Here is a 57671-nt window from a genome sequence, read left to right as displayed (position 1 = left end):
GGGCGGTCCGGCCGCTCGCTGTTGACCTCGCGATTGTGCGGGCCGCCGGTTGGCGGACGGGTCTGGAGCGAGCAGGCCGGTTCGCACCGTTTTGCCGCCGGGCTCTCCTACTCGACGAGGTCCCGCACGCACGGTTGGACGAGATCTTGGCGGAGGCCACCTTCTACGGCATCGGCGTGCTCGTCAATGAGCCGGACGGGATTCGGATCGCACTGGAACCCGAGGCGTACCGGCCGCAGCGGCACACCGCCGCGGCCTGGCACTTCGTCGAGGAGCTGTACGGACGACTGGTCTGAGCAGCCCGCCCGCCCGTCAGTCGATTCCCGCGCCAGCCGGTGCCGAGGGCGCCACATCGAGGAGGGACCACCTCAACAATTGCGGCTGGACCTTGAAGCCGTTCGGCTGCTGGATAGCGGCGTTGACAAGCGGATACCGGTCCACTGCGGCCCGGCAGCGCTCCTGCCACCACCGCTGTCGGTCGGGGCCAACTTCCAGGGTCTGCAACGTCTGCTGCCAGGACATCAGTACGGCCGTGTTGTGCTGCGCTGCCGACCGGACGTCGCGGTTGCTCGGGAAGCTGTCCAACGCCCGACGTCCGCAGGCAGCGCACTCGCACACGGGTGCGTGCGTGGCAGCGAAACGGCGTGCGAGGGTCTTGCCGAGGAACAGGGCCATCAACTCGGGGAACAGCACGGCAGGGGAGTCGGCGAACCCCGAGCTCTTCGCAGGCTCACCGGGCGGGACGACGTGCCGGAAGCGCCCCGACAGCCCGTAGGCGGCGAACACTGCGCCCCGTGCCAGTGCTCCGAACGCCGCGAGATCGGCCCGCAGCAGCGCGGTTCCCGGTACCTGGGCCAGTACCCGCGCCAGCCCGGCCAGTGCGTCGGGGAAACTCGCCAGCGGGTCCAACTGGCCGCCGAGCATGACGGCTTTCATACCCGGTGCCGCGCTCACTTCTTCGATGAGGCGGCCGACCAGGTCGTCGCGCAGCCAGCCGACGTCGATCGGGAGGGCGAGCACGATCCGGGGGTCATCGCGCGCCGCCACATCGCGTACAGCAGCCCGCACGGCGGCCGTGTCCCCGGCCCGGAGGTATCCAGTCGGCGTGAGCGCCGCCGTCGTGCCGACGGCGAGCTGCTCCTGGACCGCTTGGCCGAGCGGATCTGCTGTGGGCAGCTCGTCGGTTCGCGAGAGGAATGGCTCGCTCGCCGTCGCGACGGCATCCTCGTAGAACGCCGGGTCGGCGATGAGCACGCCTGCGTAGTCGTCGTCCCGCAGCTCCGACGCCTTCTTGAGGGCCTTCGGTCCACTGATCACGAGTCCGCTGCGGGTGGGGTCGAGCTGGTCCCTTACGAACCCCACCCGGGAGGCGTCCACCTGAATCAGCAGCCGGTCGGTGAGCAACTCCGGCCGACTGAAACGGTCTTGGTTGACAATATGAGACCTCGGACGTCGGGAGGACTTACGAGGTTGGGGGAGCGGGACGGAGGAGTCGGACATGGCCTCGCCTTCAACTCGGCGGAAACACTCGACGACGTACTCGTGGCTCTACTGTACGGAGCGGGCTGACACTCTGCGGTTCGTAGCGATACCAATGGCCTTAGAAGAAACAAGAGTTGGTCGATGGTCGACTGACCGCAGCCTGGACGACATCATGTTCTGCGAGGCGCAGGGGACATCGTGCGGCTGGTGCTGCGCCCTGATTACTGTCCACCGGGCGCGATACGCCAAGTAGTGGTCAGTCCAGGCGGCTCGACTCGAGATCGTTGAGGACAGCGAGGACCGGTCCCCAGCACATCATGACGGTGTCGTGGTCGGGATCGATCCCGCGTTCCCGCTGCTGACGAAGGTGGACGAAGTTGCGGTACTCGCGGACGATTTTCATGAAGTCGTGAGCATCGACCTGAATCCAGCCTCGGGACCGGGCGGTGTCCAGTAGCAGCGCCAGGCTGGCCTTAGCCACCGGCACCGGCCTTCCTCCGTTGGGATTCGGGAACCCCTGGGCCAGGCTCGGGTCGCGTTTGGTCAGCACATCGAGCAGTAGACCTTCGGTGAAGCTTCCGATGCCGATGAGGGCGAAGACGTACGCACCATTGTCCGCGCAGATACGAGTCTCGTTCACCCGCTGCATGAGCTGACGCGTGATCTCCTCGCTGCTGACCAGTCGTCGGACGCGTGCCTCCAAGTCCTCGGGCGGACTGAAGGTGGTCGACCGGCCGTCCTGGCCGAGCGCACCCACCATCGGGCGGCCACCAACGTAGGTGATCGACAGCTGCTCTGCGGCGAGGATCTGATTGAGACCCTGCTGGAGGAGGTCGGCGGACGCCATGCCGTCCTCGTACTCCAGCGGGTCGCAGATACGACACAGGAAGCGACTGACGGCGGCTTCGTCACTGGCCGACTCCATGATCGTCTCGGTCAGCCAGGACACCCGCGCCGTGCCGTCGTACTCGACGGCTACCGGCCATGCCGCTCGTTTCAGCAGCTCGGCGAGCTGGTAGCCGGGGCGTTCGAACGGGCCGTCCATGTCCACGACGAGTCGCGCGATGCGTTGGATGGTCATGGGGTCGAGCTGGGCCATCAGATGTGCTCCTTGTCCGCGAACTGCTGAGAGTGATCGAAGGCCTGGTTGAGGCGTTCGACGATGACCCGTCCTCGCTTCCGGAAGCCGAGTTCGGTCATGGCCTGACTGATCCGGGTGTCACGGTCGAGCTGGTAGCCGTCGCTGAGAACCCAGCCGGCGAGCGCGCGGAGATCCGTGTCGGAGTAGGTGCCGATGCTGCCACCAGGCGTCAACGACGGTCTGTGTCCCCGCCGCGTCGACGGCTCTTCTGCCCGGCGTGGAGCGGGGACCGAGGTCTGAGGCACTGTGCCGTTCGGCGGCTCGTCGGCTGCGCGGACGACGTCCTGCCAGACACCGACAAGTCGGTCCGTCTCGGCCTGGGGGTCGGCGAACCAGTCCGCGGCCCAGATCCGGTGGAACTGCCATCCGAGTCGTTCCAGGTGAGCCTGGCGGAGCCGGTCACGGTCTCGTGCGCTCACTGTGCGGTGGTAGCGGTCGCCATCCGTCTCCACGGCGAGCAGCATCTGGCCGGGCCGTTCAGGATGAGCCAGCGCGAAGTCGATGCGATAACCGGAGACGCCCCATTGTGGGACGGCGGGGACGCCTGAGGACCGCAGGGCCTCCAACACCTGCCGTTCGAACGGGTTCAACTCGTAGGTCTCCTGGCGTCCGCCCGACCGGGTGAGGTCACCCTGGACAGCGCAGTACTCGAGGAACAGGCGCAGCAGTTCGGGGCCGCGGTTCTTCGTTTCGGCACGCGGGCCGAAGTCGTGGTGGGAGAACGAGCTGACGACTGTCATGCGGTTGCGTGCACGCGTGATGGCGACGTTGAGTCGACGCTCTCCGCCTTCGTTGTTGAGCGGCCCGAAGCGTTGGGCAAGCCGGCCGTTGGCGGCCTTGGCATACCCGATGCTGAGGATGATGGCGTCGCGTTCGTCACCCTGCACGCGTTCGAGGTTCTTGATGAAGAAGCGGCGGCCGGGGCCCGCCTCGGGGCTGAAGTAGTCCTGTAGGTCCGGCTGTGCCTCGAGGGCTCTGCGCAGGGCGAGATCGATGCGGTCGGCGTGCCGTTGGCCCATGGTGATGATGCCGAGGCTGAGATCGGGGGTACGGGAGGCGTGATCGAGGGCCAGCTCCACCACTCGCTCGACCTCCTGGGGTGCGGAGCCGTCCTGGCCGGGCAGTGCGTGTCCGTCGACGACCTCCAGGCGGATCGGACTTTCGACGGCGGTCCCGGGGAACGTGACGAGTTGGTCGCCGTAGATCTCGCGGTTGGAGAAGGCGATCAGCCTCTCGTCACTGCTCCGGTAGTGCCAGCGGAGGGTGTGGACGCGGGGCAGCCGACTGCTGAGCAAATCCAGGAGCGACTCGAAGACGCCGGGATCGTTCCCGTCCTCGTCGTCAGCGTCCTCCTGACTGTCCGTGCCGCTCAGCACGCGGCTGAAGAACGAGGTGGGCGGCAACTGGTTCCGGTCGCCCGCGACGACGACCTGGCGACCCCGCATGATCGACGTCATGGCGTCGTGCGGCAGGATCTGACTGGCTTCGTCGAAGACCACCACATCGAACAGCCGGGTGGCCGGTAGCACGCGGCTGACCACGAGCGGCGACATGGCCCAGCAGGGTTTGGCCGCCAACAGCACGTCGGGAGCCTTGGCGACCAGTTTGCGCAGGGGCAGGTGGCGCGTCTTGCGGGCGGCCTGGTCGCGGACTACGGCGTTCTGGTCGCGATGGGTATCGCGGGCCTTGCGCAGCCGGGCCGCCACGGAGTAACGCACGCGGCCGGCGTTGGCGGCCATGTGGTCGCTGTCGGTGCGGCGGAACTGCGTGACGGCGTGATCGTGTTCCCGTCCGGTGAAGGTGCGGACGTGCTGGGAATGCATCTTGATCTCGGCGAGAACGGATGACCACCAGGCGTACTGGAACCGGTCGACCACCGCCTCGGGCGTGGGGAGGCTCTGAGTCAGCTCGTCAAGCAGCGGGCCAAGACCGGCGGCCTCCAAGCGGTCGGTCAGCTGGTTGAGTTCGGGCATCTGGTACAGCGTCGCGCGGTCGGCGTCGAGTTCTCGTACGAGCTCGACGACCTCATCGGCAGGCTTCTTCGCCCAGCCGTCGACACCCGCGCAGAGGGCCACTGCGGCGAGCCGGTCGCGAAGCTCGATGAAGTTCTTCAGGGTGGCGTCGAGCTCAGGGACTGTGGACGGCGGTGCGCCGTCCACCGACACGCTCTGCCAACGGGTCCGCTGTTCCTGGGCCTGGACCAGCCGGGTGTGGAGGAGCTGGCGGTCGCGCAGTCCGTCCCGATGGATGGCCGTGGCCTCACGGACCAAGGAGCGCCGCTGCCACCAACCGATGGGCTGCCCGTGCTGCTTGCGCCATGCCCTGTCAGCGGTGGCGGCGACGAGCCGGTCGAGCTGCGGTCCGAAGACCTCCGCAGTGAACTCCTCGAAGGTGCCGGACACTGCCTGCAGGAGATCCAGCAACTGCTGCCAGCCGTGGACGTCCTGTGCCTGGCACAGCCCTGCTGTGGTGATGAGTGTCTCGATCTCCCTGCGGGTGTCCAGGAAGGCCGTGCCCGCCAGCTGGTCGAGTCGTTCGAGGACTGGACGGAGCTCCGTGACGTCCCGTACGCGGGTGCGCGCCCAGGGAGACTGGCCGCGCCGAATCTGCAGCCCCTTCCGGCTGACGAACTTGTGCAGGTCCTGCTCCACCTGTTGCCGTGTAGCCAGGTCCAGCTGCTTCAGGACACCGCCGCGCAGGTGCCAGCGGGTCTGGTGCTCGGGCGGAACCCCTGACAGCGCCGCCAGGGCCTGGTAGGCGCTGACCCCCCACGGGGACCGCGGCTTGTGGAACTCGGCGACGTGCCGGCCGGTCTGACCGCGGAAGTGCTCGAGTGAGGCGTGCAACTGTTCAGGGCGCGGCGGCGGCTCCTGGCCAGACCGGTCGAGGGTCTCAAGAAGCTGTTGGGCCAGCTGGCGACGGTTCAGCTTGTTTCCATGGAGATCGAGAACGAGTCCGTCGAGGTCGGCCTGGGCGAGTCGGTCGGTGACCGCCTCGATCGCGGCGCGCTTCTCCGCGACGAAGAGGATGCGCCGTCCCTCAGCAGCCAGCGCGGCGATGAGGTTGGCGATGGTCTGGCTCTTACCCGTCCCGGGAGGGCCCTCAATGACCACATGCCGGCCGGCCAGCACGGCGCGGATCGCCTGCTGCTGAGAGGCATCGGCATCGTGGACGAGGAACTCCTCCCGCGGAGGGATCTCGCCCACTGGGGGAGGGCCCTCCGTGTCCTCCAGCAGCGAGCGGGCCGCCGTGCTGTCACCGGCGATAGCGGCGATGACGGGGTGCTCGGCGAGCAATGAGCCCGAGTTCTTCAGGTCGTTGACCATGGGCAGCCGGTCGAAGCTGAAGGCCCCGACCACGAGGCGTTCCTCGAACGACGCGGACAGCCCGCTCCGACGGAGGGACTTGGCGAGGAGGTCGTACACAGCGCGCACCCGGGTACCCGGATCCGTCTGCTCCTCAAGCGTGGTTGACGCCTGGTCGGCCAGTTGGTCGAGGTCGTCGTCCAGGCCGTACTGGCGGTTCAGTGCGTAGAGCAGGACCGGATTGATCTCCGGCTCGCCGTCGACCTGGAGGACGAAGTCGTTCTCGGTGGCCGTGCGCGGCTGGATCGTCAGGGGCAGCAACACGAGGGGAGCGCGCAGTGGGGGGACGATGGTTGTGCCACGTGTCTTCGGCGAGTCCACGTTCAGCAGTCCGCAGGCCAGGCGACCGGCCTCGACACCCTGTTCCTCGTCCAGTTCCAGGATCCGGCGCCGCAGGTAGCGTGCGCGAAGGCAGGCGGATTTGTGATCGGACGGATCGGGGACGAGGCTCGCGAGCCGGACCTTCCGGCCGGTCAGTAGCGCGTGCTGCTGCTCGGCGGAGATGGCGGTCAGGTCGAGACTGCCAGTCTTTGTGTCCTTGAAGTGCAGCAATGTATTGCGCGGTCCAAGATCAATGAGTTCGTCGGCCCATCGCTGAGCCTGGGAGGCCACGGCCTCCTCCCGCGCGCGATTGGCAGTGCCGTTCACTTAGCTACCCCTCTGGTCCGAACCTCTTCCTAAGCCCGCCTGGTCGGTAGGCGAACTCACCAGAGTAAGACCTCTGTTGAGAGGAAGAGGAGGAATTCGGAGCTTGATCGGAGATCACAGGGAGCGCATAGGAGTATTGCTTGCGCGCAGCCGTGCGCCCCGTGCGCGTCGTCGGGAAGATGGCGCTGCGTGGGCAAGCCCGGCGAGGGGAGAGGGCGGGCTCTACGGTGCACGCGCTGGCCGAGCCTGCGCCGACGGGGCGCTCCAGAACGAGGATTAGGATGACAGCCTGTTCGATGGGCCGAGGGCTATCATCAGCGCTTCGGGCTGGTGCACGTCGACTTCGAGACGCAGCGGCGGACGCCCAAGGCGTCGTACGGCTGGTACCGCGACCTGATTGCTACTCATCGAACCTGGCATTCACGGTAGTTAAGCTCCGGATTGGATGTGCCGCCCGTCAGGTTCGATGCAGGTTCGGTAGGGCCCTGCGGAGCGAGCTCATGGCCGCTCAGCGCACTTGACGAGGTAATGACAGGGTGTTCGACAGATCCGGTGGTCTTCACCAATGGTTCGCTGGTGGCCCGACCAGGCGAAAAGTTGGCCCCCGGCGAACCGTTCCAGATGCCAGGACGATGTCACCGTGGTCGGCCTCACCCCGCTCGACCGTGCCTTGCTGCGCGCCATGGAGATCCACCTCGACGACCCGCGTCCAATGCCTCGTCTATGGGCACATCGACGGGGAGCCTCGTAGGCAGCGGCTGTTCCTCCGCGAGTTACCGCCTGCCAAGGCCGCGTCGGCCGCCTCACCAGTAGGCGTACCCGGCCGACGACCTGGAGCCGCGGACCCCCGGCCCTCCGGTGCTGGCACTGGCCGTATCGTCGCCATGTGACACGGAGACCACCGCGCAGGATTCGCGTCGACGGACTTGAGTACCGCTGGACAGTCCAGACCGTCGACGCCGGCCATGTCGCTGTCCACGTCTGGCTCGACGGGCCGGGCCGGCGGTGCCAAATCGTCGTATCGGTGGAGATCGACGATTACTGGCTGCTCTTCCCCGAAATCGTGGCCGCAGGTGAGAGGGCCACTGAGCTGCTCAACCTTGAACCTGTCACACCCAGGCTGACAGCTGCCCTCGTTCGCGCCGGCATCGCAGCCGGGTGGCGGCCGGAAGCGACGGGGGAGCCTTTGCACTTCAGCATGGCCGGCGATCGGACGGCCTTCGTCCTTGTTGCCGAGGCGAGTCGGTGAATGGTGAAGCGCGCATCTGGATGGCCAGCCGTCAAGGATCCGCCGCCGGAGCCAGACCGCATGCCACGAGACCAGACACCGCTGAAGTCCCTTGGTCGGGGCAGTGCGTCAGGTCATGAGGAACTGCCTTCACATCACGGTCTACGGCTGGACTAGAGCTGCCGGTCGGCCACGAGGATCCGTCCGTCGACCGTGCCCAGGAGCAGGTGCCCGCGCTCGGCCACTGCCAGGGACAGGGCCACGGTCGGGATGCCGTCCACCGTGAGGTGGGTCCGCCACTGGAGCGTCCCGCTCGCCGCGTCGAGCGCCACGACCTCGCCGGAGGTGAGGGTGGCGAAGACGGTGTCGCCGTCGGTGTCCAGTGCGGTGACGGCATGGTCGGTGGTGAAGAGCCACTGCAGCGCACCGTCCGGGTAGCCGCGCCGGACGACGAAGAAGTGCCCGTGCCGCAGTGGGCGGCTGGTGTGGATCTTGCCGGCGTGGACGAGGGCCTCGCCACTCTCGCCGGTGAGGCGGAGGGCCGGGCCGCCGTAGAGGTGGTCGATGCGGTCGGTGTCCCAGCTGAGCGGGAACAGCCGGCGGGGCTTCGGTCGGCCGCCGCTGTGGTCGTGCGGGTCGACGGCCACGACCCACTTGTCCTTCCAGTACTCCTTCTTCCCGCCCTGCAGGAAGAGGAGTTCGGGACTGTGCCGGACCGGGAAGTAGTGGTTGAACACGTCGTAGCGGCCGAGGTCGACACTACCGGACTCCCGGTGCTCCGGGGTGAGCAGCATAGTGGGGTGCGGCCGCTTCTCGTGGCGGGTGTCGCGCAGGGCGATCCGGCCGTCGAGGTCGGTGGTGAGCGCGGCCGGGAAGGCGGTGCGGGTGGTGCCGAGGGTGCTGCCGTCGGCCAGCGAGAGCCGTTCGACCGTACCGGGGGGATTCGCCCAGCCGGATCCGGTCCAGCGGGGCCGTGGGGCCACGTTCACCCAGGCGGACTCCCCGCCGGGGCAGACGGACAGCTGGCGCGCGCCGTCGGGATCGGTCAGTCGCCAGGCCAACTCGCCGGAGGGCAGCCAGCTTTCGAGCTTCACGCCTTCGAGGACGGCCAGCACCCGGCCGTCGGCCAGCCCCTCCACCGCCCAGACCTGCCGCCGCCGGGACCACTGGACCCCCTGCGCGGCACTCAAAGCGGTGAGCGTCTCCCGGGCGGCCTGCGCCAGCGCGCGGTCACCGCCGGAAGCCGCCTCCACCTGTGGCCCGGTGAGTTCCTTGGGCGACATGCTCCCGTGGGTGACGGCTTGCCAGTCGTCGCGTTCTACGACGGAGGCGAAGCCGTGGGCGAACGGCTGCTCGGACGACTCCTCGTCGTACGGGCTGACGACCACCTCCAGTGCACGGCCGTCCTCCCGCCAGCGCACCCGACGGACCTCGCATTCGTACTCCAGCAGCGAGACCACGCTTGCGTCCGTGAGGTCGACGAGCAGCAGCTCGCCCTCGAAGCAGTACCCGCCGTCGTAGTCGCCGGTGCCGACGGCGAGCAGCGGCAGGCTCGGGTGGAAGGCGATCGAGTTCACCGGCCACCGGCTGTCGAGGAGGTGTCGGCAGTCCAGCTCGCCGAGCCCGTAGACGCCGACGCGGTGGCCGCGAAAGCCGTCGACGGACCAGCCGGGCCAGTGCAGATGCCCGAGCTGGCCCCCGACGGCGACCAGCCCCCTCGCCTCGCACCGGACGGCCACCGAGGGCTCGCCCATCTCGGCGAAGGGACCGGCCCCGAGCACACGACGGACGGACAGCGGCTTGGACATCGGACAACCCCTCCCAAAGAGCCTCGGAATCCTCGCACGCCGCCCCGCCGGCGGCGAACGAATTCCGGGAAAGCCCAGGAGGTGGTTCGCATGGCCAGAGCTGTCCGCGAGGATCCATAAGAGTCCCTGCAGGAGGTGGAGGCCTTCGAACTCGACCTGAGCCCGGCCGAGCAGTCGGCCTTGGCGATCCTGTGGACACTGGGCGACCCCAAGCTGGACGAACGCGAAGTACTGGCCGCGCTCCGTGCCGACGACGTCCCGTACGGCTGCTTCTCCGACTTCTCCGCGCACAGCCTGGAGCTCGACGGGCACCTATGGCCAACCTCGGAGCACTGCTTCCTGGCCCAGAAGTTCATCGGCACCCGCCATGCCGATCTCATCCGTAGGGCCCGCACGCCGTTGCCTGCCGCCGAGCTGGGCCGTGCCCGGCCAAACTGTTGCGGCGGGACCGGTACCGGCAAGAACATGCTCGGCCGGATCCTGACGCGCACCGGCAATCAACTCCGCGTCGTCGAAGTCCCAGGAAGTCACGAGCGCTCCGGATAGTACCCAGCGACCAGCCGCCGCCCAGCGGCTCTCCCATGGAGTGATCAGTCACTCATTCGTGACGAGCTCAACCGCGCTCTCGTCTGGGCGCGAAACGTACAATCGCCGGACGAGCAGGTGCGGGAGGGCGCAGTGGGACACTTCGAGGGCTTCGACGTCGCCGGGTTCTGGGACGACTCGGCGTACGCGCTGGAGGAGTACGTGGAGGAGGCGCTGCCCTCGCGGGAGTTGATCGAGTCGTTGGAGGATGAGCTCGGCGGATACCGGCTGCCCGACTCCTACATCGCGCTGATGACCGCGCACAACGGTGGCACTCCGACCCGGGCCTGCTTCCCCATGCCAGAGGCGACGTCCTGGGCCGACGACTACATCGAGATCACCGGTATCCGGGGCGTCGGGCGGACCCGGCCGCAGTCGCTGGGTGGCGAGTTCGGCAGCCTGTTCTGGATCGACATGTGGGAGTACCCCGATATCGGTGTCTACTTCGCCGACACACCCTCGGCCGGCCATGACATGCTCGCCCTCGACTACCGCGCGTGCGGGATGCGCGGCGAGCCGACCGTGGTGCACGTCGCCCAGGAGCATGACTTCGCGATCACGTTGGTCGCGGAGAACTTCGAGGCGTTCGTCACGGGCCTGGTCGACGAGTCCGTCTACGACACCTCGGAGCAGGATCGGCTCGCCGAGCTCGCCAAGGTGGGCGACGGCAGCTTCTCCCCGGTCCTGCTGCGTGCTTTCCGTGAGGTCGCGGACGTTCTGCCCGACGCGGACCGGCGGATGCGGGCGCTCGCGGAGGCCGTCGTGCGCGACAAGGGGTTCTTCGTCCTGCACGCCGACGCGCGCTCCATGCTGATGTACGACTACCTGTTCTGGCTGTTCACCAGCTTCAACCAGGTCGACTCCTTCGAGCGGTACCTCAGGACACCTCCGCAGACCGAGCGGTCCTACACGCTGCCGAACTACGAGCTCATGATCGCCGGCTTCGGCCCCGCATCCGAGCCGTACGGCTTCCGCACCGGCGGATACGCCCCCGCCTGCCTCGAAGAGTGGTGGAACTCCCGCATCGCCTCGGGCCACATCGCCGAGACCTCCGACGGCTACCGGTTCACCGACGTCGCCATCGCCGCGCTGCTCGACGAACTCACCACCGTGGCAGGGGCGCGCGGATAGCCGTACTCGCCAGGGCGACAGCGTACCCCTCCAGGGTTCCCGAGTTCCCGAGTTGCCGCCCTGGCGATGGTTTCAAGCTCGTCGAGTCCGCCCAGGTCCGATGCCGAGTGAACGCACCCCGCCTCGTCGCCCTCGTCTTGGCCGTAGCCATCTCGAACGCGGCGAAACTCGTCGAACGACCCGCGACCCTCGCAGTGTGAACAACCTCAACTGATCCGCAGGAATCGACAATTCTTTGCTGAGGTCCGCCAGCGCGACCTGAGTCGGGCAGTCGAATAGGATGACAGGGCGTTCGACGGGCCGAGGGCTACCATCAGCGCTTCGGGCTCGTCCACGTCGGCTTCGAGACGCAGCGGCGGACGCCTAAGGCGTCGTACGGCTGGTACAGTGATCTGATCACCTCTCACCATGCAAGGCAGAGACCGGTAGTTGGCGGAGCAGCCCAAGGGCGGCAACCAGTCAGTCCGGTGAATTGGTTGCCTGAGTCCGCATTCAAGGCGGTAACGGCACTGCACTGCGCTGACAGTGGGCCGCAGCAGTGAGAACTCCGGCACGGGTGTCCCGAGCTGGACCAGGGCGGAGATGGCGGCCATCTGACTCGCACTCACTTCCTCCGGCTGACTGCGATCGGCCGTGCGTGTACCACCATGGTCGTCCCCCGGGGTCGGCGGTTGCCGATCACCCCGCTCATTCTGGTGTTCGATCTACGAGTCGTGGCCGAGGAACCGCAGAGCGGTGGCGGCGGCTCGCCGGACATCTGGAGCGCGGTCATCCCGGGCGAGCTCCGCCAGACGGTCCCGAGCGGCGTGGGCATGGCACCGGCCCAGGGCGATGGCGGCACGCGCACGGACGGCCCTGTCCGGGTGGACGAGTGCGCGCTGGAGGGCCGGGTGAGCATCACCCCGCGCCGCATCCAGGACTGGCACGAGGAGAACGAAGTGCGCGACCGCGAGCTGAAGCGCGACGGCCGTCGGCCGGTCTGAACGCTCCGGCCGGGCACGCCGCCTGGCCTGAACGCTCCGGCCGGGCACGCCGCCTGGCCTGAACGCTCTGGCCGGGCACGCCGCCTGGCCGGAGCGTTGCCTCGATGGGACGGGCGCACCGCGGACCGTACACACTGACCGTGGCCCGCAAGTCCGCGATCATCTCGACGTCCGCTGCCACCGCTGAACGCAGCGCCCAGCCCGGGCCATTCGTCGTCGCGTCCTGTGCGGGCACCGCCAGGTCTGCTTGCGAGCCGATCCCCATCACCCTGCCAACCGTGGCCGGTGCATCTCGGTCCATCGGCCCTGAACAGCCACCGGGGCAGCTCAACCCGACCTGCCCGATCCCGCCGCGACCTCGGCATCCAGTGGCCGACCGGTCGCCTACCGGCGGAGTCTCACGCGCCCGCCGCCAGCACCTCCTGCAGTGCCCTCGTCTCCTTCACCAGCCGGCTTGCCCCGCCACGCCGGGCAGCCGTCGACACCTCGGCGATCGGCCCCCGCGCGCCACTGCGCCGCGCGCAGTCGGCGGCCACCGCGAGCAGCTCGCCCGCACCCCGCACGGGCTTGGCCGTGAGCAACTGAGGCAACGCCCCCGCCAGCACCGACCAGACCGTGCCGTACGCGCCCGTCCCGGCGGCAGCGCGCGCGGACTCGGTGAGGCGGTTGGTCTTCACCGCGCCGATCAGCACCAGCTCCGCCAACTCCCGCCCGAGCAGGGTGCTGTCCAGGTCGCCCCGGACCGCGAGCATCAGCAGGGCGTCCACGGCGGCGGCGCGGTCCTCGGGCAGCCGGGCCCCCAGCCCGTAGGCGACCGCCAGGTGGACGGCCGGACCGGCCGGACCGTCGGCCTCGGCGAGGTAGGGGAGCAGCTCCGCCGCGCCCCTGGCCTCCACGTTGGCGAAGGCGTCGAGCAGCCGGGCAGCCAGCTCCTCACGGTGGTTGGGCAGTGCCGCGAGCCAGTGCCGGGACGGCGAGGAGCGCCAGTACCGGACCGTTCGCCTGCCCGAGTGGACCAGCGGCCCGAGCAGTTTCGCGGCGTCGGCCGCCAGCGGTTCGTCCAGCTCCACGCCGGGCTGCTCGACCACGGTCAGCACGGCGTCCTGCACGGTGTACGCCTCCCACCGGTCCAACCCGCGGTCTTCACCCGGTACGAAACGCACCCGGGTGGACGGCTGCGCGGGCAGCCCGCCCGACCTGAGCCAGCGCGCCACGCGCTGCCCGGCGTCCGAGGTGAGGCGCTCCGCCGCCGCCAGTACCTCGGTGTCGTCGGTCGGTACGACGCGGAGCAGGGCCTGCGAGAGGTCGGCCGGCCCGGCCTCCGCGCCGACCGCCTCATAGGCGGCGAGCCGCTCGACCAGCGCCGCCGCGTCCAGGGAGCCGCCGGCCGAGGTCGGCGTGGCGAGCAGGAACGGCGTCCGGCCGGGCCGGAGCTGTCGGGCCGCCTCCTCCAGGCGGCTCGCGAGCAGGTCGCCGAAGTCCGTGGCGCGGTGGATGCTGCGCAGGAGTTCGGGGGTCGTCCGGCGGGCAGCCACCATGGCGACGTGCAGGATGTCGGGCGGCGAACAGTCCGCCCAGCGTGTGCCGCTCCACAGGTGGACCCGCAGCACCGGCTCCAACGCCTTGACGAGCGCCGGGCGGTCACGGTACGCGTGCCGCACCAGGCCGTCGAGGGCGCGTTCGAAGGCGGTCACGTCCGCGTCGCCCGCGAGGATCGCGCCGATCTCCTCGGCCACCTCCGCCGGGCTGTCCAGCGGACCGGGCAGCGGCACGGCCTGCGGCACGGGCGGCAGCAGCTCCTCGTACGCCTCGGCGAGCGCCTGGAGTTCGACGCCGAAGAGTTCCCCGGCCCGTGCGGTGTGGGCCGGGTTGAGCACATCGGAGGCTGCCCGTAGCTGCGGGAGCACCTCCTCGCCCGCCGCCTCGAGGTGACGGGCGATCACCTTCAGTGCGCGGTCCTGCACATCGGGATCGGGGTGGCCGAAGGCGTCCGCCGCCGCGAGCACCACCTCGCCGGACCGCGCCGGATCCCGTCGCGCCGCCTTGTCCAGCCAGCTGAGCTGGGTGCGGACGAGCTTCTTCTCGGTGCGGAAGAGGACCGTCGCCGAGGCCTCGCCGAGCAGGCCGGGCGCCAGCAGGCCCGCCTCGTCGAGGTGGGCCAGCACCTGCTGGGCGTGCACCGCGACGGTGGACAGCGCGTCGAGCAGCGCGAGGTAGCTCCTAACCCGCGCCGCGTTCTCCTGGGCCGTCGGCGCGAAGGCCTGGAGAAGTGTCAGGAAGCCGCGCTGATCGCTCGCCCGGCCACCGCGCAGCAGACGGGCCAGGCAGCGGTCGATCATCTCGTCCCGGTCCAGTACGCCCTGCTCGGCGAGGCGCGCCAGACACTGCGCCCAGCCGCCGCCGTCCTGCTGTTCGTGCCACGGGCGGTCGAGCTCGGCGCCGATCTCGTCGATCTCGAACAGGCGGGGTACCAGCAGCGGAACGAACGGGTCGGCTGACAGCCGCTGCCACAGGGTGGAGCCGGCTACGCCGCCGGTCAGGTGCGGGGCCCGGTCGCGCTGCCAGCCCCGGTCGGTGAGCCAGTGCGTGACGAAACCCTCCGAGGTCGGCACCGGGCAGCCGGTGGTCAGCACCAAGTGCTCCAGGAACTGGTACTCGTCGGACCACCAGGCAGCCGTCCGGCGCTCGGCCAGCCTGGCGACCACGGCCGTCCGCCACTCCGGCGGCTGGCTCTCGACGACCGCCAGCAGGGCGGGGTGGCGCCAACCGCTGCCACGGCTGAACTCCGCGCCGCCCAGCCAGCCGGCCGCCGCCGCGGCGGCGGTGTGGCAGCCGGCCCCCGCGATCAGCAAGGCCTGCGTGATGTCGGGCTTCCGCCACCAGTCCTCGCGGATCTCCTTGCGGAACGCCTTCAGCTCCGGCAGGCAGGCGCGGCGCTGAGCGGGGGTCAGCTCGGCCAGCTCGGCGGCCACGGCGTCGGCGTCCCCCGCCCGTACCAGTTCGATCAGCTTCATCGCTTCCCCTCCACCGTCGCGCCCTCGACCGTCGCGTCCTCGACCAGGCTCACCGCGAGCGCATGCTTGCACGGCCCGCGCCCGCCCCGGTACTTGGCCCACCACAGGCAGGTGCAGCTCAGCCGCCCGTCCGCCCCCGCCCGCACCCGCTGCACGTGGTCGTCCACCGTCACCAGCGCGCCGCCCGGCTCCAGCCGCACCGCGCCCGCCGCGACCAGCGCGCGGGCGGCCCGCAGGCGCGGGTTCTGCGTCTCGGCGCGGCCGGAGTCGTACGGGAGCTGCCGGTGGAAGTACGCGGCCTCGGCCGTGTCGTAGCCGATCTGCCCGGCCGTCCCGAGCCTGGTCAGCGCGGCGCGGACCCGGGCGATCGACAGGCCTGCCTGCTCGGCGAGTTCGGCCAGGTCGATCCGGGGCTCCCAGGCCAGCAGCACCGAGACCAGCTCAGCGTCGGCGGCCGCGTCTTCGGCGACGAGCGCGCCGAGCACGCCACCCTCGCCGGAGAAGCCGCGCGAGGCGTCCGGCGACAGCGTGAGCGTCAGCCGCATGCCCGGCAGCACCACCTCCCAGGCGCCAGCCGCGGGCGACGGGCCGGCGGGCGGCCCGTACACGCGCAGGGCCAGTGCGTATCGCAGCACCCGTTGCAGGGAGGCCAGCCGCTCGGGGCCGGGCAGACAGACCGCGCCGGGGACGGGCCTGCTGGTCGGGCGCAGCGTACGGCCCGCGGCGACCACCCACTGCGTGGTTCGGGCCCCGGAGCGGGCGGTGCCACGCGGCAGCGAGCGCAGGAAACGGACGGCCTCGGCGGCCGGCACCTCGGCGCGCAGGTCGAATCCTGCCGCCAGCACCTGGGTTTCGGCGAAGCCGCGCAGCCAGCGGTCCGGCAGCGGGACCTTCTTCTCGACCAACGGACCGCCGAGGGTGGTGACCTCCAGTGCGTCCGGGCCGACGGCCAGATGCAACGGGTCGGCGGCGCCGATCAGGGTGAGCGCCTCACGAAGCGGGTGGTTGACGTCCACGTTGGTGGTGCCGTGGCCGATTTCGTCGCCGTCCAGCCCGTCGGCGAGCACGTCGAGGCGGGCGTAGACGCCGCAGCAGCCGGAGAAGGACTCAAAGCGCAGCCGGTCGCCGTTGGCCGTGACCACCGGGTCGAGCGCGGCGGGCCGCAGGGGCTGGTAGTACCGGGTGGCGGCGACGTCGGCGACCGCGAGCAGGGCAGCTGCGGCGGGCGCCGGGGCAGTCAGGAAGCCGCTGAAGAAGCGTGGGTTGGCGGCTGCTCCGGTCGGGGTCGCACCACCCGAGGTCTCCAGGGCGAGGCTGGGCCCTGCGCTGCTCTCGCGCACGGCGGAGGAGCGGAGGTAGGCGTACGTCTGTACGGCTTGCGTCATACCGAGGACGCTAGAGTCTTGCACTGACAAGCCCGGATTTCCGGAACTCGTTCCACCATCCCGACGGAACCCCGGTCACACCGTCGAGCACCGCGCAGCTGCGACCATGAGCAGGCGAACGGCGAGTCATCCTCGGGCAGCGGGCGACCTTGCGGCGGTCCCCGGCGAACGCTCCCCCGGAGAACCGGAGGCCGTGGCACGTCGGGTGAGAGACCAACGAGGTTATTGGTACAGGTAGTTCAGAAATACTGTGGCATCGACGCCGGGCGCGTGGTCGGACAGGAGTACGGCGAGTCGGTCGTGATAGGCGGGCGGCCGGCATGCTCGGTCAAGTAGGTGTCGACCAGGATGAGTTCGGCGCCCAGGCCGATGCCGACCAGGAAGCGCATGGCGATCAGGGCGCCGCCGGACTGGGCGGTGGCGCAGGCGATGGCGAGGGCGGCGTAGGCGATGAGGTTGGTCTGGAACATGCGCCGGCGGCCGAACCGGTCGGAGGCCTTCGCCAAGGCGAAGGCGCCGGGCATCTCTCCCGTGAAGGGGGCGCCGATGAGCAGGGACTTGTCGGTGGTGGTGCCGGTCCACGCGGCGGGCACCAGGGGGATGAGCAGGGTGCCGAGAGCGACTTCGAAGAAGTTGAAGAAGGAGCCCAGCCCGACGAGCGCGACGATGTGCCGGTGCCAACGGCCGACGGGCAGGTCGTCCAGGCGTCGGGCGATCTGCGATAGCTGGACGGGGGACGCGTCAGTGCGTCTGGCGATATCGGCGGCCATGGCGATGCTGCTTTCTGTGCGGCTCCGGTGGGGGCGTACGGGCGCGGGTGGCGGCGCCTGGTGTGAGGTGCGCAGCGGAGGCGGCAACGGCTGGTGCGGTTGGTGGAAGCGGGTGGGCCGGTGCGCCGAACTGCTGCTGTGGCATGTGGTGGTGGCCGGGCTGACGAATATGTGGCCGCCCGCAGCCGGTTCCCGCGGTGTGTGCGGCGCGTGCGGTGCCGGCTGCGGGCTTCATCCCGTTGCGGCGGGCGTCCGGTTCACGGTCGGTGGGCCTCCAGAGCGTCGAGCCACTGGCGGAAGTCGTCGACACCACGGCCGGTGAGGGCTGCGCCGTGGGCGAAGCCGACGGCCCTGAGATCGCGGGGGATCCGGGCCAGGCTGCCGGTCCTCAGAGCGGGGTCGGCCGCGAGTGCGGCGGGGCCGAGGCCGAGTTCGCCGCGGTGGAACACCGCGTCGCCGGTGAGGAGCGTCCTGCTGGGTTCGTGCAGAAGGACGACGTGGCCGGGGGAGTGGCCGGGGGTATGGATGACGCGCAGGCCGCTCGCCTCCACGAGGTCGCCGTCGACGAGGCTCTGATCGGCCGAGAGCGGGCGCCAGTGCAGTTTGGGCAGTCGGTCGAGGAGCCGTCCGGCGGCGCCGGAACGCCCGGAGCCGGGCACGCGGCCGTTCTCCAGCCAGGAGCGTTCGGCCTCGTGGATGAGGAACGGTGCCCCGGTCAGCTCCCGTAGGTCGTAGGCACCTTGGACGTGGTCGGGGTGGGCGTGCGTGATCACGACGCGCTTGATGTCGGACGGCTTGCGGCCCAGTTCGGCGATGGTCCGGAGGATGGCGCGGGGTGCGTTGGCCCAGCCTACGTCGACGAGGGTGAGGCCGTCCTCGGCGTCGACGAGGAAGGCGTTGTCGCGGCGGGTCGTGGGGATGCGGACGATCCCGGGGGCGAGTTGATCAGACATGGGAGGCCTTGGGGAGGGGGACGTAGCCTTCGCGGGCGAGCTTGGGGAGGATGCCGCCGGCGGCGAGGATGTCCAGGACCAGCGGCGGAAGGGCGCCGCCGGTCAGGCGCACCCGGGTGACGGTGTTCTCGATCCAGCCTTCGGCGAAGTCGAGGGCGGCACCGTCGCCGTCGGCGAACGCGGCGTGCACGCCCGGAACGGTGAGAGCGGGCAGGCCGTGGTTGATGCAGTTGCGCAGGAAGAGGGAGTTGAACTCCTCGGCGACCACCGCGGCGATGCCGAGCTCGCGGAAGAGCGCGGCGACGGGCCGGGAGGAGCCGAGGCCGAAGTTGCGCCCGGCGACCACGATGTCGCCCTTGTGGACCTGGTCCGCCCAGCCGGGGCGCAGCTCGTAGAAGATGTGCCGGGCGGCCTCGGGGATCGACAGCCTCATGGCGAAGGCCGGGTACATGGCGTCGGTGGTGACCGAGTCGCCCACCACCCAGACGTGGCCCGAGATCTGCGTGTCCATCAGTTCAGTTCCCCTCGCGGGTCGGTGACGTAGCCGGTCAGGGCGGAGGCGGCGACGGTGGCCGGGGAGGCCATGTAGATCTCCGCCTCGGGGCTGCCCATGCGGCCGGTGAAGTTGCGGGTGGAAGAGGTCAGGCAGACCTCGCCGGGGGCGAGCAGGCCCATGTGGTAGCCGAAGCAGGCGCCGCAGGTGGAGTTGGTGACCACCGCGCCGGCGTCGGCCAGGTCCTGCAGGTAGCCCGCGCGCATCGCCTCCCGGTACACGGCCTGCGAGGCGGGGGTGACCAGCAGCCGCACGCCCGGGGCGACCCTGCGGCCCTTGACGATGGCGGCGGCGATCGCGATGTCCTCCAGCTGCCCGTTGGCGCAGGAGCCGATGAAGCACTGGTTGACCGGTCGCTTCTCGATCGCGGACACCGGAAGGGAGTTGTTGCTCACGGTGCCGGGCCGGGCGACGTACGGCTCCAGCGAGGACAGGTCGACGGTGCGCACGGCGGCGTAGGCGGCGTCCGGGTCGGGGTCGGCCGCCCGGTAGGAGTCGGGGGTGGCGCCGCGTTCGGCGAGGAAGTCCCGGGCGAGGCCGTCGATGGGGAAGGTCGAATAGTCGGCGGATATCTCGGCGCCCTGAGTGGCGATGGTGCGCCGGTCGTTCATGGGGATGGAGGCGAGGCCGGCTCCGCCGAACTCCAGGTTGTGGTTGGTGGCGTCGCCCCAGGTCCCGGCGATGTGCAGGAAGATGTCCTTGCCGGAGACGGCGGCGGGCTTGGCGCCGGTGAACTCGTAGCGCAGGGTGGGGGCGACCTGGAACCAGGTCTGGCCGGTGCAAAGGATCGAGTAGACCTCGGCGGGGCCGAGGCCGCGGGCGGCGGTGTTGTACGCGCCGGCGGCGCAGGTGTGGGAGTCGGTGCAGGCGAGGATCTCGCCGGGACGGGCCAGGCCGTTCTCGGCGATGACCTGGTGGCAGATGCCGTGCCGGCCGACGTCGTAGAACTTGGTGATGGCGAAGTCGCGGGCGAACGCGCGGGCGCGGGTGCCGCCGAGGGCGTCGCCCACCGAGGGGGCGGGGACCGCGTGGTCCATGACGACGGCGACCTTGTCGGGGTCGTTGATCCGCAGCGGCGGCACCCACATGGTGGCGAACTGCAAGTCGATCATCACGGTCATGTCGACGTCACAGACGACGGTCTGACCTGCCGCCACCTGCTCCTGGCTGGCCTTGCGGGCCAGGATCTTCTCAATCATGGTCATGCCCATCGGGCATTCCACCTTCATCGTTCGGGGCCGGCGTTCAGCCGGTCGGATGGGTCGGGTCGTGAGGCCGGGGCCGGTCGCGAGGTCAGGCCGGGTGCGGTGCGGCGGTGCGGTAGCGGTCGCCGACGGCGGACCACTCACGCAGCCCGACCAGCTCGAACAGGCCCTGCGGGCCGGGCGTGAGGTCCGTGGGCAGGGTCCCGCCGAGGCGCTGGAGGGAGTCGAAGCCGGCCAGGACGACCGGTCCCAGCAGCGCGCCGGGGTGGATCGCGATGCGGAAGCCCAGTGCGGCCAGTTTTTCGGCGGCGGTGTCGGGGGTGAGCCCGCCCTGCACCATGTTGATCAACAGGGGTGCGTCGACCCGGGTGGCGATCCGCTCGATCTCCTCCGGGCTCTGCGGGGCCTCGACGAAGATGACGTCTGCGCCGGCCGCGGCGTAGCGGTTGGCCCGGTCGATCGCCTCGTCGATCCCCAGCGGGCCGCGCGCGTCGGTGCGGGCGACGATCACCGTGTCGGGGTCGGTGCGCGCGTCCAGGGCGGCGCGGAGTTTGGCCTCGAACTCGTCGGCCGTGACCAGTTCCTTGTCCGGCAGGTGGCCGCACTTCTTCGGGAACGCCTGGTCCTCCAGCTGGATCGCGGCCACTCCGGCGTGCTCGTAGGCGCGTACGGTGCGGACCACGTTCATGGGCTCGCCGTACCCGGTGTCGGCGTCCGCGATCAGCGGGACCTCCCCGAGGGATTCCGCGACGACGCGGGCGCGCTCGGTCATCTCGGTGGCGGTGAGCAGGCCGATGTCGGGCAGGCCGAACCCGGCGACGGCCACGCCAGCGCCGGTCAGGTAGGCGGCGGTGAAGCCGCAGCGCGCGACAAGGTGGGCGCCGAGCCCGTCGTAGACGCCGGGCGCGGTGATCAGGCCGTCGTCGGCCAGCAGTCGGCGCAGGCGCGCGCCCGGGGTGAGGGTGATGGTCATGGCTGCCTCGGTTTCGGGTTTAGTCCAGGGCGCCGCGGACGGGAGCGGCGAGCAGGTCGATGAGCGGGCTCAGGTCGCGCTCGGATTCCAGGGCGAGGACACGGCGTTCGATCTGCTGGGCCCGGTCCGGGTCGATGACGTGGGCGGACAGGCCGCGGAATTTGGCGACGATCTCGTCGTCGGTCAGCGGGTCGTCCGGGCCGCCGTGCGGCTGGTTGAGTGCGTGGGTCACGGTTCGTCCGTCGTGGAGCCGGAACGTGACGCGGGTGTTGTAGCCGGGCTGGTCCCAGGCGGGATCCTGCTGGAGGTCGACCTGTTCGACCGTGGTGCGGGCGATCAGCGCCCACACGTCGTCCGCGTCGATCCGCTCGTCGGTGAACTGCGCCGGGCCCACCGTGCCGTCCAGCAGGGCGACGGCGACGGCGTAGGCGATGTTCATCTGCGCGCCGATCGCCGTCAGGGGCCGCTCGGGCTGCCACCAGCCGTGGTGGTGGACGGCGGCGGGAACCTGGATCCGGATGGCCGCGACGTCGTTGGCGGTGAAGGAATGCTCGTCGGCCAGGAGGCAGGTGGCGTCGATGGCCGGATGCAGCCCGCCCATCGCGGCGTGGATCTTGATGGTGATGGCTTCGGTGTTCCACCACTCGCCCAGGCCGTCCACGATCCGGGAGGCGTCAGGGGCGTGGCCCTCACCGAAGGTGGACAGGAACCCGCCGAAGGGGCGCTCGAAGACCCGCTTGATGCCGGTGTATCCGGCGGCAGCGAGACCAGCGGCGTAGAAGCCGTTACGGGCGGCGAAACCGTGGTGCATCCGCTTGGACATCGCCTCGTACTGGGCGGCCATCAGCCCCGCGGACTGAGTGGCGGCCAGGCCGAGCGCGTCCTCGAACGCGGCCGCGTCCAGACCCCGCAGCACACCCGCGGCGGCGGCCGCCGCGTGAGTGCCGAAGACGGAGCCGGAGTGCCAGCCGCGGACCAGCATCTCGGGCCCGTTGAGGGCCAGGCCCACGCGAGGGCCGACCTCGAAACCGGCGATTGCAGCCCGCAGGAAGCGTTTCCCGGAGACCGGCCCGATCTGCGAGGCCGTCGACAGGAGCGCCGGCAGTACGAGGGAAGCGCTGTGCAACGGCGCCGACGGGAAGTAGTCGTCGAGTTCGAAGCCCTGGATGAAAGTCCCGTTGAGGACGGCCGCGGCCGGAGCGCTGGTGGTGCGGCCCCAGCCGATCAGCGGCGCATCGCCGGCTCCCTCCATCGCCAGGACCGCCTGGACCGCGGTGCGCGACCACGGCAGCTGCGCGCCGATGAGCGCGCAGCCGATGCCGTCGAGGACCAGATGCGCGGCCCGTGTGCGGACGTGCGCGGGGATCTCCCGGGTGCCGGCACCGCTCAGCCAGGTGGCCAGCCGACCGGTGGGCCCCTGAGCGGCGGTGGGTTCTTTCGCCCGTGGGGGTGAGGGCGGGGACTCGGACATGGTGCGACTCCTGGGTCGATGGGCAGCCCAAATAGAGCTACATTCGAATTTATAACATCTATGTTTGCACTTGTCGCCGGGTAGGGTGAGCGTGTGGCTCTCAGACGCACTTCTCTTCCCCGTACCGCCGAGGCCGTCGCGCTCACGGAACTACGCGACGCGATCATCCGTGGTGACCTGCCCCCCGGCGCCCCCATCCGGCAGAGCGCCGCCGCGGAGCAGCTCGGCCTGAGCGTCATCCCCGTCCGCGAGGCACTGAAGACCCTCGCCGGCGAGGGCATCGTCGACTACCAGGCACAGCGCGGCTACACCGTCGCCGAGCTGCGACCGGAGAGCGTCGACGACATCTTCCGCCTGAGGGAGCTGCTGGAGACCGAGGCCGAGGCGAGGGCCGTGGCCAGGGTGAGGCCCGAAGACCTCGCCGCCATGCGCGAGGCGCTGGAAGCGCAGGCGCGGGCAACCGACAGCGCCGATGCCCATGCCGCGATCGTCGCGAACAAGGCCTTTCACTTCGCCCTGCTCGACCGTTGTGACAATCAGTGGCTGCTGCGCTTCGTCCGCCAGCTGTGGGAGGCGTTGGAACCCCACCGTGCGCTCGCCTACCGGCGGACCGCTGCCGACGGCGACCGTGCCCGCGCGGACGAGATCGTCCACGAACACGGCGAGATCCTCGCCGCGCTCGAGTCGGGGAACGCCGACGAAGCCCTGCGGCTGATGGCAGGCCACCGCGACAGTGGTCAGGGCGACTTCCACCGCCTCCTGCCGGCGGGCTCGGACACCACGGGCTGAGCGGCCGACCACGGCGGGCCGGGCAGTAGGGCTTCACCGCGGCTTCGCGTCGTCGAGCGGCGTGAGCTGGTTGCGGCCGGCCGGCCAACCGGGGCGGTCTGCGGCCGAGGGCCCCGGCGCGGTGGCACGGGTTGTAGGGGCGCGCCGAGCTCGAGCCGTGCGAAGCGGTCATCCAGGTGTCCCACTGGGCCACGGGGAAGGCTCGGGGCATCATCGACAGGGGCCGCTCGTGCGCCCCGCGCACGAGACGTTCACGGACTACCTCGCGGACGTGTGGGGGCCCGGGGATACCGAACTGCTGGTGCACCGGTGGACGGATCCCGGCTCCGTGTCGGGTGGAGTGCCGTCCAGGCCATCACGGAGGAGCCCGAGTACCGGCACGGTCCGGGCAGCGGTGTCCCGTGGGAAAAGGACGGGGCGTGCACGGGAGCCGCCGAACCCGGGGACGCCCGCTTGGAGAACACCTCGGCGCGTCTGCTGACTCACCCCGCCTGGTCGTGCCGGTCGCCGGCCCCCCGCCTGCGGCTCGCTGCGGTCCGCCCGTGCGGCATGAGTCCGGCAGGCGAATAAGATGACAGGGTGTTCGACGGGCTGAAGGGTTCGGTCAGCGTTTCGGCCTGGTCCACGTCGACTTCGCGACGCAGCGGCGCACCCCGAAGGCGTCGTACGCCTGGTACCGCGACCTGATCGCCGCCCACCGGGCGCGGCACACGAGGTAGGTCGGACGCCGGCCGCGGCCTCGATCTCGGTGCACCCCTTGCGCTGCTTCTCCGCCACCAGCTTGCCGCAGTGCGCCTCCGCCGCGTCGACGGAGTCAAGCTCCTTCACCCGGACGCGGCCCTCGGTACCGATCCGGCCGTAGTGCACTCGCGCCGACGCGCCCTCGACGCCGCCTCCCAGAACTTCGCAGTACCGTCACCGACGAGCTCCCAGCGCCGCACAGCTCCTCCTCCATGCCGTAGTCGGCGCGCGCTCGACCCCGGTCACCGCCCTTGCCGTGAACGGAGAGTGCACGCGGTACCCCACCCTCGCGATACACGGCAGTGCCCGGCTGCGCCACGGTGCTGTGACCGCGCCCTGGCGTTCGACCATGATGCGTCAGAAGGCGAGGCGGAGTCCCCGAGCCGCGGATGTGCTCAGGGGGCGAAGTCGAGGCGTACGAGAGGGTCGTGGTGGATGCGCTCGAGTGGCACCCCTGCGAGGGCTGCGCCCGGCCTCACCGCCGGGCGGTGCGCACGGCGCCGGCCCCACCCGGAACGCCACAGCTCCTCCACCCGTCCTCCGTCCGGTCGGCACTCGCGGCGACGGATCCGGCGCGCGTCGTACAATTCGCCGCCGGGTGGCTGCGCGATCGGACGACCGGTCGACCGAGGAAGCGAACTCGCCTGTGTGCGAAGGGTTTTGTGGATGCATGCGAAGCATCCGAATCGTGACCTGCGATCCGTCCCGGGCGGGAACCCGAGGCCCTGACGTTCACGTCGCCGACATTGCCGTGGCACGTCGCGGCAGTGGCGCACCCGACGTCCGTCCGGACGGCGCGGCGCAACTCGCCCGACCCGAGAGAGACCAAGAGAGAGACTGAGAATGAACGGCCAGACCGAGGGCGCGCCGGCGGAGACCGACGGCCTGTGGACGCTGCCCGGCTACACCCATGAGCGCGAGCTCGGCGCCGGGGCGAGCGGGCGGGTGGTGCTGGCCCGGCATGACTCCACCGGCACGCGGGTCGCCGTCAAGTACCTGAGCGCGGCGGTCGGTGACACCGCCTCCTTCCGCAACGAGGCCGTGCTGCTCGGCGGCCTGTGCTCGCCGCAGGTGGCCGCGCTGTACGAGTACGCGGAGAGCTCCCGGGGCGCCGCGATCGTGATGGAGCTGGTGGACGGCGTCGCGCTGCGCAGGCTGCTGAGCCAGGAGGGCGCCACCTCGCCGGAGGCGGCGCTGGTGGTGCTCAAGGGGTCCCTGCACGGCCTGGCCGCCGCGCACGCGGCCGGTGTGGTGCACCGCGACTACAAGCCGGAGAACGTGCTGGTCGCGGCCGACGGCTCGTCCAAGCTGGTGGACTTCGGTATCGCGGTGCGCAGCGGCGAGCGGCCGGGCGTCGCCGGCACCCCCGTCTACATGGCCCCCGAACAGTGGGCGGGCGAGCCGGCCTCGCCGTCCGGCGACGTGTACGCGGCCACGGCGACCTTCTTCGAGTGCCTGACCGGTACCAAGCCCTACCGCGGTAAGACGCTTGCCGAGCTGGCGGTCAAGCACACCGAGGCACCCATCCCCGACGAGCTGGCGCCGGAGCCGGTCCGGCCGCTGATCCGGGCCGGCCTGGCGAAGACGCCCGGGGAACGCCCGCAGAGCGCGGCCGCGCTGGTCGAGGAGCTCGAACGGGTGGCGCGTTCCGAGTACGGCGAGGACTGGGAGGAGCGCGGGCGAGGGGCGCTCGCGGCGCTGGTGGCGCTGCTGCCCCTGCTGCTCCCGTCCGGCGGCGGTGTGGGTGCGGGCGGCACCACGCTGGCCACCACGGTGCTGGGCGGCGGCGCGGACTCGGCCGCGGCTTCGGCCACCGCCGACGTCGAGCCCGCACGGCGTCCTCGGCTGAGCCGGAGGGCCCGCATCACGGCGGGCGCTGTGGGCGTCATGCTGGTGGCCGGGGCGATGGCCGGAATCGCGGCCGCCAACAGCGTGGATGCCGCACGCGTGACGCCCGCGGCTGCTCCGGCACCGGAACTGACGACCTCGCTGGCGCCTGCGGCGAGCGCGTCCTCGGCCGGGCCGTCCGCGAGCGGTTCACCTTCCGCCTCGGCCTCGGTGTCGGCGTCCTCCTCGACGAGCGCCACGCCCGGTGCGACGGCTACTCCCACGACCCCGACCGGGCCGAGCGCTGCGGGCCCGGCCGCCACCGACGCACCTGCGCCGGTCCCCGGGCCGGTGACGGATCCGACGGCCACCACCGGGGTTCCGACTCCGCCGAGCCCGTCGACGCCCTCGCCATCCCCGACGCCGCTGCGCGTCATCTCGCTGACCATCTCCTCGTACGGCTGCTACGGGAACTACGGCACCAAGGGCACCGTCAAGGTCACCACCAACGGCGCCAACACCGGTACGCTGAAGGTAAGTTGGGTAGACGGCGGATCATCCCGGAAAGTCGTCGCGACCCAGAGCCTCACGCTCGCCAAGGGCCAGGCCAACGTGTCGTTCCCGGTCAGCCACACCTTCGCGGACAACGCGACCGCGTGGGGCCTGCAGGTCGGCACCGACCCCGCTGCACTCCGGGGCCAGGGCAGCTACCAGGAGGTCTACGCCTACCTGTGCAACCCGCCCCGCTGACCGCCCCCGCGGACCACGCCGCACCACCCGCCAGGAAGAGACCATGACCACACCTCAAGAGCGCCCGGCCACGGAGACTGTCCCGGAGCCGGACCGCACGCTGCGCCTCGACAGACCGGCGCCGCCCGACCCTGCCGCCGCCACGACGGTGCGGCTCACGCCTGCCGACGTGTGCGTCGTTGGTGAGAGCGGCGAGTCTGACACCGTTGCCACTGTGGAGCTGGAGCCCGCGGCCGCCGCCACGACGGTGCGGCTCACGCCTGCCGACGTGCGCGCGGTCGGCGAGGAAGCCGAGAGCGCCACATTGCTCGACGAGGAGGCCTGGGCCACCCCCGCCGCCACCGTCGAGCTGTCGGACGCCACCGTCGGGACGACGGTCGAAGCGCCCCTTGAAGCCACTCTCGAAGCGACCGTCCCGGCTCCGGCGGGGCCGTTGACGTCGACGGGTGAACCTCGGGCCGACGGGCTGCGCCGGTTCGGTCCGGGTGTGCCGAGCGCCACCGCGGACGTTCCGGCGCTCGCCGCAGCCGTCTGGCACGGCACCACCCGTCCCGGCGAGTCGGCGGCCGCGGGAGCCCCGCGGCCAGGCCGGAGGCGTCTGGGGTGGCTGCTGCCGTTGCTGGTCCTGCTCGCCGTGCTGGGCTATCTGGCCTGGCAGGGCTCCGCGCAGGCACTCTCGGTGACCGCGGTCTCGGTCCGCACGGATCCGGCCGGCCCGGCCTGCGACGGCACCGCGACGGTCATCGGCACCTTGCGGACCGAAGGCCGGGCCGGCACGGTCTCCTACCGCTGGCGCCGCAGTGACGGTACGGTCTCCGCCGACATCGCCCAGCCGGTGCCGAAGGGCAGCCACCAGACGGACGTGGTGCTCCGCTGGACCTTCGAGGGCAAGGGAGCCATGGCGGCCACGGCGACCCTGGAGGTGCTCTCCCCGGACTCCCGTACCGCCTCGGCCTCCTTCACCTACACCTGCCACTGAGCCACCGGATGCCGTCGCACCGACCGCCGGCAGCGGACCGCCGAAGGCGGTCGGGGCCGCTCAGCGCCTGACGTCCGCGCCTCCCGCATCGGGGCGCGCGGAACAGCCATCACACTCCGCCCACGCACCAGTAGTGCGGAACGAGGAAGGGCCTTCGGAGCGGGGGCGGAGTCGGTCACGGGGCGAGCACGGTGGAACCGGGGCATGGTGCGTACCCGTCCGCTGGCGGAGCCGCCGGCGTGGTCCACTCGGTCGGTGGCGTCTCCTACGATGACCGCCATGAACACAGCGGGGGCGGAGCAGCGCCTCATCGACGGCCGGTTCGAACTGCTGCAACAGCTCGGTGGCGGCGGTATGGGCCTGGTCTGGCGGGCACGCGACAACGCACTGCAACGCGAGGTGGTAGTCAAGGAGGTCCGCCCGCCGGACCCGGCCATGGCGGCGGCCGACCCGGCCCAGGCACGGCAGCTGCGCGAACGGGTGCTGCGCGAGGCGCGGGCGCTCGCCCGGCTTCAGCACCCGAACGTGGTGGTGATCCATCACATCGTGGACACCCCGGACCACCCGCATCCCTGGCTGGTGATGGAGCTGGTGGCCGGCGGCAGCCTGGCCGACCGGTTGGCCAAGGGCCCGCTCGGCGTGGCCGAGGCGGCCCGGATCGGCCGGGGCGTGCTGTCCGCGCTGCGGGCCGCGCACGCCGGCGGCATCCAGCACCGGGACGTCAAGCCCGGCAACGTGCTGCTGCGCCCCGACGACACGCCGGTGCTGGCCGACTTCGGCATAGCCGCGATCCAGGATGCGACCGCCCTGACCGCGACCGGCGCGCTGATCGGCTCACCCGAGTACATCGCGCCGGAACGGATCCGCGGTCAGGAGGGAAATCCGTCCTCCGACCTGTGGTCGCTCGGCATGATGCTGTACGTGGCCGTCGAGGGCCGCCACCCGCTGCGTCGGGCGACCACGCTCGCCACACTCGCCGCCGTGCTCGATGAGCCGCTGCCACCCCCGGCCCGCGCGGGGCGGCTCGGACCGCTGCTGACCGCGCTGCTCGCCAAGGACCCGGCGGTCCGCCCTGACGCTGAGCAGCTCGACCGGATGCTCGCGGCGGCTGAGCACGACGACGGCGCCGCCTTCGAAGACAGCGAGCCGCAGGCCGTCGTCGCCGCGCCGCCGCCCGGTGGTGCCGCGTCCCCGGCGGACCGGATTCCGCCGGACTTCGCCCGTCCGCCGACCGGCCAGGTACCACTGGCGTTCCGGCCGGCTCCGGGCACTCCCGCCAAGCCCTCGGCGGCCACCCGCCGGGGCCGGGTCGTCGCCGCCACGGGGGTGGTCACCGCCGTCGTGCTGGCCGGCGTCGTCGCCCTGCTCCTGAGCCAGGGCGGCGCGACGGCGGCGCACGGCACCACCGCGGGCTCGACGACCGGCACGACGACCACGGTCACCAGCAGCCCGGGCACGGCCGGCACCAGCGCACCCGCCGTAGCGCCGCCGTCGGCATCCCCGGGCGGGGCGAGCCTGCTGACGCCGGACGGCGTGCGCCGGACGATCGACGCGCTGCACCCGTACCTCTCCGGCGGCAAGGTCTTCCAGCTCGTCATCTACCCCGACTACGCCATCGCCCAGGTGCCCACCGCCGCCGGCGCCAAGGTCTACGACGAGGTCAACTACCGTGACGGCAAGGCGGTCCGCTCGGTGGGCGGTGAACTCATGCCCGACGAGAAGGCCATCGATCTGCAGGACTTCGACTGGGACGTCCTGCCGGCCCTGTTGCAGAAAGCCCAGGACACTCTGAACGTGGCCCACCCGACCAGCCGTTACCTCATCATCGAGGCCGACATGTTCGACGGCTCGCCCAGTACCAAGGTCTACCTCTCCGACGACTACGGCAGCGGATACCTGGAGGCGGACTTGAAGGGCAACGTGACGCGGACCTACCCACGCAGCTCCTGAAGGCCGCGACGACCGGGACGACTGGTGTCCGGCGGGCCGAGCGGTTCAGTCAGTGCTTCGGCCTCGCCCACATCGACTTCGAGACGCAGAAGCGGACTCCGAGGGCGTCGTACGGCTGGTACTGCGATCTGATTGCCACCCAACGTGCAGGAGGAGGGCGGTAGTTGTGGCCTTCTCGGTGAAGCGCACGGCGCCGGGCCGTTGTCGGCACGCTCAGCGCCGACGCAGCGTCCGGGCTGCGGTGGCGAGGCGGCGGGCGGCTTCGGTCAGTTCGGCGGGGTCGGCGGCCGCGGCGAAGCCCAGGCGCAGGTGGGCGGCGGGAGCGTCGGTGGGGAAGTAGCGATGGCCCGCGTTGAGGGATACGCCGTGCAGGCGGGCCGTGTCGGCGACGGCGATGTCGGTGAGGTGGGCCGGCAGCCGGAGCCACAGGTGGAGTCCGCCGGCCGGCTGGCGGGTGAGGGTCCAGTCGGGCAGTTCGCGGCCGAGGGCGGTGGCGAGCGTGGTGGCGCGTTCGCGCAGGGCGGTGGCCAGGGCGCGCAGGTGGCGGTCCCAGGCGGGGGTCGAGAGCAGTTCGACGGCGGCCTCCTGCAGCGGGCGGGCGACGAAGAAGTCGTCCACCAGGCGCATGCCGCGCAGCCGTCGCATCACCGGGCCGCGCCCGCTGATGCTCGCGCTGTTCGTCCTGTCCTTCTTCACCTCGTACCTGGGCCTGGGCGTGGCAGGCGTCATCATCGTCAGTCTCCGCCAGATCCTGACGCCGCAGTCGATGATGGGCCGGATGACGGCGGCGTTCCGAACCCTCCTGTTCGGCGGCGGCGCGCTCGGCGGACTCTCGGCCAGCCTGCTCGCTGGCCGGCTCGGGGCCCACGGTGCGCTGGTCGTGGCCGCGGCAGGCTCCGCCGCCGTGGTGCTCGGGCTGATCGTCTCCCCGGTCAGCCGACTGAAGGAGATGCCACCGGCGCCTCCGGCAGCCGCCGACGGGTGACAGCCGCGTCGGGCCGATTCCCACAGGGCCCGCGTCGGGAGGACTCGGCCTTCGAGTCGCCGACGCGCGCCATTGCGGTTGGGCAACGAAGGACCGCGCGGCGTCGGGCGTCAGGTGCCGTTCACGCAGACCACTCCGAGGAATCCTCGCCGTCGGCGGGTGGCTCCGGCGTCCGGCGGAAATGGGATGACAGGGTGTCCGGCGGGCCCGAGGGCTGCCGCCGGCGCCTCGCCCTGGTGCACGTCGACCTCGGGACGCAGAAGCGCCGTGCGGAGGGGGCGGGCCGCGGTCGAGCCCGGTGCGGAAGGTCCACCACGACCTCACCGTCACCGGGCCCTCGAACGTGGCCGCATTCCTGACTGGGACGATCGAGCTGGTCCGGGCCTGCGCGCCCGGCCGCCGCCCCGCAGGGGCGGCCGTCGCCGGGAGGCGTCAGCCGACGGTCAACGGGATGGGCCCGGCCAGCACCGAGTAGCCGTCGTTGGCCAGGTAGTACACGTCGTACCTGCCTGCGCCGTTCAGCCTGCTCGTGGAGAACGTGACCGCGCCGCTCTGGTTCGGCGTGTAGGCCCAGGTCAGCGCGGACTTCGCGCCCGGGGTCACGCCTGCCGGGTAGATGCCGACCCAGTTCTTCGCGCTGACCTGCGATGTGTTCGGCAGGGCGTAGCGGAAGGTGACGTTGCCGCCGTTCGCCACCGCGTTGAGGCCGCCGGTCAGCGTCGGCCCGGTCGCCGTGGCCGGTGCGAAGGCGGCGTTGAGCGGCGTGGCGTAGGTGTCGTTGGCGGTCAGCCCCGGCAGGCCGAGGGCCGACTCGATGGTGCGGCCGATGCCGTAGTGGTCGTAGTGCAGCGGGCTGCTGGTCCCGGCAGGCACGGTGCCCTGCGAGCCGAGGACGACGGTCGCGAGGTGGTTGTACCCCTCGCTCTCGCTCTCGTCCCAGGTCAGGACGATCAGCGAGCGCTGCTGGGTCCACGCGGGGGAGGACAGCACCGGGGCGAGGGTCTGCCTCAGCCAGCCGTCCTGCACCTGGAGGCTGGTGGCGCTGCCGTTGCCGGAGGCCTCGCCGTCGTAGTAGTCGTCGGCCGCGATCCAGGAGAAGTTCGGGGTGGTGGCCGCCGACCGGAGGTCGGTGGTCAGCTGGGTGGTGTCGAACAGGTGCGCCGCGCAGCGGGCCGCGTTGCCGCTGATGCCGGTGTAGTTGATGAACGGCGCGTCGTCCGGCTCGTACTTGGCGTCGTACTGGGTGGTGGTGTTGCAGGGCGTGCCCATGCCCTGCTCGTAAGCCTTCCAGGACTTGCCGGCCGCCTCGATCGAGTCACCGAGGTTGCGCTGGGGGGAGTTGATGTTGGGCCAGTAGGTGGCGCCGGTGGTGTAGGTGTCGCCGCCGGCGATGGCGAGGTAGTTCTCGTCGCTCGGGTGGTAGACGCCGTGGGAGTCGGTGAGGGTGGCGCCCTGGGACATCAGGCTGTGGATGAACGGGGTGTCCGCCGGGTCGTTCATGATCTGGGAGTAGTCGGTGTTCTCCATCATGACCGTGAACACGTGGTCGTAGCCCGGCACGCTGGAGGCGGGCGGGGTCAGCGGTGCCGGAGCAGCGACCGGGGTGTTGAGGGTGAGGGAGAGGTTGTCCAGGTAGCCGGCCTCGTGCGAGGTCGACAGGAACTGCACCTCGACCTGGACCGACCGCGTCCCGGCCGGGACGGAACCGGTGGCGCTGCGGGAGAGGAACTCGGTCGTCAGGTTCCGGTCGGTCGCGGAGACGGTCGGCAGCTTGGCCGTCGCGCCGACCGGGTGGCCGTTCGCGTCCCTGAAGTGCAGGCTGACAGCGGCGTAGCCGCTGTAGACGGTCCAGCCGCCCAGCCAGCCGGAGAGGTCGTAGCTCACCCCGCCGCCGTCGATCGCCGCAGCCGCCGAGGAGACGTCGACGGTCTGCGTCATCGCGCCGTCCCCGAAGTTGCCGGGCCCGAAGAACGCCTTGCCGGGCGCCTTGCCGTCGTTCGGCAGGCCGACGGAACCGGCCGTGTGGCACATGACGTTGATACCGCCGGCCTCGACCGTCCAACCGGGGACGGTGGTGGCCGCGCCCCAGTCATTGGTGCAGAAGCCGCCGGCCTCCGCATCGCCGTTGACGATCAGGTTGCCGCTGCTCCCCGCCGCCTGGGCGGGGGCGGGGGCGCCGACGACCAGCGCGCCGAGGAGGGGGAGGGCGGTGAGCAGCCCGCCGAGGGGGCTCCAGCGCAGTCGCATAGGGGTACCTCGTCCCGTTGGTGAGGGTGACTGCCATGGCTGTGCGCCATGAACGGGACATAGGTACCGGGCCGTGCTGTCCGGCGGAAGAACGCCGATCGAACTTGACCAGACAAGTTCGGGCCCGCGCCACACGTGGGCGGCGGAGACGGGAACCCCCGGACGGCACAAGTGAGCAAGTGACGAGAGAGCACCGGTCATGCAGGCCGTTGCGGTGGCCCGACCAGGCGCAAGGTGTCGGGTCGACGGTGAGCAGGTATCACGTGGGACAGCGAGGGAGCTCCTGGTACGGCGCCGCCAGGCCGTCGGTGAGAGTCTCACGCCGATCCGCGGTAGTGGGCGGGCTTCGCGTCGCTGACAGTTCGCTTGCTTGAGCTGCGCTCCTTCGGTGCGCGACGTTGCGGCGACCGGGCCGTCTCCGGTGTCACCCGGAGGTGCAGTGCGGCGAGCAGCAGGCAGAACGCGGCCATTGCGGACCACAGCGCGGTCGTCCCCGCGCGGGCGAGCAACTGGGTGCCGAGGACGGGCGCGAGCGTCGCGGCGACGCCCCAGCTGGTACCGAAGACGGCGAGGTAGCGGCCGCTTGCGCCGGGTGGCGCGAGGTCGGTGACGAGCGCGTAGACGCGCCCTATGACCAGCAGGTCGCCGAGACTCGACACGGCGGCCGCGGCGAGCAGCTCCGGCAGGGTGCGGGCGAGGGCGTAGCCGCTCAGCCCTGCGGCCAGGAGGAGATGGGCGAGGGCGAGCGCGACGGGCGTGGTGAGCCGGGTCGCCCGGCGCAGCTGGACCAGCGGCTGGGCGAGCACGGTGGTGGCCGCGGCGGCGGTGAACAGCAGTCCGGCGTCGGCGGCGGGCAGTCCCTGCCGTGCGAGTGCGAGGGGCAGGGTCATCACGGTCTGCTGGTTGATCAGGGCGTAGGCGGTTCCGGTGGCCAGGACGTTCAGCAGGGCTCGGTCCCGCAGGGGTCGTACGACGGTGCCGTCCTGGTCCGCCCCGGGCGGTGCCGGACGGTCGTGGGGGAGGGCCAGCCGGATGAGCAGCGCGCAGAGCAGGCACGTCGCGGCGTCGGTGACGAAGAGCCAGCGCAGGTCCCAGCGGCCGAGGAGGGCGGCGAGCAGCCCGGCGCCCATGCCGCCTGCCGCGAGCGCGGCGCTGAACAGGCTGAACGCGCGCACCCGTTGCCGCTCCGGTACGGACTCGCCGATGATCGCCTGGCTCGGGGGCTCGTAGAGCTCGAAGGCCAGTCCGAGCAGCACCGCTCCGGTGACCGCCCAGGTGAGCGAGGCGGAGGCGGCGATCGCCAGCTGGGCGCCGGCGCAGCCGCAGAGTCCGAGGACGATGGTCGTGCGTCGGCCGATCCGGTCGGCCAGGTGTCCCCCGGCCAGCCGCGAGGGGATCGTCGCGAGCCCGAAGGCGGCGCTGACCAGTCCGGCGGTGGTCAGGCTCGCGCCGTGGTCGGTGCTGATCAGTGCGGTGAGAAAGGGCAGTGAGAAGGCCCCGAGTCGGTTGACGACCCGGGCGAGCAGCAGCAGGCGGACGGTGCGGGGTAGCGGTTCGGAGCGCGGCACGACGCCTCCCATCACTGGTGAATCGTCTAATGTCAGTGATGGACACCGTAGGCAGCCGAAAGGTAACTGGTCAAGTGTTGTTCGACAGTCACATGCGTACCCTGCTCGATGCCGCGGTGGCGCTCGTCAACGCGCTGACCGACGGTGAGGCGCGCGGCCGTCACTACCTCGCCCCTGAAGGCGCCGAGCGGGTCGGCGCGGTCCGCGCGGCGCTCTCCGCCGGGGCGGGCCTGGGACTCGACGAGGCCGACCGGTTGGCCGACACCGCCCGCGCCCTGCGTACCGTGTTCGAGGCCGTGGCCGCCGACCGCATCGACGACGCGGCCCCCGCCCTCAACGCGCTGCTGCGCCGGACCGGCGCCCGCCCCCAGCTCGACCGGGCCCCCGGGGAGCCGTGGCAGGTCCACTTCCACGGCGCCGACGACTCCTACGCCGTCGGCTGGAGCGCCGGCTGCGCCACCGGCCTCGCCATGGCCCTCGGCGGCGACTATGCCGGACGCCTCGGGGTCTGCGCGGCCCCGCGCTGCGACCGGGTCTACGTGGACACCTCCCGCAACGCCGGCCGCCAGTTCTGCTCGACGGCCTGCCAGAACCGGGTCAAGGCAGCGGCGTTCCGTGCGCGGCGCACGAGCGACGAGGCGTGAGCCTCAGTCCCCGCCGTCCGTGGCCGGGCGCTCCAGTGCGAGTGCCCGATCACGGCCGCCGTCATGCCGAACGACTGCGCGGCCGGGTGCCGGCGAGGGGGACCCGCCTCGCGCAGCACCCGTTCGCGCAGTGCGTCTGCGGTCCGCGGATCGGCGGCGGCGAGCACGGGGTCGGGTGGCCGTACCTGCTTCAGCGCGAGTGCAGGTCGGCCTGTGCGGGGATGCCGTCGAGGAAGCCGCCCGACTGGTGCTGCCAGAGCTTCGCGTAGGCGCCCTGAGACGCGAGCAACTCCTCGTGTGTGCCCTGCTCGATGATCCGTCCGCGGTCGAGGACGATGAGCCGGTCCATCGTGGCGACCGTGCTCAGCCGGTGTGCCACCACGAGCGCCGTCCGCCCCTCCATGAGCCGCCACAGCGCCTCCTGGACGAGGAGCTCGCTCTCCGAGTCCAGGGCGCTGGTCGCCTCGTCGAGCAGCAGGATGGGCGCGTCGCGCAGAATCGCCCGGGCGAGGGCGACCCGCTGCCGCTGTCCACCGGACAGCTTGACACCGCGCTCGCCCACCATGGTGTCGAAGCCGTGCGGCAGCGTGTCGGTGAACTCCGTGACGTGCGCCGCGTCGGCGGCGCGGCGGATCTCGGCGTCGGTGGCGTCCGGCCGGGCGAACGCGATGTTGTCCCGCAGCGTCCGGTGGAACATCGCCGGGTCCTGCGGCACGTAGGCGATCAGGCTGCGCAGGTCGGCCTGGCGCATCCGGCTGATGTCCTGACCCCCGATCAGGATCCGGCCGGCGTCGATATCCGTCATCCGCAGCAGTAACCGAGTGAGGGTGGTCTTTCCGCCGCCGGACCGGCCGACCAGACCGAACTTCGCCCCGCCGGGCACTGCGAGGTCGAGGCCCCGGAAGATCGGATCCGCGCCTGCGTGGGCGAAGTTCACCTGCTCGAAGCGGATGTCCGCGCCTCGGCGCAGCAGCGGTTCCGGCGATGCGGGGTCGACCACGGTGGGCGGCGTCAGCAGCAGCTCGGTGAACTGCGCGGCCTCCGTGAGCGAGCTCTCCAGCCGACGGTAGATCTGGTTGAACTCGAACATGATCCGCGTCGCGTTGGTGTAGTACGTGAAGGCGACCACCACCGCCTCTACGCCGTGCCTGCCTCCGCCGAGCATCACCGCGAGCAGCAGGCCGAGCGCATTGGTGAGCACCGACATCGGCGCGACCAGCGTGTCGATGCGCAGATTGCCGTAGTCCCAGGAACGCAGGGTGAGTCGGCGCGACTCCGCGACGCGGGACCGGTGCTCGGTCGCCTCGCCCTCCTCGGCCGCGAACGCCCGGACGGTGTCCATGTTCATCAGGCTGTCGGCGACGTGACCGGACACCCGGGCGATCGCCTCCTCGCGCTGGTCGACCAGCGCCTGGCGGCGGCGGATGAGCGGCGCCACGCACAGTGTCGTCAGCACGATCATCGCCAGCAGCCCGATCACGAGGAGCGGTTCGTAGTGCCACAGCACCACCGAGCCGAAGATCAGCGGCACCAAGCTGCCCACGACCGAGAACGTCAGCGTGTCGACGAACTCCTCGAAGCGGGAGGCGAAGCTCAGCACCCGTTTGGTCAGCGAGCCGGCGAAGTTGTCGTGGAAGAACGCCGCATCCCTGGCGAACAGCTCGTCCATGCCGATCACGTACAGGTGTTCGATGCCGAGGGCGTCAAGGCGGTTCAGGCAGTGCAGGCCGACGCGCCACAGTGCCTCCCCGGCCAGCAGCGCGCCGGCGAAACCCAGGACGTACGGCACCATCGAGCCGGAGCCGGTACCGGCATGGCCGGCGATCCGGCCGACGAGCTTCGCCACGGCCAGCGGCGCGAGATAGCCGATGCCGATGTTGCCCAACGCCGGCAGCAGCATGCCGGGCACCGTCAGGCGCGGAAGCCGGACCAGCTCCCGTCCGTAGTAGCGAAGTGCGAGGAGCACCGGCCGCCTGCCCGGCTCTCCCTGGAGTGATTCGGACGATCCCATCCCGACCCCGTTGTGTCGTGCGGCAGCCCATCACCTGCCTCTCTCAACAACTTGTGACGATACGTCAGCAGGCAAGCAGAGAAGCGGTATCCGCAGTCTCCCGCGAGAGCGCCGGAGGAGTCCAAGCGTTTTTATCCGGTTGACGCCGGTCCGTCCCCGGCAGCCGTACGCCGCCACGGAGGGGGCCAGGCGGCGGCTCGCCGGACCGGGCGCCCGGCCTGCGTTGTACGGGGTGGCCTGCCGCGAGCCCCGCACCTGCCGGACGCAACGGCCATTGGCGCGGCGCACAGTTGTGGACGTGGACGTGGACGTGGACGTGGACGTGGACGTGGACGTGGACGTCGAACGGCGCTCGGCCGGCGGGCGGCCTTGGGGACGCGTCCAGGTCCTGGTGGTGGTGCCGATCAGTCTCGTCGTGGTGCTCGCGGCGACGGTTCTCCAGTCGCCCGGCCGGGGCCGGGGCTGTGAACGTCGACCTGCTGGCGGGGGAAGTCCCAACGCTTGGCGTGCGGGTGGAAGTTGTGGACGTGTCGCGGGTCGTTCATCAGATCGCCGTACTGTCCCGTGCCCGGAGCGCCGCGTGGAAAACCGGTGGCCCCGCGTTCGCGCGGGCGGGCAGGATGGTCCGCATGTTCCAGTACGCCATCGCCGAGTTCCCCGCAGTCGCGGGTGCGATGGCTGCTGCCCCGGCAGTCGCAGCCGCCTTCGACGGCGCACGAAGCTGACCTTCCCCGGGCCGTCCCCGGGATCTCAACCGGGGGAGGTCGGCGGGAAGCTGAGGTCCCGTCAGCAAGCTGACGACTACCGGAGAGAATCATGGCCAAGCAGGCCTTCGTGCGGACCAAGCCGCACCTCAACATCGGCACCATGGGTCACGTCGACCACGGCAAGACCACCCTCACCGCTGCCATCACCAAGGTGCTGGCCGAGCGCGGCGGTGGCTCGTTCGTCCCGTTCGACCGGATCGACCGGGCGCCGGAGGAGGCCGCCCGCGGCATCACCATCAACATCGCGCACGTCGAGTACGAGACGGCCACCCGGCACTACGCGCACGTGGACATGCCCGGCCACGCCGACTTCGTGAAGAACATGATCACCGGCGTGGCGCAGCTGGACGGCGCGATCCTGGTCGTCTCGGCCCAGGACGGCGTCATGCCGCAGACCGCCGAGCACGTGCTGCTCGCTCGTCAGGTCGGCGTCGAGCACGTGGTGGTGGCGTTGAACAAGGCCGACACCGGTGACCCGGAGCTGCTGGAGCTGGTCGAGCTGGAGGTGCGCGAACTGCTCGGCGCACACGGGTACGACGGCGCGGGGCTGCCGGTCGTCCGGGTCTCGGGGCTGCGCGCGCTGGAGGGTGACCCGCACTGGTCGGCGGCGCTGCTGCAACTGCTGGACGCGGTGGACGAGTACGTCCCCACACCGGTCCGGTACACCGACGCGCCGTTCCTGCTGCCGATCGAGAACGTGCTGACCATCACCGGGCGCGGCACGGTGGTGACCGGCGCGGTCGAGCGCGGCCAGGTGCGCCTCGGCGACCGGGTGCAGGTGCTCGGCTACGACGCGGGCGTGCACTCCGTGGTGACGGGCGTGGAGACCTTCGGCCGGACGATGGAGTCCGCCGAGGCCGGCGACAACGTCGCTCTGCTGCTGCGTGGCGTGCAGCGCGGCCAGGTCCGGCGCGGCCAGGTGGTCACGGCGGTCGGCAGCGCCTCGGTGCACACGGCCTTCACCGCGCGGCTGCACCTGCTGTCGACGGCCGAGGGTGGCCGCCGTACGCCGATCGGCAGCGGCTATCGCCCGCAGTTCTACCTGCGCACGGGCGACGTGGTCGGTGAGGTCCAGCTGCCCGAGGGTGTCAGCGTGGCGCTCCCGGGTGAGACCCTCGAGGCGGCCGTGACGCTCGGCCAGCCCTTCCCGCTGGAGCCCGGCCTCGGGTTCGCCGTCCGCGAGGGCGGCCGGACGGTCGCGGCGGGCACGATCCGGACCATCCTCGGCTGAATCCGGCGATTGCTGCGCGGCCGGTCAGCGTGACAACACGCTGGCCGGCCGCGCAGTTCGAGACGCCGTCGAGGGCGACCACCGCCGCCAGGCGGTGGTCGAAGGCCGCCGCCCTGGGGGCGAGGAGGCCGCCCATGCTGTTGCCGAGCAGGGCGACCCGGTGGCTGGACACCTCGGGCAGCTTCATGGCGAAGTCCAGCACCGGACCCACCACGTTCTCCCAGCCGGGGCGGAAGACCAGGCCCTCGCGGTGCAGCGGTCCCGGCTGACCGGGCCGTCGAAAGCGAGCACGGTATAGCCGCGTTCGACGCCGGCCATCGCTCCGAAGAAGTGCATCTCCTCCGCGGTGCCGTCGAAGCCGTTGTGCATGACCACGGTGGGACGGGGCTCCCCGGAGGTGTCGGCCCGGTAGAGGTAGCCGGGCAATGTGGTGCCCTCGTACGGGATCTGGACCGGCTCTATCCGGGGGCTGAAGAGGGCTGCCGCTGATCGGAAGCACTGCACGGAGCGCTCGTAGGCGTGCTCGTGTCGGGGGTCGCACGGGTGTCCGTGCAGGAAGAACTCGGCCGACCGGTAGTAGTTCGAGGCCCGAAGGAAGCCGTCCCGGGCGCTCACCGGGTGGCCCGCGGGCCGCCCGCCGCCCGCCAGGGCCGGTAGGCCGCGTATGACAGTCGACGGAGATGCCGGCCGCATGGGTGTGTCGTGCGGCGGGGCGGTGTTCGGCGGTGACTCCGGGGACCCGGTTGTGAGCGGTGCGTCCCCGACCGGTTGTGACCCGCGAGCTCGCGTTCCGGCAGCCGGTTCGGGGAAGAAGTCGGGTGGCGACAGGTTATCGAGTGCTGCCGCGGAGGGCCGATGCGCTGGGACGGACGGGTCGCGAACGCGTTACTCGCCCTGCTGAGCCGTGACTGGCTGGGGCTGCCGGTCGCGCTGCTGGTGGCGGGGGCGGGCGGCGCTCTCCTGGGGCTGAACGCGGCGTGGGCCGTGGCGCTCGGTGGTGTCGTGCTGGCTGTCGGTGTGGCGCTGTTGGCAGGGGCTGTGCGTCACCTGTTACTGGTGACCCGCGAGGCGGGCGCGCACCCGCCGCCCGGGCGGCTGGTCGACGTGGGCGGCCATCGGATGCACGTCCTGGCCGCAGGGGAGTCAGCGGGTGGTCCGACGGTCGTATGGATGCCCGGGGGACACGCCCCCGGTGACGAGTTCCGGCAGCTGCACACGTTGCTTGCGGCGCGTACCCGCTCCGTCCTGGTCGACCGGCTCGGCGCGGGCTGGAGTGATGTCGGACCGTTCCCGCGGACGACGGCGGCTGAGGCCGAGGAGCTGCTGGCCGCGCTGGAGGGCGCGGGGGAGCGCGGCCCGTTCCTGCTGGTCGGCCACTCCTTCGGCGGGTTGCTGGTCGCGAACGCGGCGCGGCGGCGGCCCGACCTGGTGGCCGGACTCGTGCTGCTGGACCCGACGCCGCCGGAGGTGATCGCTTTCGCGCCGCGCAACGCGTTGGTCGCGGGGATGCGCCGGAAGCAACTGCTGGCGGCGGTGCGGCACCTGTTCGGTGCACACCGCGGCAGTGGCGGCCGGACCGGCGCGGACTGCGCCGCCGCGTCGATCTTCGCCGAGCTCTCCCCGGCCGGCCTGGCGAGGGTGGGGTGGGAGACCGTGGTCTATGACGGGGACCTCGGAGACCTGCCGCTGCTCCTGGTCACCCCCCGGGACCTCACGGGTGGCGAGACGGTCCTGGACGCGGCCCGGGACGCGGCCGAGGCCGAGCGGATACGACGCTTCTACCTCCGCACCAGAACCCGCTACCTGGCGACGTCGACCGCGTCGCGGGTGATCCACACACCGGAGGGCACCGGCCACAACTTCCCGCAGGAAGTACCCGAGTTCGTGGTCGGCGCGGTGTGGGACCTGGCGCGGGAGCTCGGTGCGGAGTGCCGTTGACCGGCGGCCCGCGGCGGTCAGCCCATGACCGTGCCGGAGCCCCCGCCGACCGGGCGCAGGCGGGAGAAGGCGCCGAGGTCGACGGCGTTCCCGGTGAGTTCGCAGCGGTACCGGAGCGGTTCGCGGTCGTGGTCGTGGCCGGCCTCGACCCGGTCGACCAGGGCCGCGAGGAAGCGGCCCACCAGCGGGGCGTTCTTGAACTGGTTGCCACTCGTGCCCATGGCGACGTAGTAGCCGTCGAGCGCGGTGCGATCGTAGATCGGGGTCCAGTCGTCGGCGACGTCGTACACGCCCGCGATGCCGGTGGGCCGGTTGGGGACGGTGAGTCCGGGGAAGCGGCGGGCCGCCCTGGTCACCTGGGTGCGGAAGCCGTGGACGGTCGGATGGGGGCGGGCCTCGTCCGGATCGTCGATCCACTCAAGCGGGTCACAGGCCGGCTGGGTGCCGCCGACGAGGAGGTGGCCGCCGAGGTCCGGCCGCAGGTAGGTGCCGAGGTCGAGGTCGGCGACCACCGGGCCGAGGTCCGGGTCGGTGCCGTAACCGCTCGGTGCGGTGACCTGGTGGACCTCCTGGCGGAGCGGTCGCACGCCGATGGTGAACTCGCCGCCGACGCCCGCCAGCCGGTTGAGGCCGCCCGACCACGGACCGGCGGCGTTGACGACGACCGGGGCGGCGATCCTCGTGCCGTCGGCGAGCCGGATGCCCGCCACCCGGTCGGCGCGCCGGTCGACACCGACCACGGTGTGGTGGAACCGGAACCGTGCGCCCAGCTCGCCCGCCGCGTCCGCCAGGTTCTGCGCGGCGAGCTGTGGGTCGTCGACGAATCCCGCGTCGGGGGTGAACAGTGCGCCGAGCTCGCCGGCGGGACCGGTGAAGAACGCCTCGTCGTCCACCGGCCCGGGCGGCCCGTAGCGACCGGGGTCGATCCCGGGGAGGTGCCTGCGGAGCGTCGCGGCATCCCACCGCTCGTACGGGACGCCGACGCGGTCGAACAGGGCGGTGACGTTCCCCGGCGCAGGGCTGGGGGCGTCGAGCAGCACGGCTCCGGTGCGCCGGAAGGCCGCGAGCGGGCGGTTCCCGCCGAGCCGCAGGTGATCCGGCCAGGATGCCCAGAGGTGGTGGGCCTCCCACGCCGTGGCGACGCCGTCGAAGGTGGAGTAGTTGAACCGGATGATCGCGCTGGACGCACTGGTGGAGCCGTGGCCGGCGGCCCCGGCCTTGTCCACGACGACGACCTGCCGCCCGGTGCGCGCGAGTTCGAGGGCGACGGCGGCGCCGATCACGCCGGCGCCGACCACCACCGCGTCCGGTCGGCCGACGGTCATGACGACCTCTCCTCGGGCTGTGCGGTACCGGGCGGCTGCGGGTGCAGGCTGGGCACGGAGGCGAGCAGTGTCCGGGTGTAGGGGTGCCGCGGGTCGCGCAGCAGGGCCTCGGTCGGGGCCGTCTCGACGATCCGGCCGCGGCGCATCACGGCCACCGTGTCGGAGACGTGGTAGACCGCGGGCAGGTTGTGTCCGATGAACAGCATGGACAGGCCCAGCTGGCGCTGCAGCCGGCGGATCGTGTTGAGGACGGACGCCTGAACCGAGACGTCGAGCGCCGAGGTGATCTCGTCGGCGATCAGGAGACCGGGCTCGACGGCCAGGGCACGCGCGATGGCCACGCGCTGGCGCTGTCCGCCCGACAGCTGCCGGGGCAGTCGGTCGGCGAGGCGCTGGTCCAGCTCGACGAGGTCGAGCAGGTCGGCGACGCGCTGTGCGCGGGTACGCCGGTCGAGGCGTCGGAAGGCGGTGGCCGCTTCGGCGAGCGTCTGGCGGGCCGTCATCCGGGGGTCCAGCGCGGTGTCCGGGTCCTGGAAGACGACCTGGACCCGGCGGCCCAGCCGGCGCCGCGCGCGGACGGTGCGGGCGCCGTACTCCTGGCCGTCGAGCAGGACCCGGCCCCCGTGCACCGGCACGAGCCCGACGATCGCGCGCGCCAGAGTCGACTTCCCCGAGCCGGACTCGCCCACCAGCCCGACCGTGGTGCCGGGCGGGACCTCCAGCGAGACCCGGTCCACCGCCGTGACCGGGCCGCGCGGTCCGTGGTGGCGGACGGTGACTCCGCAGAGCCGCAGGCCGGTCATGACGGGACCGCCGACGGTGGCAGCGGGTGCCAGCAGGCGACCCGGTGGCCCGCGTCGAGGCCGGTCAGCGGCGGGACCTCGGCGGCGCAGCGGTGCTGCCGGTGTGCGCAGCGCGGCTCGAACGGGCAGCCGGGCGCGGGCGCGAGCGGGTCGGGTGACGCGCCCGGCACGGTCCGCAGCGGGCGACTGCGGTCCCCGGTGAGGTCCGGCACCGACTCCACCAGCGCCCGGGTGTACGGGTGGCGGGTGGCGGTGGCCAGCCGGTCCGCGGGGAGGCTCTCGACGACCGTCCCCGCGTACATCACCAGGACGCGCTCGCACAGTCCGGCCACCAGGGCGATGTCGTGGCTGATGAACAGGACCGCGGCACAGGTGTCCCGGCGGATGTCGGCGAGCAGCTCGGTGATCTGCCGCTGCACCGTGACGTCGAGCGCCGTGGTGGGCTCGTCGGCGATGATCAGGGCCGGACGGACCATCAGGCCGGACGCGATCATCACGCGCTGCCGCTGGCCGCCGGACAGCTGGTGCGGACGGGACCGCAGGACCGCCGGTGGCAGGGCGACCCGGTGCAGGGTGGCCGTGGCCTGCTCGACCGCCTCCGCGCGCCGCGCGCCGCGGTGCGCCCGGACGGCTTCGGTGAGCTGGGTGCCGACCCGGAGCGAGGGGTTGAGCGCGGACGCCGGGCTCTGGAAGACCATCGCCAGCGCGGTGGCGAGGTGGCGGTGGCGGTCCTTCGGCGTCATGGCGGCGAGGTCGGCGCCGAGCAGGTGGAGCGTTCGCCGGCTCACCCGGGCGTGCTCCGGCAGGAGGTCGGCGACGGCGAGTGCGGTGAGGGACTTCCCTGAGCCGGACTCGCCGACGAGTCCGACGATCTCGCCGGCCCGCAGGGAGAGGTCGACGCCGCGGACGGGCCGGATCACGCCGTCCGGGGTGGGCAGTTCGACGGTCAGGTCCTCGACCTGGAGCACCAGCTCGTCGTCGGCCGGCCCGCTCCGCGCGGCCGGTCGTCCGGCGGGCCGCGCCGGGCGGCCCCGCCGGGCGGCGCCTTTGGCCAGGACCTCGCCGAGGAGCTGGAACGTCAGGGCCGCGTAGAGGATCGCCAGGGCCGGCGCGAGGGCGGGCAGCGGCTGTGCGTAGATGCGGTCCAGCCCCTGGTTGAGAAGCTGTCCCCAGTCGAAGGCGGGGGGCTGCACGCCGAGCCCGAGGAAGCTGAGGCCGGAGAGGGCCACCAGCGCGGTGCCCGCCGCCGTGGTGGTGCTCAGCACCAGCGGCTCGGCGATGTTGGGCAGGACGTGCCGCCGGAGCAGGCGGTTCCGGCGCAGGCCGAGGACGCGGGCCGCGGCCAGGTGGTCGGTTCCCGCGACCCCGGCGGCGAGCGTCTGGGCGAGCCGGGCGAAGCCGGGGACGCTCGCGACGGCGAGTGCGAGCAGCGCCCCGTCGGCGCCCGCGCCGAACACGACCGCGAGGAAGAGCGCGACCAGCAGGGCGGGGAAGGCGAGCAGGAGGTTGATCAGCGCGGCGAGCCCGCGGCGGGCGCGGGGGCCGACGACGGCGGTGGATGACCCGAGGAGGACACCCGCGGTCGCGCCGAGCAGCGTCGCGGCGAGCGCGAGCAGCAGGGAGGAGCGGGTGCCGGCCAGTACGCGGGCGAGCAGGTCCCGTCCGAGGTTGTCGGTGCCGAACGGGTGTGCGGCGGACGGGCCTTGGAGGACCGCCGAGAGGTCGGGACGGTCCGCCGCGGTACCCCAGACGAGCGGGCCGGCGACCGCGAGCAGGATCAGGGAGGCCAGCATCGTCGCCGCGACCCAGGCCATGGGCGAGCGAAGCCGACCGGTGGGAGGGGACATCGGCTGCTCACATCTCCCGGATCGCCGAGCGAGGGTCGAGCAGTGCAAGCAGCATGTCGACGAGGAGGCCGGCGAGCAGCACCGTGCTGCCCGTGATCAGCACCGTCGCCTGGACCACCGGGTAGTCCTGCGCGACCACGGACTGTGCCATCGCGGACCCGATGCCGGGCCAGGCGAACACTTTCTCGACCAGCACCGTGCCGGCGATCATGGCGGGCAGCAGGCTTCCGGCCACGGTGAGCGAGGCGGTCGCCATGTTCGGCGCCGCGTGCCGGAGGTAGAGCCGCGCGGGGGGCAGCCGTTTGCTGCGGGCGGTTCGCATGTAGTCCTCGGACAGCACCTTCAGCGCCTCGACGCGGACGATTCGGACCAGGACGGCCGTGGGTGCGAGGGCCAGCGCGATCACGGGCAGGACGAAGGACCCGGCCCCCGCCGTGCCCGCCACGGGGAGCAGCGGCAGGGCGACGGCCAGGAGCGCGGTCAGCCCCGAGGCCGCGACGAAGTCCGGCACGCCGGCCAGTCCGGCGGTCAGCGCGGTGAACGCCAGCTCGGCGTGCGGACGCCGCCCGTCACGGGTGTGGACGGCGGCGAGCAGCCCGCCGGGCAGGGCGACGGCGAGGGTGAGCAGGAAGGCGAGGAGCGCGATCTCCAGGGTGGCCGGAAACCTGGTGCGGACCAGTTCTGCGACCGGTGCCCCGGTGACCAGCGAGGTCCCCAGGTCGCCCTGCAGGAGGCCGTCCAGGTAGTGCCGGAACTGGGTCGGGAAGGGCTGGTCGAGGCCGAGCTGGTGCCGGCGGGCGGCCACCAGGGCGGGCGCGGCGTCGACGCCCAGTGCGGCGCGCACCGGGTCACCGGGGACCAGGCGGATCATCGCGAAGGAGGCGGTGAGCACGATCCCCAGGGAGAGGGCCAGCCGGGCCGCGCGGCGGACCCAGAACGCGGTCCACGGACGGTGGCGCAGCCACTGCGGGACGGACAACTCGCCCCCCTTTCACCGGTGCAGGCGGATACTGGTGGGGATGACCGCGCCGCCGAAGCCTGTGGCGAAGGCGGTGCGACAGCCGTAGACGGTGCTGTGTCCATCCGCGATCGGCAGGGCGTCGGCCGAGCGGAACAGGGCGGCGGCGGCACGGTTCCAGGTGTCGCAGCCGGCGGTGTCGGTCTCCTGGAGCGCCTGGGCGACGAGGGCGTCGTACTCGGGGTTGGCGACGCCCGCGAAGTTCAGGCCCTGGGCGGGGGGCGGTCCGGAGAAGAACGGGATGAAGCCGACCGGGAGTGCGAACCCCGGCGTGCTGCCGATCACGACGTCGAAGTCCCCGGTCTGGTACATCGCGTTCACGAGGGCGGGCAGGCTCTCGCTGACGAGCCGGACGTCCGCGCCGAGCGCGGTCCAGGTCCTGGCCATCAGCTCGGCCACGGAGGGCAGTGTCGGACCGAGCTCGGAGCTGGTGATCAGCCGCAGCCGCAGCGGCCGGCCGTCCTTGGCCAGCCGGCCCTCGGCGGTCCTCGTCCACCCGTCGGCGCGCAGCGCGTCGGCGGCGTCCTGGGCGGGCAGGTTGGCGGCGGCGAGGTCGGCGTGGCAGAGGGTGCCCGCCGCGCCGAAGTCGGCGGCCGGCCGGCCGGTGCCGCCGACGGCGACGTTGGCGAGTCCCCGGCGGTCCAGGGCTGCCACCAGGGCCCGGCGCACCGCCGGGTCGCCGAGCTGGCGGCCGGGGCGCTGGTTGAAGAAGGTGAGTCCGACCACGGTCGCCGCGTCGGCGGCGGTCAGGCCGTGGCCGGTGAGCCGGGCACGGTCCGGTCCGTGCACCGTCGCGATGTTGACGCCCCCGGTGAGCAGCAGGTTCGCGGCGGTCGAGTCCTGCGGCAGCACGGAGATGACGATCCGTGCGGGCTGGCCGGGCGTCGCGGTCGTCGCCCCGTCCGGGCCCCAGGTGTAGCCCTCGCGCACCGCGAACTCGTACGGTCCGCCGGCGGCGTAGCGGGTCAGGACGTACGGGCCGGTGCCGGCGGTGGTCCGGTCCAGCGACTGTGGCCGGTCCAGGCCGGCCGGGCAGACGATGGGCAGCAGGCCGAGGGTGCGGGTGAGGAACGGGTAGGGGGCGGTGGTGGTCGCCGACACCGTGCCGGCGGTGTCGTCGGCGGTCGCGGTGAACGGGACACTGGGCAGGATCGTGCGGGCCCCGGCGAGTTGGTTGGCCGGGTCGCCCGCGTAGGTCAGCGCGCGGGCCACCGCGGAGGCGGTCAGGGCCGTGCCGTCGGAACAGGTCACCCCCCGGCGGAGGGTGAACGTGGCCGTGGTGGTGGTGGCCTGCCAGGACGTTGCCAGGCCGGAGACCAGCGCGCCGTCGGCGGTGACGTTGACGAGCGAGTCGTAGGCGTAGCGGGCCGGTCCGGCGCCGAAGGCCGAGTACGGGTTGAAGCTCGGTGTCTCGCTGGGCACCGCGATTCTGACGGTCCCGTGGTCCACGACGGGCGTGGCCGTCGAGGAGCGGGCGCCGCCGCCGCATCCGGCCAGCGCGACGGCCACGGCGGTGAGGGCGGCCGCCGGTGGGACGGGCAGGGGACGACGGGGCATGGCCACATGGTGCCACCGGGTGCACCGGTCGAGCGTCAACGTCCTTGGGCGGCAGGTGGTTTCGGTCGCACGCCGGAGGACCCGAGCGGGCGCCGCCTCGCTGGCTCTCCGTCCGTCGGGCCGGGGGTGGGAGGCAGTGGGCGCAGTTCACCCGTCCGGGGGACATCGCCGGTGAGACTGTGCTCCGCCCGGTCCTCCGGCCGCGCCGGATGCCCACACTGGTCCGTATGAGGACGGATGAACCTGGCCGCGAGATCGGCCGTCTGGCGGCCTGCTACTGGGAGTTCCTGCTGGAGCGCGACCCGATGCTGCGACTGCGGCAGGGGTTGCCGGTCGAGACCCTGCCAGGGGCGTCGGCGGACGAGGCCGAGGAGCGGGCGCGATTCGCGGCGGGTGTGCTGGAGCGTCTCCGGGCACTCGACGGCGCGGAGCCGGCCGGTGCCGACGCCGACACCGCGGCGTTCGTCGAGGCGCTGGCCGAGCAGGAGGTGCGCGCCCGCAGCTGCTACTGGCTGACGCCCGCCGCCACGCCGTACCGGCTGTTCCCGCTGTCGCTGTACGGCGACGCGGTCCTCGGCGCTTTCCGGTTCACCGAACGAGGCGACGGCGAGCGGTACGTGGGCCTGGTGCGCGAACTCGCCGGGGTGGTCGGCACGATCGGGGACAAGGTGGTCGGGCAGGCGGCGCGCGGCTTCCGCATCCAGGCGCCGGCCCTGGCCGGGGCGCGCACCACGGTCGCCGGCCTGCGGGACTCCCTGGCACGGCGGGTGGAGGTCGAGGACGGCAGGCTCGACCGGCTCGGGCCGGTGGTGCGCGGGCGGGTGCGGGAGGGCGTCGGACGGCTGGTAGAGCGCGAGTTGGTCCCGGCGTTCGACCGCCTGCTCGCCGTGCTCGACGATCCCTCGTACCTGCGCGCCGCTCCGGAGGCCGTCGGCTGGGCCCGGTACGAGGGCGGAGAGGAGGCCTACCGGGAGTTCGTCCGGATCCACACCGCGGATGACGTCGTGCCCGAGCGACTGCACGAGGTCGGCCTCGTCCACTGCCGCGAGTTGGCCGAGCGGATGCGCGCGGTCCGCGCGGTCCTCGGATTCCGGGGCACCGAGGGCGAGTTCCACGACCGTCTGAGGGCCGAGCCCCGTCTGCACGCCGGGACGCCCGAGGAGGTGGAGGCCCGCTACCGCCACCACCTCGACCGCCTGGCCCCGCTGCTCCCGCGGTGGTTCGCGGCCCTCCCGGCCGCCCCGTACGGTCTGGCGCGGCTGGACCCGGCGTTGGAGGCCGGGATGACCTTCGGGTACTACGAGCAGCCCACCGCGACCGACCCGGTGGGGCGTTACCGGTACAACGGCTCGGACCTCGCGCAGCGGTCGCTGCTCGGCGCCGCCTCCCTGATCTACCACGAGCTGGCGCCCGGACATCACTTCCACCTTGCCCGGCAGGCGGAGAACGAGGCGCTGCCGGAGCTGCGGCGGGAGGTGGCGCCGTTCGACGCGTTCAACGAGGGCTGGGCCGAGTACGCGGCCGGGCTCGGCTGGGAGATGGGACTCTACGACGGCCCGTGGGACGCGTACGGCCGCCTCGCCCAGGAGCGGTTCACCGCGCAGCGCCTCGTCGTCGACACCGGGCTCAACCTCGGCACGATGACCCTGGACCAGGCGCGGGCCTTCATGTGGGCCCACTCGACCGAATCGGACGGGCAGATCGCCTCCGATCTGCTGCGCTACTCGACCGACCTGCCCGGACAGGCACTGACCTATCGGGCCGGCTACCTGGAGTTCGACGAACTGCGCGCCCGGACCGCGGCGCGGCAGGGGAGGGACTTCGACGTTCGCGCCTTCCATGACGTGCTGCTGGGCGGTGGCGGGTTGCCGTTCCCGGCCCTGCGACGGCGGGTGGTGCGTGAACTCTTCAGGGAATAGGAAGAAATGCACGAGCGAGGGCACTCAGACGGGTGAACCCCGAGAGGCGGTTTGGCCTCGACCGACATTCCTGGTTTAGCGTGTTCGGAAGCGGGCGGTGGGTCTCACGGCTTCTGGGAGTTTTGGGCAGGTCGAGCCGTCCGCCGAATGGTTCGGGAGAAGAATTCCCAGCCGGAGACCTTGTCAGTTCTTCGGGGGATTCCCCCAGTATGCCTGTCATATACCTGTATCGAGAGGATGGAGAACCATGCCGCCCGTCGTTCCGCCCTTCCTGATCGGCCTCGTCGTTGCCCCCGTGGCCAAGCGTCTTCTCAAGCCGCTGGTGCGAGGCGTTGTCAAGACGTCCGTGGGGCTGGTGCTTGAGGTGAAGAAAGCGGCCCACGAGGCCGGAGAGAACATTCACGACCTCGCGGCCGAGGTGGCCGCCGAGATGGTGGCCGCTCAGATCGTCTCCGGAGACACCCTCACGCGAACCGACGTGACCAGGGGTGCCGACAGCGATCTCGCGCGCGGCGAGAAGAGCGAGGCCTCCAGCCGGTCCGAGGGGGAGAACCGGACCTCCAAGATCCGCGCGACCGCAGGCACGGGCGCAGGCGCGGGCCCCGGCAAGGTGCAGTGAGTCGGGCGGGTCCGTAGCCCGTTCCGCGTGGGCGCGTGTTTCCCCGTGCGCCCACGCGGCAGCCGTCGCCGGGGAATTTCGCCGCTCGACCTCTTCAGGTTCAGAATTCCAGATCCGTCGCAGCGCTCCGTCGCGCCCACTGGCGCGATATTGCGACCTCGAATAACAGGTGATCGTACACATGCCAGCTCTGTTGGGTGCCGAATCCGGGTACGGCTCCATGGATGTGGACGTACGTCCACGCTCGGTCATTCCAGGTCGGCAGCGCTGGGACGTCAGACTGGTCCTCGGACGGCCGCAGGCCGCCGAAGTCCTCGTGGCGGCCCTGCGGCGGGTTCCCGGCATCACGGGGGCGCAGGCCAACCCGATCACCGGTGGGGTGCTCATCCGCCACGACGTACGCGTCCGCGCCGGCGACGTCGGCGGGCTCCTCCGCCGAGCCGTCGCCGTGCTCACGCGGGCCGGCGTCGGCGGGAGAACCCGTGTGGTCGCCGATGCCGGCCGGCCGGCATCGGCGACCACGTCCGAGGCACCCGCGCCGGACGCGGACCGCGTCGGCATCCGCCCCGTGCTCGCCGTCGCAGGCGGGGTGGCGGCCGGACTGGCGCTCGTCCGCCGTTCGGCGTTCAGCAAGAGCCTGGTGGCCCTGGGGGTCGTGGCGACGGCGACCACGGTGGTCGTCCGGCGGGCCTGGAGCAGAACGGTCGACGAGGCCCGGGAGTCGGCCGGGCCGGAAGCCGCCCGCCACCCGCTGCTGGAGATCGTCGGCCCGCACCGCCGACGGTTCTACCGCGCCTCGGCGCTGTCGGTCGCCTGCCAGGTCTCGGAGCTGGCGCTCGGCACGTTCCTCGGCTGGAGCGCGCTGGTGCTCATCAAGGGGCAGGCCGCGCCGCTGGTCCGGCTCGGGCTGACCACCGCGTCCGCCCAACTCTGGGGCCTGGCAGGGCTGGTGGCCGCCGCCTGTGCCGCGGTGGCGGGCCTCTCGTACACCTCGAACCTCCAGTGGCGCCGGCTCGGCCAGGACATCCAGCACGACTGGCGCAACCGGACGTACGCGCACGTGCAGCACCTGGAACTGCGGCATCTGGAGGGCGAGCGGACGACCAGGGTCGCCGGCGCTCTGACGGAGGACGTCGGCCAGCTGGGCACCTTCTTCGCCACCTCCGCGAACGACGTGCTGCAACTGGGCACCAGCCTGCTCGTCCTGGTGCCGGCGTTCCTGCTGCTGGCGCCGCAGATCGCCTGGATCGCGTTCCTGCCCATCCCGGTCATCGCCTGGCTGTCGCTCCACTACCAGGACAAGGCCGCGGCCGACTACGCCGTCTCCGGCGAGGACCGGGCCCGGCTGCACAGCCAGCTGGTCAACACCCTGGAGGCGAGCGCCACCGTCAAGAGTTTCTGCACCGAGGAGTACGAGGCGGAGCGCATCGACCGGCTGAGCGAGGCGGCGCAGGAGAGCAGCCAGCGGACCGACCGGAGCGCGATCGGGCACGCGGAGATCGTCCGGGTCTGTACGACCACCTCGATGGCCGGCACCCTGCTGCTCGGCGGACGCTCGGTGCTGACCGGCGCCCTGCCGTTCGAGGTGTTCAGCCCGCTGATCGGGCTGCCCCAGATGGTGCTGATGCGGATGAACCGGCTCGGCGGCATCGTCGACCAGTACCAGCGGACGCTGGCCGCCTACGACCGTGTCCAGCGGTTGCGCGCCCTCCCCGTGGAGACCGACGGCACCGGCGGCCCGCTCGACGCCGACAAGGCGTGCGGGGAGATCGTGCTCGACGAGGTGACCTTCGCCTACCCCGACCGGCCGCCGGTGCTGGACAACCTGTCGCTGACCATCCCCGCCGGGCAGGTCACCGCCATCGTCGGCGCCACCGGCTCCGGCAAGACGACGATCGCCAAGCTGCTGATGCGCTTCCAGGACGCGGAGTTCGGCAGCGTGCTGCTCGACGGCCGGGACCTGCGAGACCTCTCGCGCCGGGACCTCCGCCACGCGATCGGATTCGTCTCCCAGGACCCGTTCCTCTTCGACGGCACCATCGCCGAGAACATCCGGTACGGCACCTTCGCGGCTCCGGACGACGCCGTGGTCGAGGCCGCCACGACGGCCGAGGCGCACACCTTCATCGCGACGCTGCCGGACCGCTACGACACGGTGATCGGCGAACGCGGCGCGGCGCTCTCGGGCGGCCAGCGGCAGCGGATCGCTCTGGCGCGGGCGATCCTCAAGAACTCACCGGTCGTGATCCTCGATGAGGCCACCTCCGCCGTGGACAACGAGACCGAGGCCGCCATCCAGCGCGCACTGCGCGGCTTCGCGGCCGACCGGACCATGGTCATCATCGCCCACCGGCTGTCCACGGTCCGCCACGCCGACCGGATCTACGTCATGGACAAGGGGGGCGTCGTGGCCGAGCAGGGTACCCACGACGAACTGCTCGCCCAGCACGGACTCTACGCATCCCTCTGGCAGCTCCAGGCCGGCGACCTCGCCGCCTGACCGCGGACCGCACGCCCCGCGCGCCGACCGCGTGACCACGCCGCGGTCGGCGCGCCCCCGCGCGTCCCGCGACCACGCCTGCCCACAATCCTGGAGGTACTCCCATGTCCCGTCGCGTCGGCGACGCCCTTCCCCTGACGGTGGCTCAGCGCGAGATCTGGCTCGCCGAGCAGCGTTCCCGGACGGCGATTCCGGCCTACCGCCTCGGCGAGTACCTGGAGATCCACGGGCCGCTCGACGCGGAACTGTTCGTGACCGCGCTGCGCCGGGTGGTCGGTGAGGTCGACGCGCTGCACGTCGGCTTCGTCGAGGACGGGGAGGGTCCGCGCCAGGTCGTCCGCGGGGCAGGGGACTGGGAACCGGCCCGGCTCGACCTCAGCGCGGAGCCCGAACCGCGTGCGGCGGCCCTGGAGTGGATGGGCCGGGACCGGACGCGTCCGCTGGACCTCGCCCGTGATCCGCTGTTCAGCCACGCGCTGATCACGCTCTCGCCGGCGCACCACCTCTGGTACCAGGGCTACCACCACCTGGTGATGGACGGGTTCGGCTACTCCCTCGTCCGGCAGCGGGTCGCGCAGACGTACACGGCGCTGGCCGAGGGCCACCCGGTGCCGCCGTCCGAGTTCCGTTCGCTGGACGACCTGGTCGGGAGCGACGCCGAGTACCGCGCCTCGGCCCGGTTCACCGAGGACCGGTCGTACTGGATGGAACGCTTCGCCGACCGGCCGGCCCCGACCCGGTTCCCGGGCCGGGCGCTCGGCGACCCGGGCGGCACACTCCGATCGTCCGCGGAATCGGCCGTGCTCCGCCCGGACGCGTTGCGAGCAGCGGCCGGGCGGGCCGGAGTCCGCTGGTCCCGCCTGCTGATCGCCGCGACAGTGCTCTACGTGCACCGCCTGACCGGTGATCGGGACGTGGTCATCGGTCTGCCCGTCACCGGACGCGAGTCGGCCGACACCGCCCTGATGGCGACGCCCGGCGCGGTGTCGAACGTGGTGCTCCTGCGGCTGTCGGTGCGGCCGGACCTGCCGTGGCAGGACCTCGTCACCCAGGTGACCCGGGAGGTCGACGCCGCCCTCGCGCACCAGCGTTACCGCAGCGAGGACCTGCTCCGGGACCTCGGCCTCCCCGGCGTCATCGGGTCGGCGTTCCCACTCATCGTCAACATCATGGCCTTCGTCGCGCCGCCGGGCTTCGCCGGGCAGCCCGCGACCGTGCACCACCTGGACACCGGGGCGACCACCGGGCTGGCCGTCTGGGCGCTGGGGCACCGGGGCGGTGGCGACCTGAAGATCAAACTCCACGGTTCGCCCGAGACCTTCGGCGACGACGACCTCGCCGCCCACCGCCAGCGCCTGCTCGCGCTGCTGGAGACCCTCGCGGACTGCGACCCGCAGGAGCCGATCGGCCGGATCGGCCTGCTCGCCGCCGACGAGTACCGGGAGCTGCTGGCCATGGGCACCGGCCCGGTGGCCGAGGTCCCCGCCGCGCAGCTGCCCGAGCTGTTCGCGGCGCAGGCCGGTGCGACACCGGACGCGGTCGCACTGGTGTGTGGGGACGTGTCGCTGTCGTACGCGGAGTTGGATGCGCGGGCGAACCGGCTGGCTCACGCCCTGATCGCCCGGGGCGCGGGCCCGGAGCGGCTGGTGGCGCTGGCCCTGCCCCGGTCGGCCGACCTCGTGGTGGCGATCCTCGCGGTGCTGAAGGCCGGGGCGGCCTGGCTGCCGGTCGACCCGGAGTACCCCGCCGCCCGGATCGCCCATCTGCTCGGCGACGCCCGGCCGACGCTGCTGGTGACCGACGCCCGTACCCGGGACCGGCTGCCCGAGGCCGGCCCCGCCGACCGGCTGGTGCTCGACGATCCGGAGACGGCCGCGCTGGTGGCGGGTCACCCGCCGGTGGACCCCGCGGTCACCGTGCACCCCGGCCACCCGGCACAGGTCGTCCACACCTCCGGTTCCACCGGTCGGCCCAAGGGCGTGGTGACGACCCACGGCGGCCTGCGGAACCTGTTCGCCAACCAGCGGCCGGTGCTGTTCCCGGCGCCGCCCGGGCAGCGGATGCGGGTGGCGTTGACCACCTCGGTGTCCTTCGACGCCGCGTGGGACCAGCTCTTCGCCCTCTTCGCGGGCCACGAGCTCCACGTCCTGGACCACGTGACCTGGACCGACCCGGACGCCTTCGTCGACTACGCCAGGCGCTGCCGGCTTGACTACGTCGGCGCCACCCCCTCCTACCTCCAAGTCCTCCTCGGACACGGTCTGTTGAGCGACCCGCAGCGGCGCCCGGCGGTGGTCGCGGCGGGTGGCGAGGCCGTCCCGGAACAGCTGTGGGAACAGCTGCGGGCCGCCGACGGGGTGCACGTCCTCAACCTCTACGGACCGTCCGAATGCACCGTCAACTCGGTGATCGCGCCGCTGGGGTCGAGCCCGTGCCCGGTGATCGGCCGGCCGGTCGCGGGCGCCCGGGTGTACGTGCTCGACGGCGCACTGCGGCCGCAGCCGGCCGGGGCGTCGGGCGAGCTCTACATCTCCGGCGCGGGGCCGGCCCGCGGCTACCTGAACCGGCCCGCTCTGACGGCGGGGCGGTTCGTGGCCGATCCGTACGGGCCGGCCGGATCGCGCATGTACCGTACCGGCGACCTGGTGCGCTGGGGCTCGGACGGCAACCTGGAGTTCCTCGGACGGACCGACGACCAGGTCAAGATCCGGGGCTTCCGGGTCGAACCCGGCGAGATCGAGGCCGTGCTCGCGGAGCACCCCGAGGTCGCACAGGCCGCCGTGGTGGTGCGCACCGGGGAGGACCGACTGGTCGCCTACGTGGTGCCGGCGCCCGGCGCCGCACCGACGGGCGCCGTGCTCCGCGGCCACCTGCGGGAGCGGCTGCCCGAGCAGATGGTGCCGGCCGCGTACGTGACGCTGGACGAACTGCCGCTGACCCCGAACGGGAAGCTCGACCGGCGTGCCCTCCCGGCGCCCGACCGGCAGTCGTCCGCCCCGGGCCGCGCACCGCGCACGGCGACGGAGCACCTGCTCGCCGGATTGTTCGCCGAGGTGCTCGGCGTGTCCGAGCCCGGGCTGGACGACAGCTTCTTCGACCTGGGCGGGCACTCGCTGCTGGCCACCCGGCTGGTCGCCCGGGCCCGTTCGGTCCTGGGTGTGGAGCTGACCCTGCGCGACCTGTTCGACGCGCCGACGGTGGCGGCCCTGGCGGCGGCGGTGGACGGCGCGGGCCGGGCGCGGTCGGCGCTGACGCGGCGTCGGCGGCCCGAGGCGGTACCGCTGTCCTTCGCCCAGCGCCGGCTGTGGTTCCTGCACCGCATGGAGGGCCCGAGCGCCACCTACAACGTGCCACTGGCGCTGCGGCTGTCGGGGGACCTGGACCGGCAGGCGCTGGAGGCGGCCCTGGCCGACGTGGTCGAGCGGCACGAGAGCCTGCGCACGGTCTTCCCGGCGGTCGACGGAGTGCCCTGCCAGCGGGTGGTGGACGCGGTGGAGGCCCACCCCGGGCTGCGGGTGACCGAGGTCGGCCGGGAGGAGCTGCCGGACCGGCTGGCCGAGGCCGCCCGGCGCGGCTTCGAACTCGCGGTGGAACCGCCGCTGCGCGCCGACCTGTTCGCCGTGGGCGCCGACGAGCACGTGCTGCTGCTGGTGGTGCACCACATCGCCGGTGACGGCTGGTCGATGAGCCCGCTCTCGCGGGACCTGACCACCGCCTACGCGGCCCGGTGCGCGGGGGCCGCGCCGCAGTGGGCGCCGCTGCCGGTCCAGTACGCCGACTACACCCTCTGGCAGCGGGAGCTGCTCGGCGACGCGGCGGACCAGGACAGCTTGCTGAGCAGCCAACTCACCTACTGGTCGAAGCAGTTGGCCGGTCTTCCGGAGCAGGTCGAGCTGCCCTTCGACCGGCCCCGGCCGGCGGCGGTGTCGTTCCGGGGCACGCAGGTGCCGGTGCGCATCGACGCCGAACTGCACCAGGGCCTGCGTGCGCTCGCCCGCGACGGCGGTGCAAGTCTGTTCATGGTGCTCCAGGCCGGGCTGGCGGCGCTGCTGGGCAAGCTCGGCGCCGGCACCGACGTCCCGATCGGCACCCCGATCGCCGGGCGCACCGACGAGGCCGTCGACGACCTGGTCGGCTTCTTCGTCAACACCCTGGTACTGCGCACCGATCTTTCGGGCGACCCGTCGTTCGGCGAACTGCTCGGCCGGGTGCGCACCAGCGCCCTGGCCGCGTACGCGCACCAGGACCTGCCCTTCGAGCACCTGGTGGAGGTGCTGAATCCGGCCCGGTCGCTGGCGCACCACCCGTTGTTCCAGACCATGCTGACCCTGCAGAACGCGCCGACGGGCGAGTTCGACCTGTCGGGGCTGCGGGTGACGACCGACCTGGTCCACACCGGCACGGCCAAGTGCGACCTGACCTTCATCCTGGCCGAACAGCCGGGCGAGGACGGGCTGTCGGGTGTGGTGGAGTACAGCGCCGACCTGTTCGACGCGGCCACCGTGGCGGGGATCGTCGAGCGGTGGCTGCGGCTGCTGCGGGCCGTGGTCGCCGACCCCGGCCGGTCGGTCGGCCAGGTGGACGTGCTGTCCGCCGACGAGCTCCGGACACTGCTGCCGGCGGCGGACCCCGGCCGAAGCGGGGGCGCCCCGGAGAGCAGCCTGAGCGCGCTCTTCGAGCGGCAGGTGCGGGCAGACCCGGACGCGGTCGCGGTGGTGAGCGGGGATGTCGCGCTGACCTACGGCGAGTTGAATGCCCGGGCGAACCGGCTCGCGCACGCCCTGATCGCCAGGGGGGTGGGTCCGGAGCAGCGGGTGGCGCTGGCGCTGCCGCGTTCGGCCGAGCTGGTGGTGGCCGTCCTGGCGGTGCTCAAGGCCGGGGCGGCGTACGTTCCCGTGGACCCGCGCTACCCGGCGGCCCGGATCGCGTACCTGCTCCAGGACTCCGGGCCCGCCCTGCTG

Annotated in this window: 41 protein-coding genes and 4 pseudogenes (1 of these 45 running past the window's edge); 21 read left to right on the top strand and 24 right to left on the bottom strand. The window is 72.0% G+C overall.

The genetic code is table 11. From position 1 onward, the window contains the following. On the top strand, positions 1–296 hold the 3' portion of the coding sequence (locus tag UK12_RS13165; RefSeq protein ID WP_082119566.1) for a hypothetical protein. The gene continues 280 nt to the left of window position 1, outside the view; only the last 296 of its 576 coding nucleotides appear in the window; its start codon lies beyond the left edge, outside the window; it ends in the stop codon at positions 294–296. A 16-nt stretch (positions 297–312) separates the two neighbouring features. Here UK12_RS13165 and UK12_RS36560 read toward each other — a convergent pair whose 3' ends face one another. The 3 genes from UK12_RS36560 to UK12_RS13150 all read right to left on the bottom strand — a co-directional run bounded on the left by UK12_RS36560 (position 313) and on the right by UK12_RS13150 (position 6636). Then, positions 313–1254 (bottom strand): hypothetical protein, encoded by a 942-nt coding sequence (locus UK12_RS36560; protein WP_156178694.1) that lies wholly within the window; start codon positions 1252–1254, stop codon positions 313–315. Between the two features lie 484 nt (positions 1255–1738). Next, entirely contained in the window at positions 1739–2581 is an 843-nt protein-coding gene (locus tag UK12_RS13155; protein ID WP_045303090.1) for a hypothetical protein, read from the bottom strand. Continuing rightward, complete coding sequence (locus tag UK12_RS13150; protein WP_045303089.1) at positions 2581–6636, bottom strand: AAA domain-containing protein; 4056 nt, start codon at positions 6634–6636, stop codon at positions 2581–2583. The genes UK12_RS13155 and UK12_RS13150 overlap by 1 nt, the downstream gene beginning before the upstream one ends. A 297-nt stretch (positions 6637–6933) precedes the next feature. Between UK12_RS13150 and UK12_RS37865 the strand changes: the two are divergent. Then, a pseudogene (locus UK12_RS37865) lies at positions 6934–7065 on the top strand (family 1 glycosylhydrolase); the annotation flags it as partial. Positions 7066–7660: 595 nt separating this feature from the next. After that, positions 7661–7885 (top strand): hypothetical protein, encoded by a 225-nt coding sequence (locus UK12_RS13145; RefSeq protein ID WP_045303088.1) that lies wholly within the window; start codon positions 7661–7663, stop codon positions 7883–7885. A 152-nt stretch (positions 7886–8037) separates the two neighbouring features. Here UK12_RS13145 and UK12_RS13140 read toward each other — a convergent pair whose 3' ends face one another. Continuing rightward, positions 8038–9672, bottom strand: a complete 1635-nt coding sequence (locus tag UK12_RS13140; RefSeq protein ID WP_045303087.1) for a hypothetical protein — start codon at positions 9670–9672, stop codon at positions 8038–8040. A gap of 135 nt (positions 9673–9807) precedes the next feature. On the opposite strand from UK12_RS13140, the gene UK12_RS13135 reads away from it, so the two are divergent. From UK12_RS13135 to UK12_RS45025, 3 genes and pseudogenes are all read left to right on the top strand, one after another. After that, positions 9808–10218: a hypothetical protein gene (locus UK12_RS13135; protein WP_052681847.1), complete on the top strand. Its 411-nt coding sequence runs from the start codon at positions 9808–9810 to the stop codon at positions 10216–10218. 132 nt (positions 10219–10350) lie between these two features. Then, positions 10351–11388, top strand: coding sequence for an SMI1/KNR4 family protein (locus UK12_RS13130; protein ID WP_063838250.1), 1038 nt, complete (start codon positions 10351–10353; stop codon positions 11386–11388). A gap of 308 nt (positions 11389–11696) precedes the next feature. After that, positions 11697–11930 (top strand): annotated as a pseudogene (locus tag UK12_RS45025) (family 1 glycosylhydrolase); the annotation flags it as partial. Positions 11931–12092: 162 nt separating this feature from the next. On the opposite strand, the gene UK12_RS45020 reads toward UK12_RS45025, so the two are convergent. The 9 genes from UK12_RS45020 to UK12_RS13085 form a co-directional block, all read right to left on the bottom strand. Continuing rightward, positions 12093–12314: a HEAT repeat domain-containing protein gene (locus UK12_RS45020; RefSeq protein WP_197084809.1), complete on the bottom strand. Its 222-nt coding sequence runs from the start codon at positions 12312–12314 to the stop codon at positions 12093–12095. Between the two features lie 455 nt (positions 12315–12769). Next, positions 12770–15385: a DUF6493 family protein gene (locus UK12_RS13120; protein WP_045303084.1), complete on the bottom strand. Its 2616-nt coding sequence runs from the start codon at positions 15383–15385 to the stop codon at positions 12770–12772. Next, positions 15382–16770 (bottom strand): SWIM zinc finger family protein, encoded by a 1389-nt coding sequence (locus UK12_RS13115; RefSeq protein WP_045303083.1) that lies wholly within the window; start codon positions 16768–16770, stop codon positions 15382–15384. The genes UK12_RS13120 and UK12_RS13115 overlap by 4 nt, the downstream gene beginning before the upstream one ends. 239 nt (positions 16771–17009) lie before the next feature. Next, positions 17010–17540: an MFS transporter gene (locus UK12_RS13110; RefSeq protein ID WP_045303082.1), complete on the bottom strand. Its 531-nt coding sequence runs from the start codon at positions 17538–17540 to the stop codon at positions 17010–17012. A 257-nt stretch (positions 17541–17797) separates the two neighbouring features. Next, positions 17798–18493: an MBL fold metallo-hydrolase gene (locus UK12_RS13105; protein ID WP_052681846.1), complete on the bottom strand. Its 696-nt coding sequence runs from the start codon at positions 18491–18493 to the stop codon at positions 17798–17800. Next, entirely contained in the window at positions 18486–19004 is a 519-nt protein-coding gene (locus UK12_RS13100; RefSeq protein WP_045303081.1) for a LeuD/DmdB family oxidoreductase small subunit, read from the bottom strand. Before UK12_RS13100 ends, UK12_RS13105 begins: the two co-directional genes overlap by 8 nt. Next, entirely contained in the window at positions 19004–20251 is a 1248-nt protein-coding gene (locus UK12_RS13095; RefSeq protein WP_231591181.1) for a 3-isopropylmalate dehydratase large subunit, read from the bottom strand. The genes UK12_RS13100 and UK12_RS13095 overlap by 1 nt, the downstream gene beginning before the upstream one ends. 88 nt (positions 20252–20339) lie before the next feature. After that, positions 20340–21224 carry an isocitrate lyase/PEP mutase family protein gene (locus tag UK12_RS13090; protein WP_045303079.1) on the bottom strand — a complete coding sequence of 295 codons (885 nt, stop codon included), beginning with the start codon at positions 21222–21224 and terminating at the stop codon, positions 20340–20342. Positions 21225–21243: 19 nt separating this feature from the next. Continuing rightward, positions 21244–22695, bottom strand: a complete 1452-nt coding sequence (locus tag UK12_RS13085) for an MmgE/PrpD family protein (RefSeq protein ID WP_045303078.1) — start codon at positions 22693–22695, stop codon at positions 21244–21246. A 93-nt stretch (positions 22696–22788) separates the two neighbouring features. Here UK12_RS13085 and UK12_RS13080 point away from each other — a divergent pair, with 93 nt between their 5' ends. Beyond that, positions 22789–23484 carry a GntR family transcriptional regulator gene (locus UK12_RS13080; protein ID WP_045303077.1) on the top strand — a complete coding sequence of 232 codons (696 nt, stop codon included), beginning with the start codon at positions 22789–22791 and terminating at the stop codon, positions 23482–23484. A gap of 599 nt (positions 23485–24083) precedes the next feature. Next, positions 24084–24203 (top strand): annotated as a pseudogene (locus tag UK12_RS39655) (family 1 glycosylhydrolase); the annotation flags it as partial. A 34-nt stretch (positions 24204–24237) separates the two neighbouring features. Here the strand turns inward: UK12_RS39655 and UK12_RS45015 are convergent. Further along, positions 24238–24351: pseudogene (locus UK12_RS45015) on the bottom strand (WGR domain-containing protein); the annotation flags it as partial. 717 nt (positions 24352–25068) lie between these two features. Between UK12_RS45015 and UK12_RS13075 the strand changes: the two are divergent. The 4 genes from UK12_RS13075 (at position 25069) to UK12_RS44380 (ending at position 29895) form a co-directional block, all read left to right on the top strand. Next, a complete protein-coding gene (locus tag UK12_RS13075) occupies positions 25069–26802 on the top strand; it encodes a serine/threonine-protein kinase (protein ID WP_045303076.1) in 1734 nt (577 codons plus the stop codon). 43 nt (positions 26803–26845) lie between these two features. Further along, complete coding sequence (locus UK12_RS39645) at positions 26846–27781, top strand: hypothetical protein (protein WP_231591180.1); 936 nt, start codon at positions 26846–26848, stop codon at positions 27779–27781. Between the two features lie 279 nt (positions 27782–28060). Beyond that, entirely contained in the window at positions 28061–29731 is a 1671-nt protein-coding gene (locus tag UK12_RS13065) for a serine/threonine-protein kinase (protein ID WP_045303096.1), read from the top strand. Further along, positions 29674–29895, top strand: a complete 222-nt coding sequence (locus UK12_RS44380; RefSeq protein ID WP_156178695.1) for a family 1 glycosylhydrolase — start codon at positions 29674–29676, stop codon at positions 29893–29895. Before UK12_RS13065 ends, UK12_RS44380 begins: the two co-directional genes overlap by 58 nt. Before the next feature lie 49 nt (positions 29896–29944). On the opposite strand, the gene UK12_RS13060 is transcribed toward UK12_RS44380, so the two are convergent. Then, a complete protein-coding gene (locus UK12_RS13060) occupies positions 29945–30358 on the bottom strand; it encodes a hypothetical protein (RefSeq protein WP_156178693.1) in 414 nt (137 codons plus the stop codon). Here UK12_RS13060 and UK12_RS13055 point away from each other — a divergent pair. Further along, positions 30357–30716: an MFS transporter gene (locus UK12_RS13055; RefSeq protein WP_052681843.1), complete on the top strand. Its 360-nt coding sequence runs from the start codon at positions 30357–30359 to the stop codon at positions 30714–30716. The genes UK12_RS13060 and UK12_RS13055 overlap by 2 nt on opposite strands. Positions 30717–31148: 432 nt before the next feature. Here the strand turns inward: UK12_RS13055 and UK12_RS13050 are convergent, their stop codons facing one another. Both UK12_RS13050 and UK12_RS13045 read right to left on the bottom strand, forming a co-directional pair. Continuing rightward, positions 31149–32963 (bottom strand): alkaline phosphatase family protein, encoded by a 1815-nt coding sequence (locus tag UK12_RS13050; RefSeq protein WP_045303074.1) that lies wholly within the window; start codon positions 32961–32963, stop codon positions 31149–31151. A gap of 317 nt (positions 32964–33280) precedes the next feature. After that, positions 33281–34531: an MFS transporter gene (locus UK12_RS13045; RefSeq protein ID WP_197084808.1), complete on the bottom strand. Its 1251-nt coding sequence runs from the start codon at positions 34529–34531 to the stop codon at positions 33281–33283. A gap of 92 nt (positions 34532–34623) precedes the next feature. Here UK12_RS13045 and UK12_RS43220 point away from each other — a divergent pair, with 92 nt between their 5' ends. Continuing rightward, positions 34624–35175, top strand: a complete 552-nt coding sequence (locus UK12_RS43220) for a CGNR zinc finger domain-containing protein (RefSeq protein ID WP_045303072.1) — start codon at positions 34624–34626, stop codon at positions 35173–35175. 190 nt (positions 35176–35365) lie between these two features. On the opposite strand, the gene UK12_RS13035 is transcribed toward UK12_RS43220, so the two are convergent. After that, complete coding sequence (locus UK12_RS13035; protein ID WP_045303071.1) at positions 35366–37141, bottom strand: ABC transporter ATP-binding protein; 1776 nt, start codon at positions 37139–37141, stop codon at positions 35366–35368. 509 nt (positions 37142–37650) lie between these two features. Between UK12_RS13035 and UK12_RS13030 the strand changes: the two genes are divergently transcribed. Together UK12_RS13030 and tuf are read left to right on the top strand one after the other, a co-directional pair. Then, a complete protein-coding gene (locus tag UK12_RS13030) occupies positions 37651–37911 on the top strand; it encodes a hypothetical protein (protein ID WP_045303070.1) in 261 nt (86 codons plus the stop codon). A 91-nt stretch (positions 37912–38002) separates the two neighbouring features. Continuing rightward, positions 38003–39184, top strand: a complete 1182-nt coding sequence (tuf, locus tag UK12_RS13025) for an elongation factor Tu (RefSeq protein ID WP_045303069.1) — start codon at positions 38003–38005, stop codon at positions 39182–39184. Between the two features lie 183 nt (positions 39185–39367). Here the strand turns inward: tuf and UK12_RS13020 are convergent, their stop codons facing one another. Further along, the gene (locus UK12_RS13020) at positions 39368–39799 is read right to left on the bottom strand and encodes an alpha/beta hydrolase family protein (protein WP_197084807.1); all 432 of its coding nucleotides are present in this window, start codon (positions 39797–39799) and stop codon (positions 39368–39370) included. 240 nt (positions 39800–40039) lie between these two features. Here UK12_RS13020 and UK12_RS13015 point away from each other — a divergent pair, with 240 nt between their 5' ends. Further along, positions 40040–41122, top strand: coding sequence for an alpha/beta fold hydrolase (locus UK12_RS13015; RefSeq protein WP_045303068.1), 1083 nt, complete (start codon positions 40040–40042; stop codon positions 41120–41122). Positions 41123–41139: 17 nt separating this feature from the next. Here the strand turns inward: UK12_RS13015 and UK12_RS13010 are convergent, their stop codons facing one another. The 5 genes from UK12_RS13010 to UK12_RS12990 are packed head-to-tail and all read right to left on the bottom strand — an operon-like array spanning position 41140 to position 47672. After that, positions 41140–42447, bottom strand: coding sequence for an NAD(P)/FAD-dependent oxidoreductase (locus tag UK12_RS13010; RefSeq protein ID WP_045303067.1), 1308 nt, complete (start codon positions 42445–42447; stop codon positions 41140–41142). Next, a complete protein-coding gene (locus tag UK12_RS13005) occupies positions 42444–43250 on the bottom strand; it encodes an ABC transporter ATP-binding protein (protein ID WP_045303066.1) in 807 nt (268 codons plus the stop codon). Before UK12_RS13005 ends, UK12_RS13010 begins: the two co-directional genes overlap by 4 nt. Continuing rightward, positions 43247–45064, bottom strand: a complete 1818-nt coding sequence (locus tag UK12_RS13000; protein ID WP_045303065.1) for a dipeptide/oligopeptide/nickel ABC transporter permease/ATP-binding protein — start codon at positions 45062–45064, stop codon at positions 43247–43249. The genes UK12_RS13005 and UK12_RS13000 overlap by 4 nt, the downstream gene beginning before the upstream one ends. A 40-nt stretch (positions 45065–45104) precedes the next feature. Further along, complete coding sequence (locus UK12_RS12995; RefSeq protein ID WP_045303064.1) at positions 45105–46076, bottom strand: ABC transporter permease; 972 nt, start codon at positions 46074–46076, stop codon at positions 45105–45107. A 12-nt stretch (positions 46077–46088) separates the two neighbouring features. Next, entirely contained in the window at positions 46089–47672 is a 1584-nt protein-coding gene (locus UK12_RS12990) for an ABC transporter substrate-binding protein (RefSeq protein ID WP_045303094.1), read from the bottom strand. Positions 47673–47899: 227 nt separating this feature from the next. Here UK12_RS12990 and UK12_RS12985 point away from each other — a divergent pair, with 227 nt between their 5' ends. The 4 genes from UK12_RS12985 to UK12_RS12970 form a co-directional block, all read left to right on the top strand. Further along, complete coding sequence (locus UK12_RS12985; protein ID WP_052681842.1) at positions 47900–49591, top strand: DUF885 domain-containing protein; 1692 nt, start codon at positions 47900–47902, stop codon at positions 49589–49591. Positions 49592–49838: 247 nt separating this feature from the next. Then, a complete protein-coding gene (locus tag UK12_RS12980) occupies positions 49839–50210 on the top strand; it encodes a DUF5132 domain-containing protein (RefSeq protein WP_045303063.1) in 372 nt (123 codons plus the stop codon). A gap of 181 nt (positions 50211–50391) precedes the next feature. Next, positions 50392–52710, top strand: a complete 2319-nt coding sequence (locus UK12_RS12975; protein WP_231591179.1) for an ABC transporter ATP-binding protein/permease — start codon at positions 50392–50394, stop codon at positions 52708–52710. A gap of 104 nt (positions 52711–52814) precedes the next feature. Then, on the top strand, positions 52815–57671 hold a 4857-nt coding region (locus UK12_RS12970; protein WP_045303061.1), incomplete at its 3' end, for a non-ribosomal peptide synthetase.

The sequence above is a fragment of the Saccharothrix sp. ST-888 genome (assembly GCF_000955975.1).
Classification (GTDB): Bacteria; Actinomycetota; Actinomycetes; order Streptomycetales; family Streptomycetaceae; genus Kitasatospora.
Note: the sequence above shows the minus strand (reverse complement) of the source record. Positions and strands in the feature narration are given on the sequence as shown.

Coding starts and splice junctions, on each gene's coding strand:
- UK12_RS13155 (WP_045303090.1), bottom strand. CDS start 2,581: ATGGCCCAGCTCGACCCCATGACCATCCAACGCATCGCGCGACTCGTC.
- UK12_RS13140 (WP_045303087.1), bottom strand. CDS start 9,672: ATGTCCAAGCCGCTGTCCGTCCGTCGTGTGCTCGGGGCCGGTCCCTTC.
- UK12_RS13120 (WP_045303084.1), bottom strand. CDS start 15,385: ATGAAGCTGATCGAACTGGTACGGGCGGGGGACGCCGACGCCGTGGCC.
- UK12_RS13115 (WP_045303083.1), bottom strand. CDS start 16,770: ATGACGCAAGCCGTACAGACGTACGCCTACCTCCGCTCCTCCGCCGTG.
- UK12_RS13110 (WP_045303082.1), bottom strand. CDS start 17,540: ATGGCCGCCGATATCGCCAGACGCACTGACGCGTCCCCCGTCCAGCTA.
- UK12_RS13105 (WP_052681846.1), bottom strand. CDS start 18,493: ATGTCTGATCAACTCGCCCCCGGGATCGTCCGCATCCCCACGACCCGC.
- UK12_RS13100 (WP_045303081.1), bottom strand. CDS start 19,004: ATGGACACGCAGATCTCGGGCCACGTCTGGGTGGTGGGCGACTCGGTC.
- UK12_RS13095 (WP_231591181.1), bottom strand. CDS start 20,251: ATGACCATGATTGAGAAGATCCTGGCCCGCAAGGCCAGCCAGGAGCAG.
- UK12_RS13090 (WP_045303079.1), bottom strand. CDS start 21,224: ATGACCATCACCCTCACCCCGGGCGCGCGCCTGCGCCGACTGCTGGCC.
- UK12_RS13085 (WP_045303078.1), bottom strand. CDS start 22,695: ATGTCCGAGTCCCCGCCCTCACCCCCACGGGCGAAAGAACCCACCGCC.
- UK12_RS13075 (WP_045303076.1), top strand. CDS start 25,069: ATGAACGGCCAGACCGAGGGCGCGCCGGCGGAGACCGACGGCCTGTGG.
- UK12_RS39645 (WP_231591180.1), top strand. CDS start 26,846: ATGACCACACCTCAAGAGCGCCCGGCCACGGAGACTGTCCCGGAGCCG.
- UK12_RS13065 (WP_045303096.1), top strand. CDS start 28,061: ATGAACACAGCGGGGGCGGAGCAGCGCCTCATCGACGGCCGGTTCGAA.
- UK12_RS13055 (WP_052681843.1), top strand. CDS start 30,357: ATGCCGCGCAGCCGTCGCATCACCGGGCCGCGCCCGCTGATGCTCGCG.
- UK12_RS13060 (WP_156178693.1), bottom strand. CDS start 30,358: ATGCGCCTGGTGGACGACTTCTTCGTCGCCCGCCCGCTGCAGGAGGCC.
- UK12_RS13050 (WP_045303074.1), bottom strand. CDS start 32,963: ATGCGACTGCGCTGGAGCCCCCTCGGCGGGCTGCTCACCGCCCTCCCC.
- UK12_RS43220 (WP_045303072.1), top strand. CDS start 34,624: ATGCGTACCCTGCTCGATGCCGCGGTGGCGCTCGTCAACGCGCTGACC.
- tuf (WP_045303069.1), top strand. CDS start 38,003: ATGGCCAAGCAGGCCTTCGTGCGGACCAAGCCGCACCTCAACATCGGC.
- UK12_RS13015 (WP_045303068.1), top strand. CDS start 40,040: ATGCGCTGGGACGGACGGGTCGCGAACGCGTTACTCGCCCTGCTGAGC.
- UK12_RS13010 (WP_045303067.1), bottom strand. CDS start 42,447: ATGACCGTCGGCCGACCGGACGCGGTGGTGGTCGGCGCCGGCGTGATC.
- UK12_RS13005 (WP_045303066.1), bottom strand. CDS start 43,250: ATGACCGGCCTGCGGCTCTGCGGAGTCACCGTCCGCCACCACGGACCG.
- UK12_RS13000 (WP_045303065.1), bottom strand. CDS start 45,064: ATGGCCTGGGTCGCGGCGACGATGCTGGCCTCCCTGATCCTGCTCGCG.
- UK12_RS12990 (WP_045303094.1), bottom strand. CDS start 47,672: ATGCCCCGTCGTCCCCTGCCCGTCCCACCGGCGGCCGCCCTCACCGCC.
- UK12_RS12985 (WP_052681842.1), top strand. CDS start 47,900: ATGAGGACGGATGAACCTGGCCGCGAGATCGGCCGTCTGGCGGCCTGC.
- UK12_RS12980 (WP_045303063.1), top strand. CDS start 49,839: ATGCCGCCCGTCGTTCCGCCCTTCCTGATCGGCCTCGTCGTTGCCCCC.
- UK12_RS12975 (WP_231591179.1), top strand. CDS start 50,392: ATGCCAGCTCTGTTGGGTGCCGAATCCGGGTACGGCTCCATGGATGTG.